Source organism: Pedobacter psychrodurus, assembly GCF_032678585.1.
Lineage (GTDB): Bacteria > Bacteroidota > Bacteroidia > Sphingobacteriales > Sphingobacteriaceae > Pedobacter > Pedobacter psychrodurus_A.
In genome coordinates this window covers 1-57671 of the sequence record NZ_JAVTSN010000021.1, presented here as the reverse complement: position 1 = coordinate 57671, position 57671 = coordinate 1, and the positions used below count along the sequence as shown (strand labels likewise).

General features: G+C 39.8%; 47 protein-coding genes (1 of these 47 running past the window's edge). 11 read left to right on the top strand and 36 right to left on the bottom strand.

Annotation, left to right across the window (positions count from 1 at the left end; genetic code table 11):
- Nucleotides 1-588: the final stretch of a glycoside hydrolase family 99-like domain-containing protein gene (locus R2S57_RS15010; protein ID WP_316845770.1), read on the top strand. It extends 618 nt beyond the left edge of the window; 588 of the gene's 1206 nt are visible here — the last part of the coding sequence; its start codon lies beyond the left edge, outside the window; the stop codon is at nucleotides 586-588.
- A 6-nt stretch (nucleotides 589-594) separates the two neighbouring features.
- Here the strand turns inward: R2S57_RS15010 and R2S57_RS15005 are convergent, their stop codons facing one another.
- From R2S57_RS15005 to R2S57_RS14975, 7 genes are all read right to left on the bottom strand, one after another.
- Nucleotides 595-2334, bottom strand: coding sequence for an STN and carboxypeptidase regulatory-like domain-containing protein (locus tag R2S57_RS15005; RefSeq protein WP_316845769.1), 1740 nt, complete (start codon nucleotides 2332-2334; stop codon nucleotides 595-597).
- Nucleotides 2334-3293, bottom strand: coding sequence for a FecR family protein (locus R2S57_RS15000; RefSeq protein WP_316845768.1), 960 nt, complete (start codon nucleotides 3291-3293; stop codon nucleotides 2334-2336). The genes R2S57_RS15005 and R2S57_RS15000 overlap by 1 nt, the downstream gene beginning before the upstream one ends.
- Before the next feature lie 14 nt (nucleotides 3294-3307).
- Nucleotides 3308-3910 carry an RNA polymerase sigma-70 factor gene (locus R2S57_RS14995; RefSeq protein WP_316845767.1) on the bottom strand — a complete coding sequence of 201 codons (603 nt, stop codon included), beginning with the start codon at nucleotides 3908-3910 and terminating at the stop codon, nucleotides 3308-3310.
- A 124-nt stretch (nucleotides 3911-4034) separates the two neighbouring features.
- Nucleotides 4035-5129, bottom strand: coding sequence for a hypothetical protein (locus R2S57_RS14990; protein ID WP_316845766.1), 1095 nt, complete (start codon nucleotides 5127-5129; stop codon nucleotides 4035-4037).
- Between the two features lie 136 nt (nucleotides 5130-5265).
- Nucleotides 5266-5460 carry a cold-shock protein gene (locus tag R2S57_RS14985; protein WP_316845765.1) on the bottom strand — a complete coding sequence of 65 codons (195 nt, stop codon included), beginning with the start codon at nucleotides 5458-5460 and terminating at the stop codon, nucleotides 5266-5268.
- Between the two features lie 59 nt (nucleotides 5461-5519).
- Nucleotides 5520-7745 carry an ATP-binding protein gene (locus R2S57_RS14980; RefSeq protein ID WP_316845764.1) on the bottom strand — a complete coding sequence of 742 codons (2226 nt, stop codon included), beginning with the start codon at nucleotides 7743-7745 and terminating at the stop codon, nucleotides 5520-5522.
- 382 nt (nucleotides 7746-8127) lie between these two features.
- Nucleotides 8128-8922: an SDR family oxidoreductase gene (locus R2S57_RS14975; protein WP_316845763.1), complete on the bottom strand. Its 795-nt coding sequence runs from the start codon at nucleotides 8920-8922 to the stop codon at nucleotides 8128-8130.
- A 206-nt stretch (nucleotides 8923-9128) separates the two neighbouring features.
- Here R2S57_RS14975 and R2S57_RS14970 point away from each other — a divergent pair, with 206 nt between their 5' ends.
- Complete coding sequence (locus R2S57_RS14970; RefSeq protein WP_316845762.1) at nucleotides 9129-9767, top strand: hypothetical protein; 639 nt, start codon at nucleotides 9129-9131, stop codon at nucleotides 9765-9767.
- A gap of 129 nt (nucleotides 9768-9896) precedes the next feature.
- Here R2S57_RS14970 and R2S57_RS14965 read toward each other — a convergent pair whose 3' ends face one another.
- The 4 genes from R2S57_RS14965 to R2S57_RS14950 form a co-directional block, all read right to left on the bottom strand.
- Nucleotides 9897-10439 carry a DoxX family membrane protein gene (locus R2S57_RS14965; protein WP_316845761.1) on the bottom strand — a complete coding sequence of 181 codons (543 nt, stop codon included), beginning with the start codon at nucleotides 10437-10439 and terminating at the stop codon, nucleotides 9897-9899.
- A 210-nt stretch (nucleotides 10440-10649) separates the two neighbouring features.
- Complete coding sequence (locus tag R2S57_RS14960) at nucleotides 10650-12434, bottom strand: ATP-binding protein (protein WP_316845760.1); 1785 nt, start codon at nucleotides 12432-12434, stop codon at nucleotides 10650-10652.
- Nucleotides 12435-12588: 154 nt separating this feature from the next.
- The gene (locus R2S57_RS14955; protein WP_316845759.1) at nucleotides 12589-12963 is read right to left on the bottom strand and encodes a response regulator; all 375 of its coding nucleotides are present in this window, start codon (nucleotides 12961-12963) and stop codon (nucleotides 12589-12591) included.
- Nucleotides 12964-13076: 113 nt separating this feature from the next.
- Nucleotides 13077-13646, bottom strand: coding sequence for a Crp/Fnr family transcriptional regulator (locus tag R2S57_RS14950; protein ID WP_316845758.1), 570 nt, complete (start codon nucleotides 13644-13646; stop codon nucleotides 13077-13079).
- Between the two features lie 115 nt (nucleotides 13647-13761).
- On the opposite strand from R2S57_RS14950, the gene R2S57_RS14945 reads away from it, so the two are divergent.
- A complete protein-coding gene (locus tag R2S57_RS14945) occupies nucleotides 13762-14502 on the top strand; it encodes an SDR family oxidoreductase (protein ID WP_316845757.1) in 741 nt (246 codons plus the stop codon).
- Between the two features lie 145 nt (nucleotides 14503-14647).
- On the opposite strand, the gene R2S57_RS14940 is transcribed toward R2S57_RS14945, so the two are convergent.
- From R2S57_RS14940 to R2S57_RS14860, 17 genes are all read right to left on the bottom strand, one after another.
- Nucleotides 14648-15010 carry a hypothetical protein gene (locus R2S57_RS14940; RefSeq protein ID WP_316845756.1) on the bottom strand — a complete coding sequence of 121 codons (363 nt, stop codon included), beginning with the start codon at nucleotides 15008-15010 and terminating at the stop codon, nucleotides 14648-14650.
- 1078 nt (nucleotides 15011-16088) lie between these two features.
- On the bottom strand, nucleotides 16089-18575 hold the full coding sequence (locus R2S57_RS14935) for an outer membrane beta-barrel protein (protein ID WP_316845755.1): 2487 nt from the start codon (nucleotides 18573-18575) through the stop codon (nucleotides 16089-16091).
- Nucleotides 18576-18578: 3 nt separating this feature from the next.
- On the bottom strand, nucleotides 18579-19709 hold the full coding sequence (locus R2S57_RS14930) for a PepSY-associated TM helix domain-containing protein (RefSeq protein WP_316845754.1): 1131 nt from the start codon (nucleotides 19707-19709) through the stop codon (nucleotides 18579-18581).
- Nucleotides 19710-19718: 9 nt separating this feature from the next.
- Complete coding sequence (locus R2S57_RS14925; RefSeq protein WP_316845753.1) at nucleotides 19719-20918, bottom strand: hypothetical protein; 1200 nt, start codon at nucleotides 20916-20918, stop codon at nucleotides 19719-19721.
- A 10-nt stretch (nucleotides 20919-20928) separates the two neighbouring features.
- Nucleotides 20929-23313, bottom strand: a complete 2385-nt coding sequence (locus tag R2S57_RS14920) for a TonB-dependent receptor (protein ID WP_316845752.1) — start codon at nucleotides 23311-23313, stop codon at nucleotides 20929-20931.
- A 418-nt stretch (nucleotides 23314-23731) separates the two neighbouring features.
- Entirely contained in the window at nucleotides 23732-24949 is a 1218-nt protein-coding gene (locus R2S57_RS14915; protein WP_316845751.1) for a DUF4374 domain-containing protein, read from the bottom strand.
- Between the two features lie 17 nt (nucleotides 24950-24966).
- Nucleotides 24967-25611 (bottom strand): hypothetical protein, encoded by a 645-nt coding sequence (locus tag R2S57_RS14910; protein ID WP_316845750.1) that lies wholly within the window; start codon nucleotides 25609-25611, stop codon nucleotides 24967-24969.
- Nucleotides 25612-25723: 112 nt separating this feature from the next.
- Nucleotides 25724-26260, bottom strand: a complete 537-nt coding sequence (locus R2S57_RS14905) for a sigma-70 family RNA polymerase sigma factor (protein WP_316845749.1) — start codon at nucleotides 26258-26260, stop codon at nucleotides 25724-25726.
- 779 nt (nucleotides 26261-27039) lie between these two features.
- On the bottom strand, nucleotides 27040-28170 hold the full coding sequence (locus R2S57_RS14900) for a sensor protein KdpD (protein WP_316845748.1): 1131 nt from the start codon (nucleotides 28168-28170) through the stop codon (nucleotides 27040-27042).
- Between the two features lie 9 nt (nucleotides 28171-28179).
- Nucleotides 28180-28428, bottom strand: a complete 249-nt coding sequence (locus tag R2S57_RS14895; protein ID WP_316845747.1) for a hypothetical protein — start codon at nucleotides 28426-28428, stop codon at nucleotides 28180-28182.
- Nucleotides 28429-28598: 170 nt separating this feature from the next.
- Entirely contained in the window at nucleotides 28599-29669 is a 1071-nt protein-coding gene (locus R2S57_RS14890; RefSeq protein WP_316845746.1) for a porin, read from the bottom strand.
- A gap of 192 nt (nucleotides 29670-29861) precedes the next feature.
- A complete protein-coding gene (locus R2S57_RS14885; RefSeq protein ID WP_316845745.1) occupies nucleotides 29862-30422 on the bottom strand; it encodes a K(+)-transporting ATPase subunit C in 561 nt (186 codons plus the stop codon).
- A gap of 126 nt (nucleotides 30423-30548) precedes the next feature.
- Nucleotides 30549-32576 carry a potassium-transporting ATPase subunit KdpB gene (kdpB, locus tag R2S57_RS14880; RefSeq protein ID WP_316845744.1) on the bottom strand — a complete coding sequence of 676 codons (2028 nt, stop codon included), beginning with the start codon at nucleotides 32574-32576 and terminating at the stop codon, nucleotides 30549-30551.
- Nucleotides 32577-32665: 89 nt separating this feature from the next.
- Nucleotides 32666-34384 carry a potassium-transporting ATPase subunit KdpA gene (kdpA, locus tag R2S57_RS14875; RefSeq protein ID WP_316845743.1) on the bottom strand — a complete coding sequence of 573 codons (1719 nt, stop codon included), beginning with the start codon at nucleotides 34382-34384 and terminating at the stop codon, nucleotides 32666-32668.
- Nucleotides 34385-34422: 38 nt separating this feature from the next.
- Nucleotides 34423-34500: a potassium-transporting ATPase subunit F gene (locus R2S57_RS14870; protein ID WP_082035969.1), complete on the bottom strand. Its 78-nt coding sequence runs from the start codon at nucleotides 34498-34500 to the stop codon at nucleotides 34423-34425.
- A gap of 673 nt (nucleotides 34501-35173) precedes the next feature.
- Nucleotides 35174-36274: a M20/M25/M40 family metallo-hydrolase gene (locus R2S57_RS14865; RefSeq protein WP_316845742.1), complete on the bottom strand. Its 1101-nt coding sequence runs from the start codon at nucleotides 36272-36274 to the stop codon at nucleotides 35174-35176.
- Between the two features lie 18 nt (nucleotides 36275-36292).
- On the bottom strand, nucleotides 36293-36898 hold the full coding sequence (locus tag R2S57_RS14860; RefSeq protein WP_316845741.1) for an N-acetyltransferase: 606 nt from the start codon (nucleotides 36896-36898) through the stop codon (nucleotides 36293-36295).
- Between the two features lie 366 nt (nucleotides 36899-37264).
- Here R2S57_RS14860 and R2S57_RS14855 point away from each other — a divergent pair, with 366 nt between their 5' ends.
- From R2S57_RS14855 to R2S57_RS14840, 4 genes are all read left to right on the top strand, one after another.
- Nucleotides 37265-38641, top strand: a complete 1377-nt coding sequence (locus R2S57_RS14855; RefSeq protein ID WP_316845740.1) for an aspartate kinase — start codon at nucleotides 37265-37267, stop codon at nucleotides 38639-38641.
- A gap of 170 nt (nucleotides 38642-38811) precedes the next feature.
- Nucleotides 38812-39009 carry a hypothetical protein gene (locus tag R2S57_RS14850; RefSeq protein ID WP_316845739.1) on the top strand — a complete coding sequence of 66 codons (198 nt, stop codon included), beginning with the start codon at nucleotides 38812-38814 and terminating at the stop codon, nucleotides 39007-39009.
- Between the two features lie 88 nt (nucleotides 39010-39097).
- Nucleotides 39098-39727: a Crp/Fnr family transcriptional regulator gene (locus R2S57_RS14845; RefSeq protein ID WP_316845738.1), complete on the top strand. Its 630-nt coding sequence runs from the start codon at nucleotides 39098-39100 to the stop codon at nucleotides 39725-39727.
- An 87-nt stretch (nucleotides 39728-39814) separates the two neighbouring features.
- Entirely contained in the window at nucleotides 39815-40675 is an 861-nt protein-coding gene (locus R2S57_RS14840; protein ID WP_316845737.1) for an AraC family transcriptional regulator, read from the top strand.
- A 49-nt stretch (nucleotides 40676-40724) separates the two neighbouring features.
- On the opposite strand, the gene R2S57_RS14835 is transcribed toward R2S57_RS14840, so the two are convergent.
- From R2S57_RS14835 to R2S57_RS14805, 7 genes are all read right to left on the bottom strand, one after another.
- Nucleotides 40725-41375, bottom strand: coding sequence for an HD domain-containing protein (locus R2S57_RS14835; protein WP_316845736.1), 651 nt, complete (start codon nucleotides 41373-41375; stop codon nucleotides 40725-40727).
- Between the two features lie 100 nt (nucleotides 41376-41475).
- Nucleotides 41476-43962, bottom strand: coding sequence for a TonB-dependent receptor family protein (locus R2S57_RS14830; protein ID WP_316845735.1), 2487 nt, complete (start codon nucleotides 43960-43962; stop codon nucleotides 41476-41478).
- Nucleotides 43963-44059: 97 nt separating this feature from the next.
- Entirely contained in the window at nucleotides 44060-45154 is a 1095-nt protein-coding gene (locus tag R2S57_RS14825; RefSeq protein WP_316845734.1) for a M56 family metallopeptidase, read from the bottom strand.
- Nucleotides 45155-45157: 3 nt separating this feature from the next.
- A complete protein-coding gene (locus R2S57_RS14820; RefSeq protein WP_316845733.1) occupies nucleotides 45158-45526 on the bottom strand; it encodes a BlaI/MecI/CopY family transcriptional regulator in 369 nt (122 codons plus the stop codon).
- A gap of 149 nt (nucleotides 45527-45675) precedes the next feature.
- Nucleotides 45676-46644 carry a phosphatidylinositol-specific phospholipase C gene (locus R2S57_RS14815; protein ID WP_316845732.1) on the bottom strand — a complete coding sequence of 323 codons (969 nt, stop codon included), beginning with the start codon at nucleotides 46642-46644 and terminating at the stop codon, nucleotides 45676-45678.
- Between the two features lie 797 nt (nucleotides 46645-47441).
- Nucleotides 47442-49844 (bottom strand): hypothetical protein, encoded by a 2403-nt coding sequence (locus tag R2S57_RS14810; protein ID WP_316845731.1) that lies wholly within the window; start codon nucleotides 49842-49844, stop codon nucleotides 47442-47444.
- 46 nt (nucleotides 49845-49890) lie between these two features.
- Complete coding sequence (locus R2S57_RS14805) at nucleotides 49891-50886, bottom strand: RagB/SusD family nutrient uptake outer membrane protein (RefSeq protein WP_316845730.1); 996 nt, start codon at nucleotides 50884-50886, stop codon at nucleotides 49891-49893.
- Nucleotides 50887-51062: 176 nt separating this feature from the next.
- On the opposite strand from R2S57_RS14805, the gene R2S57_RS14800 reads away from it, so the two are divergent.
- The 4 genes from R2S57_RS14800 (at nucleotide 51063) to R2S57_RS14785 (ending at nucleotide 55350) form a co-directional block, all read left to right on the top strand.
- Nucleotides 51063-52364, top strand: a complete 1302-nt coding sequence (locus R2S57_RS14800) for a hypothetical protein (protein ID WP_316845729.1) — start codon at nucleotides 51063-51065, stop codon at nucleotides 52362-52364.
- 155 nt (nucleotides 52365-52519) lie between these two features.
- Nucleotides 52520-53644 carry a glycosyltransferase family 87 protein gene (locus R2S57_RS14795; RefSeq protein ID WP_316845728.1) on the top strand — a complete coding sequence of 375 codons (1125 nt, stop codon included), beginning with the start codon at nucleotides 52520-52522 and terminating at the stop codon, nucleotides 53642-53644.
- Nucleotides 53637-54569: a glycosyltransferase family 2 protein gene (locus tag R2S57_RS14790; RefSeq protein WP_316845727.1), complete on the top strand. Its 933-nt coding sequence runs from the start codon at nucleotides 53637-53639 to the stop codon at nucleotides 54567-54569. The genes R2S57_RS14795 and R2S57_RS14790 overlap by 8 nt, the downstream gene beginning before the upstream one ends.
- 1 nt (nucleotide 54570) lies before the next feature.
- On the top strand, nucleotides 54571-55350 hold the full coding sequence (locus R2S57_RS14785) for a polysaccharide deacetylase family protein (RefSeq protein WP_316845726.1): 780 nt from the start codon (nucleotides 54571-54573) through the stop codon (nucleotides 55348-55350).
- Between the two features lie 157 nt (nucleotides 55351-55507).
- Here R2S57_RS14785 and R2S57_RS14780 read toward each other — a convergent pair whose 3' ends face one another.
- On the bottom strand, nucleotides 55508-57268 hold the full coding sequence (locus R2S57_RS14780; protein ID WP_316845725.1) for a S8 family peptidase: 1761 nt from the start codon (nucleotides 57266-57268) through the stop codon (nucleotides 55508-55510).
- Nucleotides 57269-57671: the final 403 nt, after the last annotated feature.

Here is a 57671-nt window from a genome sequence, read left to right as displayed (position 1 = left end):
TACGATATGCCGCAGTTAATTGAGGGGCTGGGTGGAGTAGAACAGGCAGAAGATGCATTAAAATGGTTCAAAAGCGAAACAAAAAAAGCAGGCTTTCCGGGACTGGAACTGCAGTTAACCATGTGGTCGATAAACATGAACCACAGTGGTTTTGATGGCAGTAAAACACAAAATCCAGAGAATGCCTTTGTGAAGAAACTGGGTTTCACCAGCGCTACGCATTATCAGTTCTGCCATTTCGCCAATGTAAATGATGATTACCTGAACATTCTTGAAGGCGTAAAAAAAGAATGGGCACGGATCGACACCACTTTCGAATTTGTTTATTACCCGCACATCAGCGTAGGCTGGGACAATAGTCCGCGTACAGGGAAAAGTGCGGTGGTAAGAAACAATACCCCCGAAAACTTTGAAAAAGGATTACGCATGGCGAAAGCTTACGCCGATGCACATCCAAAACAGACGCCTTTAATTACCATTAACAGCTGGAACGAATGGACAGAAACCAGTTACCTCCAGCCTGATAACGTTTTTGGCTATGGATACCTGAATGCGGTAAAAAAGGTATTTGTAGACGAAAAGCGGTAACTGATGTTATAGCGAAACCGTTACGCCAAAGTTCCAGCCCAACCAACCTTGCGCACCATTACTAAAGTTATGGTGGCGGTTAGGCGCAAATTCCTTTTTATAGCGATTGGCAGAAGTACCATCTGCCATTCCAATTACATAATAAGAATAAGCTGGGCCGCCGAAAACGGTCAATCGCGACAATACATTCACCTGAAAATGGCTTTGCAGCCTGAACAGATTGTTCACCTCCTCAAAACTACCCAGATATATCGATTGTATAGTGCCTTCAGCTGCGATGGAGAAACGTTTATTCAATACGAAATCATGGCCAAGACCCAAACCAAATGTAAGTACCTGAGCGGTATCTGAAAAGTTTTTACCCACGATGAGTAAACTATACAGATTGGCATTTCCGGTTTTAAAGGCAATATTGGTATTGATCACTTCATTGGTATAGGCACTTACTTTCCGATAGCCATTGCTGGATAGATTAATTAAACCAATACTCACACCCGATGACGAATCGGCCAGATTAACCACACCCAATTGAAAGCCATCCATCTTTTTGGCATAATTAACAAGTCCGGCAATTTGTGCCCCTTTTAAACGGCCAGTAGTTTTATTGAGCACACCTGCCAGCTGAACACCATCAACATTTTTACCCATATTAATCAACCCTGCAACCTGGCCCCCTTTTACATCTTTTGCAGCATTACCTGCTCCAGCCAATTGAACACCCCTAACCTGATCTTGTACCCTATTGAGCAGACCCGCGATCTGCACACCATCCATATTGAGGTTTACATCGTTATAGGCGCCCGAAAGTTGTATACCCTTCACCGATCCCCCCACCACGTTGAACAAACCTGCCATTTGGATTTTTTTAATATCCCCCTTGGTTAGGTTAAAAACACCAGCCACCTCAACGCCATCTGTTCCGGCAGTATAACCGCCAAGGATATTTAAAGATGCCTTATTGATCACGCTCGAACTCATACTACCATGCGAACTCAGGCCAGGTGTAAACGATGCCTGGAAAGGTGTTTGCGCAAAAAAATCGGGGATATTCAGGTTTTGGATGCGCTGTTTTGAAGAGAGCAGAAAACGCCAGATTCCCCGTCCACCAAAGGTGTTCGAAAAGAAGGCACCTCGCTCTTTATTGGGATCTTCATATTTCCCAGGTTTGATGTTGATATCGGCCAAAAAAACCAATGCGGTATCCCGATAGGTTTCTTTACTGGCGGTTAAAACAACCCCGCTGTGCTCACCACGAAAGCGTAATGTAAAATACCCACTGTTGTCGGTAAGTGCTGCCTGAAGCAATCTTTTTTCATACACACTGGCCTGTTTCACTTTATTTCCTGTTCGGGTATCGATTACATAACCACTTATTGCATATTCATTGTCGCCATTTGCAATATGTTCTGCCTCGATGGTAAAATGATTCACGGCGTAACGCAAGATAATGTATTCTGCATTTTCTTTATAATCTACCTTACCCTCAAATATCTGATCTAAAACATCACGGACGGGAACATTTTTAACGTTCAGACTCACCAGACTGTCTTGTTTAAACAAAACCCCATTATAAGAAAAATAGAACCCACCGGCTTTGCTCATCATCTGCAAAACAGTACTTACCCGCTCCTGTTTGACATTTAGGGTAACCCCTTTTGATAAATTTCTGCGATAATCAACCGTGGTAACCTGCGCCGTACAGTAACTAGAAATAAAGAGCAATAAAATAACCAGTTTATTCTTCATCAATGTTTATCAGACAACAAAATGTTATCGCCGTTACGGGTTAGTTGTAAATTTAAAGTTTCACAGATAATATTCAGATTCTCGTTTATTGAGCCCATCCTTAACACGGTACTGATCGTTAAGCCCTTTGCCTTTTGATCTAAAGTGATATTAGTTCCATAAGCTTCATTTAACGTGTTTACCAGTTTTGATAAGGGGATATTATTTGCCTGGAATATTCGGGTCCTGTAATAGTTATACAGCTGATCGGTACTTTTTTCTTTTGCCAGTTTACGTGTATTGCTGGTAATAAGGATTTTTTCGCCTTTGTAAAGTTTGATTTCATTATTAGCAAAGCGGACCTTAACAATTCCACTTTCTACGTTAATTTCGGTATCTTTTTGGAGGTGTTTGATGTTGAAGGAGGTACCCACCACCTCTACGCTTACCCGATCGATATCGATTACAAAGGGATGTTTTTTATCTTTGGCCACATCAAAATACACTTCACCCTGTGCCAGTTTCAGGTTTCTGTTGTTCTTAAAATTACCGGCGTAACTGATTTTGGTGTGCTTGTTTAAAGTCAACGCAGATCCATCGGGCAAAGTATCTGTACGAACCTGCTGGTTAGCGGTTAGTTCGGTGTAATTTCCTGGGCCGTAAAAACTGTATACAAGCCATCCACCTACGGCAATAAACAATACTGCCGCCACCCTAAACCAGACGTTACGGGTATTTAAGCTTTTTATTTTCCCATTTTGTGCTGCTGAATTTTCCCGTCTCACTTTAAAGCTTGTCCAGGCCAGCTCTTCGTCTCTTTTGCTTTCATTTTTTAGCGTGTTGCTTAACTTCCAGATGGTTTCCAGCTGTGTAAAATGTTTTGTATTGGCCTCAGCAGCATTTAGCCACTTTTCTACCTTTTCATTTTCTTCTACAGTACTTTCTTTTAGAAGAAATTTCATCAATAATTCATCAGTCATGCGCTTTCTCCTTTCTAATTAAAAAAATCTTTATAGTACCATAGGCCAAGTAAAACAAATACCAGGAAATCGGCCAGTTTAAGTCTTAAAATCCTTAAAGCTTTACCCATCTGGTTTTCTACCGTTTTGATAGACAGCCCCAAATGTTCAGCGATTTCGCGGTATTTTAATTCCTCGAACCTGCTCATCTGAAAAATGGTACGGCATTGTTCGGGTAGATGATTTAAAGCTTCCTTTAAATGTTGTTGCAGTTCGCTTAATTCTACTTTTAATGAGGCTGGTTCATGTTCTGTGTTCATGGTGTGTACGGTAAAATCCTGGTATTTACTTTTGGTTTTTTCCTGCTTAAGGTAATTTAAGCTGTCGTTGTAAACGCATTTGTAGAGATATGCCTTTATCGACTGGATGTTCAAACTAGTCCTTTTCTCCCAAAACTTCAGAAACATGCCCTGTACAATTTCTTCGGCAAGATCCTCGTCTTTTAAAATCACCTGTGCATAAGCATGCAGGGCATTATAATGCGTTTTGAATAAAGTTTCAAATGCTGTTTCATCATCGTACTGATGTGCAATTCCGGAAGCTACTGCTGTTAATCCCACTGATCTATTTGTAATCAAATATATGCTTATTAATTATTGAATGAGTGATTGAGAGAATGACTGAAGGATGGAATGAGTGATTGAGTGAATGTTGGATGATATACGAACTCAATCATTCTCTCATTCAAAATTCAATCATTTCCTAAAAGCTTATCGCTAAACCACCTGTATAACCTAAGAATAAACCATGCAAACTATTGTCTTTTCTATCCCAGGTTTTTACATAGTGTTTTTGTAAGTTTTTGCCTTCTTCGGTATTGGTGGATACAAAATTGAATGATGGCCCGGCGAATATTTCCAGATTTGGACCTATCCTAAGTGAAGGCATCAGTTGGAAGGTAGATTTAAAATAATTGCCGTGTTTAAAATTCTGTAATGAACCCCCGGTAAGTTCGGCATTTAACCTAAAATGTTCTGATTGGAAAAAATGCGCACCCAAACCCGCTTCGAAAGCATAAACATCATCTTTATTTTTAAAGTTATAACCTGCTCCGATAATGCCATACAGTACTTTACCACCCGACCTGAAAGTAGCCATAGTGGTTAAATTCTGATTGGTGCTTAAAGCAATACTCTTTTCTCCATTTTTAACGATATTGATGATCCCGATCGGGTAGTCGCTGCTATCGGCAATATTAATAAAGCCAGACAGCTGAACGCCTTTCACTTTTTTCGCGATGTTGATGAATCCTGCAATCTGCGATCCCTTTACATCCGCAGCTTTATTCATAAAACCGCCAACTTGTATCGCAGAAACATTCTTAGCCGTCCAGTTCATAAAACCAGCAATCTGAGCGCCGCTTCCTCCTGTAGAGATATTGGTAAAACCAGCTATTGCCGCGCCTTTGCCCCCGCCATAAGTATTGATAAAACCCGCAAATTGTACACCCTGTGCCTGGCCGCCAATGTGATTGGAAAAACCCGCTATCTGTGTACCACTTGCGTTTTTACGGATGATATTGGAAAGCCCGGCAAAAGAAATTCCCTTTTCTGCTGCCGAAATACCTGCCAACAGGTTTAAAGAAAATACATTCGTATCCAGCGCTGCGCGTGTCCCGTTTGTACTGATTGGATATACCAAACCGATATTTACCCTATCTTTTTTGCCTTCCTGTGCAAAACCATTTAAGCTGGTACTGATCAATATCGCCAAACCCAATACCTTAACCCCTGATATGTTTTTCAGGTTGGTATTTGTGGCTAATCTGTTTTTAATTTTTGTCAAAGTCGTGTTCATTTCTGTCTATTTTTAAAATGAGACAACGAACTACATACTTACCCCTAAGTGGGAGGGAAAAATATTTTTGCATGGAAGATGTACGATGGGAAATGGAAGGGTATCTATTAGCGCTACCCCCAATCCAAACTATGGATTAAACCTTTTTCACATTTACAGCTACCATTCCTTTTTTACCTTGTTCAACATCGTACTCAACCACATCACCTGCTCTCAGTTCTCTAACCAATAAGCCGGTTACATGCACAAACAAATCATCTGAGTTACTATCGGGAGTGATAAAACCGAAACCCTTTTCGCTGTTGTACATTTTTACTTTTCCTTGTTCCATATTATTTTACATGATCGTAATCTGCCCCAAATTCATTTTCGGGCAGGTATTTTATTATTTCAATCTGTTATCGCTTTATCAAGACATAGATGAAACACCGAACCGCCGGTATGGTTGCTTTCGGCCCATATTTTACCTTTATGCTGATCAATAATCCGTTTTACAATCGCCAGGCCCACTCCCGAACCTTCTATTTCGCCAACGTTAGACATGCGCGAAAAAAGGTCGAATATCTTTGGTAAATCTATCGGTTTTATCCCAATGCCATTGTCGCGGATGGTGAACCGCACCTGATGATCTTCCATTACCGATCCGATTTCGATCTTTGGGGAATGATTTTGCTGACTATATTTTACCGCATTGCCTATCAGGTTAGCGAAAACCCTGATCATCATCGTCTCATCGCCGTACAGATGATGCAGTTCGCCCAAAACAATATCTGGCTGGTTTACATGGTAGATTATCTTTAGCTCTTCGGCGATTTCTTTTATGATCAGCGAACTATTTATCACCTTATATTGGGGTTTGGAGCGGCCTATTCGCGAATATTCCAATACTTCTTCTATCATCCTGTTCATCTTGTCGGCGCCCAACTCCATTTTTAACGCAATTTGCCTCGAACGCCCCCCAAGCGAAAGATCGCGCTGTAGCAACTGCGCGTATACTTTCATAGAAGTTACAGGGTTTTTAAGATCGTGAGAAATGGTATAACTGAAGGTATCTAATTCCTCATAAGCAAGAGACAGTTTCTCGTTTAAGGAGCGGATGGCGTTTGCCCGGATATTGATGGCATAGGTAATTTCCTGCTTTAACCTGGTTGCCGATTGAATTTCTTCTCCTGTCCAGGGCAAGGATTTTCCGGTTACGATTTCGGCCCACGATTCGAAAGAATGGCGTGGAGAGATGTGCAGAAGGCCGTCGACTATTTTACCTGGCTCCTTTTCAGGATTGCCCACCCAGGAAATGGAAGATAGCTGCTCGGGTTTAAAGAAAATAATGTACTCGTTAAGTTCCTTCGAAATGATGAGTAACATCATCCCGCTGCCAATGGCTTTAAAATCTTTCGCCCGAGGATAAACAGCTGCCAGATGATCGGTATGGAAAAGCTGATTTTTAATATTCATCTGAAGCCATACCAGAAGCGGTTCCAATTGTGTTTTTTCAGGAACGTTGCCCATAACGGTAACTGTTTTCTCAAAAACCAATACCGCACCACTGGCTTCGAGCACCGAAAGCAGGTTTGTATCGTGAGTGGTTAAGGCATCTACCAGGCTTTCATCTTTCATCATCTGCCGTGAAAGCTTATCAATCTGAACATTAAAATTTTCGTGTATCTGGTAGTTCAGTTCATCTTGCCTAAACTCTAAGGCAGAAGACAGGATCTGTCCGATAAGCTTTGCCGATTCGCGGGTGCTAAACTCGATAAATTTTGGGCTATAATGGTGACAGGCAATTAATCCCCAAAGTTCTTTTTTATAGATTAACGAAATACTAAAACTCGAAGCCACACCCATATTTTTCAGGTATTGGATATGGATTGGCGAAACAGCCCTAAGCTGACCATTGGTAAGATCTAAAGCTTCAAGTCCCGAAAGTGCGAGCAAGCCAGAAGGGACATCATTAACATTGGCAATAAGCCGGGTAAGATTAAGTTTATATAAGGCCCGTGCCTGTTGCGGAATATCGGAGGCTGGAAAATGTTGTCCGATCCAACTGGGCAATTCCTCAGTTTTTGATTCGGCAACCACCTCACCATGTCCATCTGCGGCAAACTTATAGATCATTACCCGATCAAAACCAATTACCGAACGGATCTGCTCGGCGGTATTGGAAATAAGATGATCCAGATTCTTGTCGACCATCATTCGCGAAAGCGAATGGCCGATCATTTTTTGCAAAATCCCCTGTTCTTTCAGTAGAGCTGGCTCAATTTCCAGCAACAGATAATTACCACTTTCAGAAATAATCAGGTTATAATCTTTTCCGAGTATAGTTAAAGCACCGGGATTAAGCTGCCCGGTTTCGTGCCCGGCACGAAAAAGAGATACCATGGCAAGGATGGGAGAAGCGCTTGTTTCCCGGTTAATCGCATTCACAAAAATAGAAAGATGACTGCCCAAAAGTGTATTTGCCCTGATGCCTGCCAATGCAAAAATATTGTCGCTACAGTACGAAATAATCCCTGCTGTATCTATGGCCAAAATAAATCCATGCGGTTGGATGTTCCCCGGAATGTGGATCGCTTCGCGGTCGCAATTGGTTAAATCTATCTTGAGCTCTGACATGATTTTGGATTAGGGAAGAGATGGTAAAGGTGGACTATTAAATCGGGCTTTGCTTATTTTAATATCTGACCTGTTTCCTATCTGATTGGCTCAAGACCACCATCCAATGGTATAACTTCACCAAACCAAAACACAATGCGTTAAAACTCTGCTCAAGAAACATAAATAATTGACTACCCGCTTGCGCTCGTTTGGAAACGAGCGCATCAATAGCTAAAAGATTTTATCGTTTACAATATCGACCTCACCAAACCCGCTTGCGCTCGTTTCCAAATGAGTGCATCAATAACTAAACGATTTTATCGTTTACAATATCGACCTCACCAAACCCGCTTGCGCTCGTTTCCAAACGAGCGCATCGACAACTAAACGATTTTATCGTTTACAATATCGATCTCACCAAACCACCTTCTACCCTTATCGCTGCGCCATTGGTACCCGAAGCTAACGGACTCACGTAAAAAGTAACGGCATTTGCAATTTCACTCACATCCAAAAAGCGTTGCAGCAATGAAGTTGGACGCATATTTTTAAAGAAATCGGTCTCCACTTCTGCAATGCTAATGTTTCCTTTTTTGGCCAGATCTTCGATGAAACCACCCACACCTTTTGATTTGGTTGGGCCGGGCAGAATTGAATTTACGGTTACTCCGGTACCTTTGGTTAATTCTGACAAACCGCGGCTAACCGCCAGCTGTGCAGTTTTGGTCATCCCATAATGGATCATTTCATCGGGTATAAACACGGCCGATTCGCTGGAGATAAAGATAATCCTGCCCCAGTTTTTCTTTAACATTTTTGGGAATAGCTCGCGCGATAACCTGATGCCGCTCATTACATTCACTTCGAAAAACCTAAACCAATCTTCGTCACTGATTTCTTCAAAAGCTTTAGGCTCGAAAATCCCAGCATTATTGATGAGGATATCGATTTCAGGCAGTTTTGCAATCAGCTTGCTTACGTCTTCGGCTTTAGAAAAATCGGCGGCAATGCCCGAAATAAATTCATTTCCAGCAATACCTGCTAATGTTTTAACCGCATCATCTACACTCTCCTGCGATCGGCCATTGATAATTACTTTTACACCTTCCTTTAACAAACTCTCGGCAATTGCGAATCCAATACCAGCTGTAGAGCCGCTGATAAAAGCTGTTTTATTCTTTAATTGTAAATCCATTTTTTGTTCTTTTAAATCATGTTGATGAAGAAATGACGATTGCCCTGTGGCTTATACAAACTGAACAATTTTCTGGTTAAAATGTGTCATAGAAATATGCTAAAAATAAACAGTAAGCATATGGCAATCTGGGCATCATTTTTGAACAGGCAGAGGTCGTGACGCAAAAAAATCCCTAACCGATAACATAACCATTATAAAAACTCATGAAAAAAACAGCCATCGCCCTTTTACTTGGAGTAGCCCTCGTTTCTTGTAAAAACAACGGAAAGAAAGCAGCAGAAAATCCTAAAGACAGTACTTCAACCAGCCAGGTTGAACCGCCTAAAGTGAACGGAAGTGTTGGCACCACCGCTATCGACTGGGAAAGCATTCCCGAAGCTAAAGAAATCGGCAATTTTCCTTTTTTTAAGCCCTCAAGAGAGTTTAAAATTTTAGATGAAAAAGCGGGTTTATCAGAAGTTTTTGAAAATGAAAAGCTCGAAAACTATACCGGTAAAGATATTTATACCACAGAAGGAAAACTTGGTGTATTGGTTTTTGAAAACGTGGATGGACAAAGGTTTAGCCAAAGGTTTTTTGATCAAAACATTAGCGATTTCCTAACGAGTATAGATGCAAAGCAACTATACAATGGTGATTATCCTGCCAATGAAACTGCTAATGAGGCTATCAGAAAGAAGCTGAAAGAGAACCAGTGGAATGGTAAGCACCGTACAATTGGCTTATCAGATGATGAGCCTTTTACAGTATATGCTTTCAGAAACAACGGCAAAAATTATATTGTTAATATACAAACCAATTCTGCCCAAGGCTATATTTTTATTATGGAGCTGAAAGCTTAATCTCCATTACAAACAAAAACAGACCTTGCTGGTGCAAAGTCTGTTTTGTTAATGTTTTACGGTAGATGTAATAATAAAACATCTACTTGCTTATATTGTTTTAAAAAATATAAATAAATCGATAAAACCTTAAACTGTTTCCAGTTTGATGATGCGCCTGATCCTCCCAAATCGCTTTTCAAGTTTTACAGCTTTTTCTTGCATGCTTGGTTTGGTTACTAATTTCCCTCCCTTAAGTGTAGCGCCGATTAAAATTCCGCCAGAAATCAACACAAAGTTTTTGATAATATATTGTCCCAGTAGCGTTGGTACCAGTACAGAATGATGAAAGGTTTCGTGAGGAAAGAAAACCAGCGGAAGAAAGGTACCCGCCATTTGCAAATACAAAAGGATTAGAACCAACCTAAGCCAGGCTTTTGTAATTAAGCCAATGCCAATAATACATTCCCAAATGGCAAGTGCAGGCATAGAGAACGATGGTTTTACCCATCCGAAAGTTAGTTTGAGTATGGTACGACCTGCAATTTCTTCTGCTGAGCTCATGCCAGGAAAAAACTTAAGCATACCAAACCAAATGAATATAATTCCCAAACAGATACGCAAAATATTCATACCGTTGCGTGCCTTCCAGGCCACAATCCTTGCTTCTGTTATACCGCTGATACTGAACATGTTTTTAGGTTTTGGTATCTTCATATACGTGTATAAACCTATTGCAGTTTACTTCTAAAAGGGGTTACTTACACTTATACGATGTTAAGCTGATTATCCAGCCACAAATAATGTTCTTGAACAAAACAATATATGACTTATAATATAGGCTATATTATTGTAGCGGTTAAACAAGGTGAGTTGAAAGTGGTATATTGAAGCTGAAAATAGTTATAAAGGCAAACTAAAACAAAAAGTAGAGCCTACTCCGAGTTCACTTTCTACCCAAATTTTTCCACAATGACCCTGGATAATCTCATCACAGAGATAAAGACCGATACCAAAACCACTGATGTTGGCCATCTGTTTGCTGTCAACCCGATAAAACCGATGGAATAACTTTTCCTGATCAGCAGGTAGGATTCCCATGCCTTCATCTTTAACACTTACCTGGGCAGTTTGATTTACGGTGATGCAGGCTACATTAATGGTAGAACCCGGTGCAGAATATTTTACGGCATTATTAATCAGATTGGTAATCACCTGCCCTATTTTATCCCTATCGGCTTTAACGGGCGTATGTTCTACAGGTGCAAAAATAATACGGTGCGACGATATAGTAGCCAACGATTCTACCTCTGCCTCCCTTACCAGATCGGCCATATCAAATAACTGAAAGTTGATGGGAATTTTCCCCGTTTCAGCCCTTTTCATGTTCAGAAAACCATCAATTAAGGTGCTCATTTTTCTGGTTTGGATATAAGCCCTATCCAGAATATTACTACTAAAAGCATCCTTAATTTTATGGGCCCGCATCTGTAATACCTGAATATAACCACCCATCGAGGTAAGGGGTGTTTTCAATTCGTGACTTACCATACTGATAAAATCATTTTTCCGCTGATCGTTTTCTTTTTGTTCGGTAATATCCATCACGGTACCAGAATAATAAGATTTTCTTCCTTTTTCAGCAGGATTAAGTTTTCCTGTTGATCTTACCCAACGCTGCCGCTTGGTTCTGAGTTCGATAATCGGATATTCAAGATCATAAGATTCATTATTTAGGAAAGCACTGTTAATCTCGTCAATTATATTTGCCCTGCAGTCGTCTCTAATCTGTTCGGCAGCAGCTTCGTATGGCATGGTTTCATGTTCCTGATAACCAAAAAACTGCTTCAACCGTAATGAGGGAATAAATGCCCGTGTTTCGGCATCAATATACCATATACCCAGATCCGCCTGTTCTATGGCCATATTTTTTAGGTTTTCACTTTCCGCCAATTTTGCGTTAAGCAACAGCAAACTGTTCTGGCTAACATTTAATGCATGGTTTGTCGATAAAAGTGCTTCATTGGCAACCGTAATTTCTTCGTTGGTTTCGGATAACTCCACATTAAGGGCTTCTACTTCCCTTTGACTGCGCATCAGCTCTTCGTTACCTACCAACAATTCCTCGTTCGCGGCCGCAAATTCTTCCATTAACTCGTGCTGTTTTTCTATTTCACTAATCGAAGAGAGACGGAGCTCAATTTCATCCATCACTATTTTGGCCATACGCTCCATAATGGCCCTGCCCTGCGCATCGAATTTCCGTGGTGTTTTATCTATAATGCATAAGGTACCTATCCTGAAACCATCGCTAGTGATTAAGGGGGCGCCAGCATAAAATTTTAAGCCAAAACTACCGGCTACATTCGGGTTGGTAAGCAAACATGGTTCCTCCGGCGCATTTTCAAAAACCGTTACTTCCTGATCCAAAACAGCAAGCGAACATAAACTTACCCCCCTTTGGGCAGTTCTCGTATTACCCATGCCCACATTGGCCTTAAAATAAACCTGCTCTGCATCAACCAGAGAGATTAACGAAATGGGCACGTTAAATATTTGAGTGGCCAACTTCGCGATATTATCAAAGGCATTTTCGGGTGGTGTATCCAGTATTTTGTACCTTTTGAGGGCTCCAATACGCTCGATATCATTATCGGGAATAATATTCTTTCCGAACGTATTTTCCATGGTTGTTATTCGATTTACGGTGTTGACAGACGTTAATATGATGAGTATCTATATGTAGAAAGAGCGCTTTAATGTTCAGTCTACATTTTGTAACAGCCAGGCTACACAAATGTTTGACAGCCGTGTAGCATTATTCCAATAAAGAGTATTAAGATCAGTGATTAAGCCCTTTTGTTAACTGGTGATCTACTTTTTTTAGCAGATCGAAAATATCGAAGGGTTTAGCGATAAAATCCTCAGCCTTGCAACTGCGGCGCATTTCATGTAAGCCTGCATGTGCGCTCATCATCATTACGGGGATGCCTTTGGTGATATCATCATCTTTTAATGTTTGGCAAACATTAAAGCCGTCGCCATCGGGCAACCTTACATCGAGCAGATATAAATCCTGTGAAGCCTTATCCTCAAAGGCCATAAAATCTTTCACATTAGAGAAGCCGTATACCTCATATTGTTCATCGGTCAATATCATTTCGATAATCTCACGTATACCCTCATCATCTTCCAATAAACAAATTTTCTTTCCCATAAATATAAAGCCCTGACCTATTAGCTGATTAGCATAAAATTTTAACACCGAATATCTGATAATGTTTTAAATTATTCATGATTTGCCAAATCAACAGGGATACATTGGTCGAATTAAATCTGCCGTCTGATCCTGGATAAGGATTGAGGAGTGATCCCAAGATAAGAAGCAGCATCACTTAACGATACACGAAGGGCAATATCGGCCTGTTTATTCAGAAATAGGCGATACCTATTTGTAGAATCTTGTCCTAAATAAGCATTACGGATATTGATTTTATCGATTAAAGCTTGCTGCGTAATCTGGTCAATGAGTGCCTTAAGATAGGGTATTTGTTCATAGAGCGCTACAAGTGCCGTTCTGCTGATCGCAAATACCGCACAATTACACGCACTTTGTATACATTCTTCTGCTGGCACCTGATTATGAAAACTATTTAAAATGGTACAGAACTGGTTTTCCTTTAAAAAATAATGGGTTACTTCATTTCCTTTTTTATTCCTGATAACGATCCTAAGCACACCATCTACAATAAAAAAGAGTTCTTTACAGATACTGCCCGGTTGCGAGAGGTCTTCTCCTTCCTTAAAGGTTTTGGCTTTAAAAGCTTTCATGATGTATTGCCCCTCTGTTGCCGAAATTGGGTGGTGCAGGTTCAGGTAGCTAATGAGTGTATTCGACATGGGTATTAATACGTGGAAGTGGATTGCACAAAAATAGAAGTCCCGATCGATTTTACCAATTGGTAAGTGGATTGAGGCCTGATATCTTAAAATTTGCATTTCAATTTACAACATCATGAAAATAAAAGCAAATGAATTTACACTGGAAGGAAAAACAGTGATCGTATTGGGAGGCAGCTCAGGTTTAGGTTTTGCAACCGCACAGGCCGCAGCACAAGATGGCGCTAATGTGGTGATCGTATCCGGAAATCAAAACAGGATCGATGAAGCCTTAACATTTTTACCCGAAAATTGCAGCGGATCCGCAGTTGATCTAAGCAAGGAAGAAAACATTAAAGATTTTTTCGCTTCAGTAACACCATTCGATCATCTGGTATATACCGCAGGCGAAAATCTGACTTTGCATACCATCAACGAAACCAATATTGATGAAGCCCGCACATTTTTTAACCTAAGGTATTGGGGCGCCTTTGCAGCAGTTAAGTATGCAGTAAGGAAAATAAAAGCGGGTGGTTCTATCAATTTAACCGGAGGAACCGCCAGTCCAAGGCCAGGTGCAGGTTGGGGCATTGCAGCCAGTATCTGCGCCGCAATGGAAGGTTTTACCCGTGCAATGGCAGTAGAGCTAGCGCCTGTACGTGTAAATCTGGTTGCACCAGGAGTAGTGAAAACCAATTTATGGAACAGCTTGAGTGAAGAAGACAGAAATAACCTTTACACAGGTCTGGGCGAAAGTTTGCCTGTAAAACGTGTTGGCGTAGCCAGCGATATTGCACAAGCATTTTTGTATACCATGAAACAACAATACGGCACCGGACAGGTAATTTATGTAGATGGCGGCTCAGTGTTGGTGTAATCGATAAAAAAATCGTCATTTCGATCCGATAGCTATCGGATAGAGAGCAATGGAATGGAGAGATCTATCGTAAAAAATTAAATCTCTCCACTCTCAAATATTCGCGACAGGCCATTGTCGAGAAAAATTACATTGCACTAGAAAATTAAATAATTTGCCGCTTCACTCCCTTAAGCTGCGTGGCCAACAATACGCCCCCAAGTGCAGCAGTTAGAAAAACCCCTTCTAAAATCCATAAGCGTTTTTTCTTTTTAAAACCACGGTAAAAAGTATGCGCTGCCATAACCCCCAGGCCAACAAACTCTATATTCCGCTGTACCCTTTTCGACGAGTCTTTACTCTTAATTAAGACAATCCGTAAAAGTTCGTCTATTAAACTGATATTTTTGGAAATACCTCTCCTAACCTGTTTTTTACTTGCCGAAGCACCTAATTTTCGGGCTGCAGTTTGTAATCCTGCAGTGGTAATTTCATTAATTAAATGTGTTTTAGTATCTTTTTTTTCCATATCACTTTCCATAAGTCCTATTATCTCAACCCTTCTTATCAGATATAGTTTTGGATAATTTGAGAAATTACAGGCCTATCCTATAGGTTAGTGCCTTACCCAATGTCATCGAGTTAAGCATTTTAGCCACAGATGTACTCAGATAAACAGAGATTCTTTTGCTATCGGTTTGGCGTCCCACCAACCAAAATTATAACTAAAGCAGCGGCATGATAAACTTTTTAAGATCAGAAAATGAACGTGTTTAGTGCTTGGCAGTCTGCAGTTCCGCTTTACGCTTTATACCGATGAAGGATCGGTATGTTCGCTCCAATCAGGTTTAGAAACAAAGGCTCTGCAGCCTGCAATCGTCAAAATAAAATACAACTGTGGCCACCTAGCCCCGGTTGAAGCGTTTACCCTGCAGCAACGATGAACGAGGAAGCAAAGCGTATAAGCGGAAGACGGGAAGAAACTAATTTGTTGCGCACAGGCCTATCGCTCCAAATGAAAATAAGGCTTTAAATTTAGGAAATGAATGGTTTGTAGTTCTTGGCAGTCTGCAGTCCCGCTTTACGCTTTATACCGATGAAGGATCGGTATGTTCGCTCCAATCAGGTTTAGGAACAAAGGTCCTGCTCCCTGCAACCCCACAAATGAAATACAACTGTGGCCACCTAGCCCCGGTTGAAGCGCTTACCCTGCAGCAACGAGGAACGAGGAAGCGAAGCGTAAAAGCGGAAGACGGGAAGAATCCTGGTGTTGTGTACAAGCACTGTGCTCCAATCAAAATCAATATCTGCGTTTCGATTGTTAAGACACAAATACCGTTAGGTTAAGCGTTTTTAACCACAGATGGACACACCTGTCCGACTGGTCAGGCGGGGATAAACACGGATCTATATATCCCCGCCTGAATGGCTGGGCAGGTGTTTACTTCCTTTTTATCTCCCGAAAATCGGGACAAGTTGTGGTTCAATTATGTTTGCCTGTAACCAGGGCTTAACTTAATGACATTGAGCGCTACCGTGAAGAAACGAGGTATCCCAAACTTTTTGTGTTTCGCCAGGTAAGACACGGACCGACAGATTATATGCACTTATCCTCCGCCCTTTATCCGGTTCTGAATATCGTCGTTCCCCGTTTTGCGTTCTTTTACACTGAAAGGATTACCAAAACGGTAAGTGAATGAAAGTATTACCCTTCGCCCATCTACATTTACATGGCTGTACATATCAATGTTCTGGTATCGGGTAGTCTGTTTATACTGGCTCGATTGGAAAATATCGTTCACCAAAAGCTTCAAACTCGCTTTATCTTTCAACAGATTTTTTTGAAATGCAGCTGATACCGAATGATAGGCTTTTTCGGTTGAGATGCCATAAACCGATTTCGAATTGTAATAGGCATTTAACTCTGCACTGTAACCACTACCTAATTTAAACGCGTTTTGAGTATTGATGGTAAAACTAAGCTGACTGTTTTTAAATTCTTCCGAATCCTCGCCGCCACGGTAGATATTATTATAAATATTGGCAAAATTGGTTGCCGTCCACCAGCTGAAATAATTCGTTTGTCCGGTAAAACTGATGCCATAATTTACCAGGCTTTTCAGGTTCTGCGGACGTTCGTACGTGGTATTCAGTTGATCAATCTGACCAGATACCCAGGTAATTACATCGGTGGTTCTGCTATAATTTAAAGTTGTGGTATATTTCCCCTTAAATATATGGCTCAGTACCATATTCTGTGTGAGTTCGGGCATCAAATATGGATTACCTTCATAATATAAAAGAGGATCTCTAAATACCCTAAAGGGGTTTAAATCGCCATAATCTGGTCTTTGTACCCTGCGGCTATAAGCCAGTTGAAACTGGTTATTTTCTCCTGCAGTTTTGTTCAATGCCAAATTTGGAAACAATTGAAAATAATTTCTTTTTAATACCGATCCGGTGGTCACCTGGTTGCCAAGCGTATGGGTATATTCTCCTCTAAAGCCCAATTGTACTGTAAAGCTTTGAAATTCGCGGTTAAGATTGAGATAAGCGGCATGGATCTGCTCTTCATACTTAAAATAGTTGCTGCTTGCAGGATCGTACACCCAGGCCCCATCGGTTAGATTTTGATATACCAGGTTATTATCAGAAGTGATGAAAGCGCTTTTTAAGCCGCCATCTATTTTTATGGCCTTCCCCAACTGATCGGTATAATCTACTTTCGCCACATATATATCGGTTTTAGCAGGCACATAACCTCTTCTATTATTAGTTTGCGCAGGACTTGAAGCATTTGGAGCAGTATAGGTATCTAAATTTAAACTCGAAGTAAAACTATTGCTGGCAAAATCGAAATCGGCACTTAACGTTCTGGCTTCCTTTTTAAATTTGCGCAGGTAGTTAAGGTTATAGGTTAAATTGCTCCAACTTTGCTGATCGTAATTGCTGGTGGCCATATCCGATTGGATGTTTCCGGCCTGACTCTGTAAAATATTACCCGTTTTGCTATCATGCAGGTATTTACCCACATTTCCATTGATCAAAAATCCGATGGTATTTTTTTGATCTAAATCCATATCCATTCCTACACGGAAATTATTGGTATTTAATGGTTCGTTTGTTTCGGTATGCTGATTGGAAATACGGTCGTAATGGCCACTAACGACACCATTGTTATAAAAGCGTCGGCTAAAATCCAGGTATTCGGTTTCGCCGCGGTAAGCATAATTGTAACTTCCGTACACATTAAAACCTGCATTTTTATAATTAAGGTTAAAGCCCGATCCATACCGTGCTTTTCTGCCCGCTCCGCCATTAACCGAAACCGAACCGTTAAAGCCCCTCATCTGGTTTTTCTTCATCACAATATTGATGATGCCCGCATTACCAGCGGCATCGTATTTAGCAGATGGATTGGCCATAATCTCTATTTTAGAAACCGATGATGAGTTTGTGCCCTTTAACAATACGCTTAGTTCTGCCGGCGAAAGATAAGTGAGCTTTCCATTGATCATCACATTTACCCCAGCCCTGCCCTTTAACGAAATCTTACCTTCGTCATCAACCTTAATGCCAGGTGCTCTTTGCAACAATTCCAATGCGGTATTCCCGTCTGACAGGATGCTGTTTTCTACATTGATGGTCATTTTGTCGATACTTTGTTCGATCACCTTTTTCTGCACAGAAATATTTACGGCATTTAAGGTCTGGGCATCTTCCATTAATTTCAACTTACCCAAAACCACAATTTTATGCAGTACAGTAACCTGAATAATATCGGTATGATGCGTAATAAACCCCATATTAGAGATTTTAACGCGGTATTTACCATGTTGCAATGCGGGGAAAGAGAAACGGCCTAATGAATCGGTTAACGTCCCCTTGAGGCCCTTGCCTGCTGCATCTTGAAGTGCAACGGAAGCAAATTCTACAGGACTGCCATTTTCCATCACCACAATACCATTAATTACAGGTTGAGATTGTGCCAGAACAGTTTTACTGGTAAAGAAACTGAGCAACATAAAAATATATGGCAATAGTTTACTAACATCAGGTTTTTTACCTGAAGCAAAGGATAGAGATCTGTACATAAATTATGCTTTTAAGGGTACTGGAATATTTTTGTTCTTTTTAGGCTTCTTCTTTTTACCCCACCAGATGTAGAATCCGGTAATGGGTAAGCTTGCACAGATTAAACTGGCGAAGAAGAAAACAATCTTGCTCGGCAGGCCTGCGAATGCACCAACATGCAAACTATAGTTTAACTTTCTCACCTGATCGGCAAAAGCAAGCTCTGATAATCTTTTCCCAGCCGATTGCGTTAATTGTAGTGTAGATGGATTAAAATATAAATCCCGCCAATAGCCGTTAACCATATCGGTACAGGCATAAATTGCTTCGTCTGCCTCATCAGGGAATGAAACAATAATTTGATCTTTATTGTAAAGTGCAATGGTATTTTTAACTTTTAACCAAACCCGGTCTACATTGCGAAGCATGGTATTTGGGGTCGCATTAAACACTTCGGTAGTTTGTTTACGGGGGTTACCCTCACCACCCGTTAACCAATATACACTTTTATTAAACCAGCTAAAGCTCATGATTAATCCGGTAATGGCCATGACCAGCGTAAGTAATAAGGCATAAAACCCCAATACATTATGCAGATCGTAATTAACCCTTTTAAATCTGGCTTTCCACTTTATTTTAAAACTTTGGTCTTTCCCGGCTTTGTTCCATTTTTTTGGCCACCACAATACCAGCCCGGTAATTAATAAAACAAAGAAGGTAAAGGTAGACCAACCGATTACCTGTTTACCAATTTTATCGGGCAGCCAAAGCCTCCGGTGCCCTTCATCTATAAATTCGAAAAAATCTTCATGATGTACCATCGCAATCACCTCTGCCGTATATGGATTTACATAAACAGTAGAATCAGAATTTGTACTTACTATAGCAGACTTGTTTTCGCCGTGATACCAAACGGAATGGATTTCCTTACCAGGCAATTGTTTTTTAACTGACTGAAAAATTTTAGATGGTGCCAGTATAGCTCCCCCTGCCGGCTTTTCAGCAAACAACCAGGGAGAGCTTAAACTTTTAATTTCCTGCTCAAAAACCAATATGCAACCCGTAATTCCCAAAATCACGACCACAATACCTGAGGCCAAACCAAGCCAAAGGTGAAGCCATGCATTTAATTTTTTGAGTGGTTTTATAAGCATTTAAACAGACTATTTAAATTTCACCAACTTGCTTAATCCACTCACTCCTTCTAGTTTAACACCTTTGGCAACAGTTCCTGAACTTAGGTTATATGTGTAAACATAATAGCCTTCGGCGGTTAATGCCCCAATATAGGCTACATCGCCATCGATCAATACGTTTGCTGCATAAGGATTTGGGATACTCTTAGGAATATTAAGTTTTGCCTTCGTTTTATTCACTACGTCGATTAAATAGTAGTCAGCAATATACTTTCCACTATAATCTTGCCAGGTAGAAATTTGCGATTTATCAAAAATCTTAACAATTGCTTTTCCGTTTCCTACGTAAAATAAATCAGTTGCTTCTTCTTTGGTCCTATCCGTAAATTCGTACTGATAAGTTGCATCAATGGCTGTTGCGCCATTAGCCACACGATAAATTGAAAATGAACCTCCTGTTTCTCCAGCAATCCAGATCGTTGGTGCATTGATAAAATAAGCATAATTACCATCAACAAATGTTCCCGGAGAATTTAAAGTATAATGTGCCGGTTGATTGAAACGGGTATCCTTGGTAATTGTAACTGTATTCACATTTGGAAAGTCCATTGATGCCAGGTAAACCTCGTTTAGTGGAAGATTGGTATTCTCATTGGTAAGGTTATAACTGATGTAAAGTTTGTTACCCTGAAACACTGCAGAATTTCCCCAATAATAATAGCCTGTTATTGGCTTTGGAATATTAATATTCCCTGAAGCGGTAATGGTCATTGTTTCTACATTAAGCGTAGCATATTCGAACTGTAATGCTTCTTTCATGCTAAATAACACCAAAGTTTTATCATCTTTCCATGCATAAAAACTGGAATAATACGCCCAGCTGATTTGAGTGAATGGGATTTCTTTTATGATACTATTAACCTTGTTACTTGACGTAAATTTGATCAGATTTCCGGCATCATTTGTTCCATAAAAATATTCGCCACGTTGTGTAATAATACTTGTAGTGGTTTCTGCGCCATTACCTGTTGTGGTTAATGTTCCTGAACCAAGTTGTGTGGTATTTAAGATATAGCTTGCTGCCGGCGTACCCGCACGAACCACTAATCCATAATTTTTTTCGATGGGTTCCTCTGTTGGAGTGGAACTTTTCTTACATGCTGAAAAGGCAATTATCGCAATAGCGGCAAAAGATAATAAAGATTGTTTTTTAAGTGTTGTAAACATGATTGAAGATTTATTTAATAAAATATCGAAGTTTGATAAAGGCTGAACGTCCCGGTTTTTGTAACCTGAAATTGTCGTATAAGAGCTCATTGGTAAAGTTATTTACCTCTGCAGAAATGTTATACCGGCCATTTGCCATACTATAGGCTAACGCTACATTATGAGAAAACTGGGTTGGAATCTGATTTTTGGATTCGATGCTACCTCTACTTTCCCAGTTAAGATAAAACCAGTTTACAAATTGGCTGGAAAGACTAAGCTGTAAACGTGTTCCGGGTGCCCAAATATCATTTTGACCGATTTCAAGATTTGCGTTGGCATATAACCAGGGCTGGTTTGGTACCCTGTCGCCATAAGTTAGATCCAGTACGGTAGTGTTTGGTTCGTAAAGTTGTTTGCTGATCGCTTTTTGATAAGTACCATTAATACTGAAGTTCAATAATGTGGAATAACGGTACTTAAATTCTAGTTCTACACCGTTAATCTCTGCTCCGGCCAGATTATCATAAACTGAATAAACACCACCGCTTGGAATAAAGTAAATAAAGTCCTTCGCATTTCTGTAAAAATAGGATCCTTCAATACCAACATGATGTTTTTCGTTGATGTGGAAGTTATAATAAGCGCCAAAATTGATGTTGTCGCTACTTTCTGGCTTAAGATTGATATTGGATGTTACATCTATTCCGTTCCCGAATAATTCATCTCCTTCTTGCAAGCGGTAAGCATGCTCGTACGACAATTTTACACCAGCATTGTTGCTTATGCGGTACCTGCTTGCTATACCATATCCAAAATAGTTGTTGGAAATTTCTGAATCGGTTTTAATATAAGTTTGATTTTGTGAAAACACAGCATTCCGTACCAACGCATTCAATACATAAAACTTGCCAAATACAGATGTTGTTAACTGTTTATTAAATGCATTGTTCTGATAAGCAAATCCTGCTACTTGTTTAGCTACGGTATTGGGCTCATCAAAGGTATTGGTTTTTACTAGTCCCAAATCTTCAGTTGCTTGTCTGGCGAAGTGGCTATAGTTGTAATTCAGGTTTAAGCTGTTGTTCTCATTAATTTCATAGCTAAAATTTGCCCTGGCAAGGCTAGCTGTATTTCGGTAGTGGTAAATGCTTTTAATACCATAAAGTTCTCCGGAAATAGGTTCGGCCCGGCCCCTTCCACTCCAGGAATATACATAATTTGCCGTATCAGGCACTGTAGATCTATTGATGGATGTTGAGGCAAAAAAAGTTGCGGTTAAACCATTTGTTAAAAAATTACTTTTTTTGTATTTGATTGAAGGCATAAAAAATTTTTCGCGGTTTGTTACCTCTCCTATCACCTTATTCTGGTTTGCTCCGGTTTGGATTTCTTTGTACATATCCGAATAAAGGAAGTTGATCTCGAATTGATCGGCCCATGATTTATTGGCAACGCCAATACCAACTTGCCCCATAGTAGAACGATAAGCGCTGTGGAACCGCTTAACATCTTTTTCTACAAGCTCGTTATTTTCGACCACTTTTATTGCGGCATCATATTTTGGGTTACTCCGCATCAGATAATCATTATCTGATGCATTATGAAAGCCATTAAACGTAAAAATCAGACCTGTTTTTTTGTCTTTGTATTTACCCGAAAGCGCAGCCCTTAAGGTATTGAACGAACCGTAACTCACACTGGCATCGAGATACTTTGATACCGATTGATTGGTAACAATATTGACTGCACCACCTAGTGCATCGGCTCCAAGTTCTACCGGAACCACACCTTTATAAACCTCAATCCGTTCGGCAAGATTAACCGGAATATTGTTGAGTCCAATTGAACTTCCAAAAGATTCCATCGGTACGCCATCGATAAAAAAACGGATCTGGCGGCCCGATAAGCCATTTAATGTGAAATTGAAATCAGATCCTAAACCACCTTGTTCCCGCACTTTAACGCCTGTACTCTTGTTTAGGATTTGATTAAGATCGGCACTGCTGTTTTGAAATGCCTTAAGATCAATCACATTTACAGTGAAACCAGATTGTTTAAGTTCCGTTACAGCGGTTCTGCCATTTACTTCTACATTCTGTAAGTTACTGTAATCAGGCTTCAGTGAGAATTTTAAAATTAAGGGCTTTGTGGAAGTCAATTTAATTTCCTGACTCACTTTTTGGTAACCTACAAAAGAGACCACGATGGTATAACTTCCTGGCTTAATACCAGACAGTTTAAAAAATCCGTTTATATCGGTAGTTGCGCCCGCCTTTGTGCCTTTTAAAGAAATTGAGGCACCACTTATGGCGGCTGTGCTATCTGCTATGTAACCTTCTACCGTGGCATTTTGTTGTGCGAAAACGGAAGTTGAAAAAAGCAGGAATAAGGATAAAATTTTTAAGCGATACATGATTTTATTATAGTGCATTTATAGGGTAGTAGCACAATCCGCATTTTCCCGAAGGTGGGAAATGAAAAAAAATAAAATAATCACTTTATGTCGTCCTGAACATAGTGAAGGATCTTTAAAGATGGAAAATCCATGATGTAAAATGGGGGCTCCCACAGATTTGAGCGGATAAAAGCAGAAAAATATTTTAGTCAGTATCAGTCTAAGCGTAGTCGAAAACTTTTCCCATGGCTGGTGGCGCACCAGCCACAATTTATTACATAAGTTGGTGTGTCACCAACCTTGGGATTGGCAAAGAATTCTTCACTTCACACTAAGTTATTGGATCAGAATTATAGGCTAAAAAACTCCTCGCCCTCTGTGCTTTTTGTGGTTAAAAGAGCCTAATTTTTCTTCGAACTTTGCGGTTAAAAAGTTATTAACTTTTCAAACGGTCTATCCGCATGATAAAATCGGTATCACCCCCTAGTTGTAGTCCTTTTCTCAATTCGCCGGTTTTGATGTTGTACAGCCAGATGTAATTTCCTTCTTTGGTAGAATTTACCGAAATATAAGCGGTATCCCCTTCAACGATCACACATTCCCTTCTGGTTCCCTTATCCAATGGAAGATTAAGTTTCGTAACCGATTGAGTGATTAGGTTGAGTACATAAAATTCAAAATGGGCAGTGCTGTAATGGTCGCCCAAACCTTTAAACAGATCTTTTCTTTCCGAACGGATAATGGCTTTATTCCCACCCAGGTACCACATTCCATAGGCATGGTTTTGTATTTTTGAATCCGAAATATTAAAGAAATATTTCGGATCAATCTTTTTCTCATTCGCCTTTATCCTGAATATACCGGTAGGCAGATCGGGGTGATTACCCAAGGCAATGCCCGGGCACGACTGAAAATAATAGTTGCCTTGATTATCCTTAAAATTATAGGATTGAATGGTATTAATTCCACCTGGATAGGTAGAACGCGTATCTTTCTGTGTACTAATCAGTTTCATTTGCGGGTAACTCAGTTCGGAAACGTATAACGTATCGCTGGTTAAATAACTGGATACACCCTGCGCCGCATGATACGTATAGCCAACCAAAAGTACATTCTCTTTTTTCTCCACAAAACCAATAGAAAGTGTGGTATACTTTCCGAACGGAGCTGGAATTTTCATATCTCCCTGAGCAAGGACCTCCATCTTAACGGTATTGATGAAAGTGTATTTGCTATGGTTATAGCCAGAGATATTTAATCCGCTAAGCAACAAACTGTCTTTCCCAATCCAGTTAAAGTTGTCGATGCTAAAATCTTTAATGTCTAAAAATCCTGCTGTGACTAACTTCCCATTTTCGAGTTTGAATTTAGAAAAACGATTGGTTTTCCGATTGAGGTGGTAAAAGAAACCATCTTTCACAAAAACATCCCTGTCCATATCCTTAGGATCTAAATATGCACCTTCTGTTTCAGGCTTTAACACACCACTAGCTAACGTATTGCTGGTGAGCATATATTCCTTTCCATCTTTGGCCAGAATATACAAACTGTATTTAGTCTCCTTTTGATCCGAATTGTTTCCTTGTCTGCAACTGAGCAAACAAAAAGCAAAAATAACAGGGAAGAAAAATCTGGTGATACCTTGGAGATTCATTGTATAGATGGAAGCGGTTAAATATCAAACTGGGCCGAAAGCTGTTTCTGCATTACCGGAGGTAGATCCATTAAATTCCGCTCGCTAATTACGATAATACTTTTTATACCTGTTTTATTTTTAAGGATAATGTAAGTCTGCCCTTTTAACAAGGTCACTTTCTTCGATGTACCTTCAAAAACAAGGTCAATATCTTTTTTGGGGGAGATGAGCATGCTCCCTGTCAAATCGATCATCCCATCACTGTTATTTATTTTAGCAATGGTATTTGGCCCAACGGCCACATCATAACCCGCAGCATCAATGTGTTTAACATGAAATGCAGAGGGATTATTCAATTGTACAAAATCGGCCTGACCTATAGATCTGTTTGCAAACACAAAATAAGCAACTGCAACTGCCACTGCAATACATACGCAAGCTGCAACAGCACCTTTCCACATGAAATAAATATGGCTTCTTTTTGGCAAGGACTTAATTACTTGCGGCATAGCCGTTTCAATGTCCTGCCACATTGCTTGCTTCAGGATATTCTTATCTTCAGCTAAATCAATGGTATCCAGTTCATCTACATCAGTATTAAATAGCCATTCTTCTACCATCTTGCGCTCTTCCGCAGTGCAGGTATTCAAATGATATTTTTCTAAAAGTTCGTTACTCATGCTGGATAATTTGCCACTAACAAGAATGCACTATCTGCAAACTTAATAAATTATTGCTTTTAATTAGAAGTAGCCTAACCACCGGTTTACCGTAAGTGTATAAATAAAAAAATTAATAGCTGGCCAAACCGACTTTAAGTCTGCTCATGGCTTTGGTGATATGATACTCTACGGCACGCTCGGAAATATAAAGCAAATCCGCAATCTCTTTATTGCTCATTCCCTGTTCGCGGCTCATTTTGTATACCCTTTTGCATTGGCAGGGCAAAGTATCGACCAAAACATTTACTTTTTCCTTTAAATCATTAAAAAGTACCTGCTCTTCGGTGCAATTGCTGGACACCGAGCAATCCATCACCTGAAATTCGTTGTGTTTCTGCCTGTTTACCTTATTGCGGATGTATTCGAAAGTTTTAAATTTAGCCGACCGGATGAGATAATGCTCCATTTTTTCGATTTCCAATTCAGCCCTGCGCTCCCAGAGAGATTTGAAGATTTCCTGAACCATGCCTTTTGCGGGTTCGACTTCTTTAATGTTGTTGTAACAAACGGCAAATACTTTTTCCCAGTACAGCTCATAGGCCATTTCGAACGATTCTTTATCGATCTTAATTAACCTGCCCGGGAAAGGATGACCTGTTGTTTCCAAATATCTTATTTTATGCCTTGGCCGCAAAGATAGTTATTTAGATCAATTAAAAATAAGAGCTTTTTCAAATAGATGTACAAATATGAATTGGCCTCTTTTCCTACCAGGTGGTGTTCCACCGACCGAAATAGATGTAAGGTTTAGGAACAAAAGTTCTGCACCCTGCAACCCCACAAATAAAATACAACTGTGGCCACCTAGCCCCGGTTGAAGCGTTTACCCTGCAGCAACGAGGAACGAGGAAGCAAAGCGTATAAGCGGAAGACGGGAAGAAACTAATTGTTGCGCACAGGCCTATCGCTCCAAATGAAAATAAGGCTTTAAATTTAGGAAATGAATGGTTTGTAGTTCCTGGCAGTCTGCAGTCCCGCTTTACGCTTTATACCGATGAAGGATCGGTATGTTCGCTCCAATCAGGTTTAGGAACAAAGGTTCTGCACCCTGCAACCCCACAAATGAATACAACTGTGGCCACCTAGCCCCGGTTGAAGCGCTTACCCTGCAGCAACGAGGAACGAGGAAGCGTAAAAGCGGAAGACGGGAAGAAACTAATTGTTGCGTACAGGCCTATCGCTCCAAATGAAAATAAGCGCTTTAAAATTAGGAAATGAATGGTTTGTAGTTCCTGGCAGTCTGCAGTCCCGCCATCCGCTAATTTCGATGAAGGATCCGAACCGCTGCTCTCGGGTTTAGGAACAAAGCCTCTGCACCCTGCACATGCATACTTATAACATGTTATCCCTGAGCGTAATCGATGGACATATTATCCTGATGTTTTTTTACGATAAAATAACCAGATCAATATCTTTCATTGCCAGGTTTTTCAACAGGCCATTAAAAACTGCTGTGCGGAGGATCACCTGAAAAATATTGAGATGGGGTTTGCCAATACAAATGGTCGTAATTTCTTTTTCGGTAGCCACATCGATAATGGTTTTAGTGATGGCATTGCTCTTTACTTTGATCACTTCGGCACCCAGTTCGGTAGCCAGTTTAAAATGGTTAATCAGGTGGCGCTGTTTGTCGAGTTTAATGCGCTCCATGCTTTCATTATCACTTTGCACATACAATACAATCCATGGTGAGCGGTAATAAGAAGCCAATCTTGCTGTTTTCCGGATCACTACACCTGCCGTTTCTGCATTGGAAGAAATACAAGCCAAAAAACGCTCTGGCCTGAGTTTTATCGATTTGGGGATTTCGGTCTGGATTTTCCGTTCTACCTGATGCACCACCTCCTTTAAGGCAAGTTCGCGCAATTGAAGAATTTTATCAGATTGGAAAAAATTACCAAGTGCCCTTTCAATCTTCGATTGATCGTAGATTTTCCCCTCTTTAAGCCTGGTCACCAGTTCATCGGCGGTAAGGTCGATATTGACAATCTCATCGGCGATCTCCAATATTTTATCAGGAATACGTTCGGTAACGGCTATTCCGGTAATCTGTTCAATCTCCTCATTGATGCTTTCTAAATGCTGGATATTTACCGCAGAAATTACGCTGATCCCAGCTTCGAGCAGATCGAAAACATCCTGCCAGCGTTTGGTATTTTTACTACCCTCGGCATTGGTATGGGCAAGTTCGTCTATGATCACAATCTCAGGGTGGCGGTTCATGATCCCTTTCAGGTCCATTTCGGCTATTTCTTTACCCCTGTAGAATATTTTTCTTCGTGGGATCATCGGAAGGCCTGCAACAAGGGCTTCTGTTTCTACCCTTTTATGGGTTTCAACATAGCCAATACAAATATCTACCCCATTGCGCAACAGTGCATGAGATTCCTGGAGCATACGGTAAGTTTTGCCTACCCCGGCACTCATGCCAATGTAGATCTTGAGCTTTCCGCGTCGGGATTTTTTGACGAGATCTAAAAAGTGCCTGACCGATTCTTCTTTTTGTTCTTCTTCCATAATCTTTTTTTACCAGGTAACGCTCATGATTCCTTTTTCTATCAATATGGTGATGGCAATAATCATCACCAGCGTGAACAATACGATCATAAATCTAAAAGAAATCTTTCTAGAAAGCAGTTTGATGTGTTTTTCTGCTGCATAACTTCTTTTGATGGAGGATGCCCTACCCTTTTTTAATGAACTTAGTTTCCTGATCATTAGCGTTCCTGAAATCGCTAAAAACAGGCTGAACAGGATTTCTATATAAGGATGCATTGTTATAATTGGTTATTACATAATTCATTTCTAAAATAGTCGTCATCTCGATCCAATAGCTATTGGATCGAGTGCAACGGAATGCCGCCCGTACAGGCGGGGGAGAGAGATCTATAATAGAATTCCCGACTACGCTGCTCTCCGCTCGAAATGACGACCGCTGCTAAGTTCTAAAACGAAACCGCGATACTTGCAGTTATGGTTGCATTGGCATTAACCGCAGCGCTCTCCCTTGCAAATATTTTGTCTTTGCTATCATAAGCCTTTCCTTCCAACCTGATTACTGCATTGGTTATTGGCGCATAATCAAGGTTTAGGGAATAACCCTTCGTTTTAAAACCATTTGCAGTTCCTGTAGCAATGAAAATTCCGTTTTTATCCTCGTAATATTCGAACCTTCCGGCAACTGCCCATTTAGGTGCAAATTTGTATTGGAGAATTGCCACTGGCGAGATCACTTCGTTTTTATCGTTGCTGCCTTTTTCTTTCTGTTGCGTTCCGTAATCAAATCCAACCGTTATACCAAATTTATCAGTTAGCTGGAAAATGCCATAAACGTTATGGTAAAACCTGTTTACCCTAACCGAATCGGCACCCTCAGTTCCAAGATAGTTGCTGTAGTTCACCGTGATTTTATCAGTTGGTTTCCAGCTGAGTTGAAGTCCGCCGGCAGGTTTATCATTTCCATTCACACGGGTAATGCGTTGCCATCCATTGAGGTAAAGCGCCGTAGCGGTAAATTTGCCATCTTTGGTAACATAGGTAATTTTCGCACCCGACTCATAATATGGCGTGTTCTCCGAAGAAATATTCCTGGTGAGTACCCAGCAGTCTTTTGAAACCGCACTTTCGAAGCCGATATGTGAAGAAAAGATTCCGGCATCAACCCAAAGGTTTTCTGATTTGGATAATTTCACACCTGCATTGGCCTCGAAAATATTTTTTAATACACCTGGCTCTGCAGCAAGGTTTGCATTGGCATAAGTTCCTGCCATTAACGCTAAGTTAGCACGGATATTTCCGCTATCGTATGCGGCCTTGATCAAACCAAGGTTCAGGTTCACTTCGTTTGCACGGTTATGCGAATAAATAAAGCCAGGACGGTTATGATCGGCTGGTTTATTAAAATCATAACCATAATAGGCTTCAAGATAACCTGTTACTTTAATTTTTGGTTCTTCCTGTGCTTTCGCAAAGAATCCAACAGTGAGTGTAGCGGCTAGTAATAGTAGTTTTTTCATTTGTATTATATTTATTTATCTGATTTTTTATTGGCTGAGGTATAGCGCGATCGTCATCTCGATCCGATAGCTATCGGATGGAACGCGACCTGTACCGATTTTCATCGGTAGTGGAATGGAGAGATCTTTAAACTGGTTTAATTAGTTCTCTCCACTACGGTCGAGATGACGATTTAGCACAAAACCATGGTACTAAAGCTCATCAAGCGCAAGGTTTAATTTCAATACATTTACTGATGAAGGGCCAAAAACACCCATGAATGGCTTAAGGGTGTTCATGGCAATCAGTTCTCTTACTTTTTTCTCATCTACTTTTCTTGCTTTGGCCACTCTTGCCACCTGAATGGCTGCACCCCGCTCAGAAATATTTGGGTCGAGCCCGCTTCCCGAGGCAGTTACCATATCGGCTGGGATATCTGATTTTTTGATACCAGGATTGTATTTCAATAAAGTATCAATGCGCGACTGTACCTCTTTTAAATAATCGGGGTTAGATGGACCTTTATTAGAGCCTGCAGAACCTGCGGCATTATAAGCCACTGCTGATGGTCTTCCCCAGAAATATTCTGGTTTGGTAAAGGACTGGCCGAGCAATGCATAACCAACTGTTTTACCATTTTTGGTGATTTTTTCTCCTCCCCCGTTTCCTTTAGACATTTTACCGATAAAGGCCACAGTGATTGGATATACTACGCATAACAGTACCAATAGTACAAGGGTTAAGCGGATAGATTGAATGATGTACTTTTTCATGATGTTTTTATTTTATGTGCTGTCATGCTGAGGTACGAAGCATCTCTGACCTATTAGGCAGTGCCAGATTTCAGGAACTTTCCTTTTGCTCACAGATTCTTCACTGCGCTCAGAATGACATTTTTTTTATACAAATAGTCCTACCAATAAATCAATTATTTTAATACCTATAAATGGCGCTACTACCCCACCAATACCATATATAAACAGGTTACGGCGTAATAATGCAGTTGCACCAATGGGTTTATAAGCCACCCCTTTTAATGCCAGTGGGATCAGGATCGGAATAATGATCGCATTAAAAATCACTGCCGACATGATGGCTGATTCTGGCGAGTGCAAGCCCATAATGTTCAGGCTTTGCAAAGCAGGAATTGATGCAATAAACAATGCCGGAACGATTGCAAAATATTTCGCCACATCATTGGCGATGGAGAAAGTTGTCAAGGTACCACGGGTAATCAACAGTTGTTTCCCGATTTCTACGATTTCGATCAGTTTTGTAGGGTCGTTATCTAAATCGACCATGTTACCAGCTTCTTTTGCAGCCTGTGTTCCACTGTTCATCGCAACGCCAACATCGGCCTGGGCTAAAGCAGGTGCATCATTGGTACCATCACCCATCATCGCTACCAGTTTACCCAATGCCTGTTCGTCTTTGATGTAGTTCATTTTATCCTCAGGTTTAGCCTCGGCGATAAAGTCATCTACTCCGGCTTTCTCAGCGATATATTTAGCGGTCAATGGATTATCACCGGTAACCATTACGGTTTTTACACCCATTTTTCTTAGACGTTCGAAACGTTCGCTGATGCCCGGTTTAATGATATCCTGCAATTCGATTACCCCAAGGGCTTTCTCATTTTCAGAAACTACTAATGGTGTTCCGCCGTTAGTAGCGATAGCTTTCACGTGGTTTTCGATATCCGATGGAAAAATATTCCCGGCTTTCTCAACAATATTCCTAATCGAATCGAAAGCACCTTTTCTAATTCTTCTACCATCGGCAGTATCTAATCCGCTTGAGCGGGTTTCGGCGGTAAACTTGATAAAGGTAGATCCCTGTGGTGTTCCAGCTGATTTTAGACCCTGTTCCGCAGCCAGTTCAATGATCGATTTTCCTTCCGGGGTTTCATCAGCCAACGAGCTCAAAACGCAGGCATCGGTAAAAGCTTTAATGTTTACACCTGCGGTTGGATAAAAATTGGTCGCTTTACGGTTACCAATAGTGATCGTTCCTGTTTTATCCAAAAGCAATACATCAATATCGCCTGCTGTTTCTACCGCTTTACCCGATTTGGTAATCACGTTGGCTCTCAACGCCCTGTCCATTCCGGCAATACCAATGGCTGATAAAAGTCCACCGATGGTGGTTGGGATTAAACACACAAATAGGGAAATCAATGCCGCAATTGTAATCGGTGTATTGGCGTAATCGGCAAAAGGTTTTAATGTTACGCACACGATGATAAACACGAGGGTAAAACTCGCCAACAAAATGGTTAAGGCAATTTCATTGGGTGTTTTCTGACGTGATGCACCTTCAACCAGGGCAATCATTTTATCTAAAAAGCTTTCTCCAGGTGCTGTACTTACCTGAACTTTAATCTCATCAGATAAAACTTTTGTACCACCGGTAACCGAAGATTTATCACCTCCCGATTCGCGTATTACAGGAGCAGATTCACCTGTAATTGCCGATTCGTCGATAGTGGCAATACCTTCGATAATCTCTCCATCTGTTGGGATGGTATCGCCAGTTTCGCAAACAAATACATCTCCTTTTTTCAACTGGTTGGATGAACGGATTTCGATGGTTCCGTTTGCCAAAAGCACTTTGGCTGGTGTTTCTTCCCTTGTTTTACGAAGGCTATCGGCCTGTGCTTTACCTCTTGCCTCGGCAATGGCTTCGGCGAAGTTTGCAAACAGCACAGTAAGCAATAAGACTAAAAAGATGAAGAAATTGTATAGGGGCGATCCTTGTCCGCTATGGCTAAAAGAATATACCGTAACGTAAGCCATCACCAATGTTCCGATTTCAACCGTAAACATCACCGGATTACGCACCATTACCCTTGGATCGAGTTTGATGAAAGATTGTTTTAGTGCGGTCTGCACCAAGGCAGGTTCGAACAATTTATTATTGGGTTTCATATTGAATTTATTTATCGTTTTGTCATCCTGAGCTTGTCGAAGGATATTTGACAACTGCATTTCGACAGGCTCAATGTGACAACTCTCATTTATTTAAGCATGGTAAAATATTCTGCCAATGGGCCTAATGCCAATGCAGGGAAATAAGAAAGTGCATTTAACACGATGATCACAGCAAAAGTCATCAGCGCAAAAGTTTTGGTATCTGTTTTAAGTGTACCGGCAGATTCAGGAATGAATTTTTTGGCACCCAATAATCCGGCAATGGCAACAGGGCCAATAATCGGTAAGAAACGGCCAAGAAAAATCACAATACCAGTTGATAAATTCCAGAAGATATTGTTATCACCCAGTCCTTCAAAGCCCGAACCGTTGTTGGCGTTGGATGAAGTCATTTCATAAAGCATCTCAGAGAATCCATGGAAACTTGGGTTATTAAGCCAGTTTTTTGGCTGAACGGCCCAGGCGGCATCGCCATGACTGGTAAAGATGTAACTCGCGATGGCTGTTCCGGCAAGGATTAAAAATGGACTTAACAACGTGATAATGGCCGCAATCTTGATCTCTCTGGCTTCTACCTTATGGCCAAGAAACTCGGGCGTTCTGCCCACCATCAGCCCGGAAATAAACACTGCAACAATGAGGTAGATGAAATAGTTCAATAAACCTACACCACAACCGCCATAAAAGGAGTTGATCATCATTCCAAGCAACTGCCAGGTACCCGACATCGGCATGGTACTATCGTGCATACTGTTTACCGAACCGGTAGAAATAATGGTAGTTACCGTTGCCCAGTAAGCAGAAGCAGCCGGGCCAAAGCGGACTTCCTTTCCTTCCATTGCCCCCGTAGTTTGAGAAATACCCATTTTCGCCAGGGCCGGACTTCCACCTAACTCTGAGCTTAGCATAGGGAGCAGCAGCATAAACAAACCAATGGTCATTACCCCAAAGATGGTCCAGGCCAGTTTTTTCCTGCGGATAAAATAACCGAAGGCAATGACCATAGCGATCGGAATAATGACCTGCGCGATGAGTTCAACCATATTGGTAAAGTAACTTGGGTTTTCGAATGGATGTGCCGAGTTGGCGCCAAAATAGCCGCCACCATTTGTACCTAAATGTTTAATGGCAATCATTTGGGCAGCTGGCCCTCTCGAAACATTTACGGTATCGCCCTGTAAAGAAATGAACTGATCTTTACCATCATAACTCGCAGGTGTACCATTAAAAGTTAAGATTAAGGCCATTATAAATGATAAAGGCAACAATAAACGGGTAATTGATTTTATAAAGAATTCCCAAAAGTTGCCCAGTTCAGTCGTTGTTTTATCTCTAAAAGCTTTAAATAGGACTACTGCAGCTGCGATACCGGTTGCAGCACTTACAAACTGAAGAAACATCAGTACATATTGCTGGGTGAGGTAACTTACGCCACTCTCGCCTGAGTAATGCTGAAGATTACAGTTGGCAACAAAGCTGATAATGGTGTTAAAGGCTAAGTCTGGAGTCATCCCAGGGTTTCCATCCGGATTGAAGGGAAGTTTATCCTGAAAGATGAGTACAAAAAAACCGTAAAACAACCAGAGTATATTAATGGTAAGCAGTGCTTTTAACTGCTGTTTCCAGTTCATCTGTTCTTTAATGTTAATTCCGGAAAGCTTGTAAATACCAGTTTCCAATGGTTTTAAAAAATCTGTCCAGACTTTTTCTCCTGCAAAAACCTTTGCCAGGTATTTACCCAGTGGTATTGCAATCACCAGGGTGAGCAGGAATGTGGCGATAATGCCTGTTAATTCAGTGTTCATTTTTTGATTTGTTAATTGTCCCCCTAAAGGAGAAAGGATTAAAATTTTTCGGGTTTGATCAGCACGTAGATCATATAGATAAATACGGCGATGGCGATAATAAATAATGCGATCATAGTGTTAGATTTTTTCGAACCAGTCGATTGATTTGTAAGTAGCCCAGCAGAGCAGAATTAGGATTAAAAAAATAAGTATTGTCATGATTGTATTGCTTTTGCATGCCATTAGCCAAACTTATACCACAAAAGACAAAAACATCATAATTGATTGATTAACAATACATTAAACACAATATATTTTTCTTAATTTAAATCAGGCATAAAAAAACCCTTCCATTTTGGAAAGGTTTTTTTCATTTGGGAAAAATTTTAACTAGTTATATTCTTGTCATTCTGAGCACAGCGAAGATTCTCTGACATATGAAATACGGAAACCCAAGCTAGTCCAAGAAACCTTTAGTAAGCTTATGGCTAGTAAAAGAAAAATCCCTTATTGCATCCGATAGTTACAGGATCATAATGACAAAAGAATAGATCCTTCGACTACGCTCAGGATGACAACCGTGATTGGGATTACTAGTTATAATTTGTGAGTCTAATCTCCAATACGCCCGGTTGATCCGATAGCTATCGAATTTGTTTCAGCATCTATAATGCTAAAGCAATTTAATTCCATGTTTCTGAGTCTCCGTGGCAAAAAAATAAGGCGGGCAAAAAATTAAAGTCTTAGCGGGACGCTAAGACCAGGATATAGGTGCTGTGTTTCATCGCATTGGGATTCTTCACTGCTTCAGAATGACAGCGATTCAAGCAAACTGATGTAAATATCAATCCCTTCTTCAATTTCTTCGATGCCGATAAATTCATCAGCAGTGTGCGAACGTGCAGAATTGCCTGGCCCCATTTTTATCGATGGCATATCCAGCCAGCCTTGGTCGGAGCTTGTTGGAGAAAGGTATGTTTTTCTACCCAACACAAGCCCAGCCACAACCAGGGGATGAAGGATATCGATAAAAGATGGTCTTAACACGTTCGGGCGCAATGTAAAATGGCATGAGGTATGGTTGATGATCGTGTTTACAATCTCTCTTTCGGTATAATTATGATCGAAACGGATATCTACCGTAAAGCTACATTCAGCCGGAACAATATTATGCTGAATCCCAGCCTTAATTTCGGTAATTGACATTTTTACGGGCTGTGGTTCACCATCCATGATCGGAAACAAATAACTCCTAAACCATTCGATATCTTTAAGGGCATGGTAAATGGCATTATCGCCCTCTTCTCTTGCCGCATGTCCCGCACGCCCTTTCGAAACACAGTCGATCACCATCGAACCTTTTTCGGCAATGGCCATCTGCATGCCCGTTGGCTCACCAACAATGGCAAAAGAAATTTCTTTAAGATCGTCCAGTATACTTCGGATACCCAATTCGCCCGAGGTTTCTTCTTCAGCAGTTGCGGCCAAACAGAGATTGAATGGGAGGTCTTTCCGGTTAAAAAAATACAAAAAAGTGGCGGTTAAGGCCACCAATGGCCCTCCGGCATCGTTACTGCCCAAGCCATGTATTTTTTCATCCTCAATAGCTGGATCAAAGGGATCCCGTGAGTACTGCCCGTTAGGTTTTACCGTATCGTGATGGGAATTTAAAAGGATGGTGGGTTTTGATCCCTCCATATATTTATTGTAACACCAGATATTATTGTGTTTCCTAAAAGTGTTTATGCCATGCTGGTTTAAAAAAGATTCAATATGATCGGCAGTAAGCATCTCCTCACCGCTAAAAGAAGGAATAGAGATTAAGGTAGAAAGGAGTTCGAGCGATTCCTGATAAAGGTGGTTAAGATCGGGACCTTCGGTAAGATGTATTTTACTTATGGTATTCATGATGATATAATAAGCTGATTAAGAATGTGCTATTTCCTGATAGATTTCGGTTTGCTGATACACAACAGGCTGTGCATCTATAAAATATTCCGGGTCGAAGAGCATGGCCGTACAGAGACAGTTGCATTTTTTCTTGCCTTCCAGAATATCATAGTTCACGCAGCTTTTGCAACCTTCCCAAAAACCTTCATCATGGGTGATCTCAGCAAAACTGACCGGAAGAAAACCAAGTTTCGCGTTCATCCGCATAATGGCAGGACCGGAGGTAATACTAAAGATTTTTGAATTGGGGTATAATCTTCTCGACATGTTGAAGATCTTGTTCTTGATGGATCTGGCTACGCCAGAGTTCCTGAATTTTGGTACTACAATAAGCCCCGAGTTGGAAACAAAGCGGTCGTTTTCCCAGGTTTCGAGGTAAGAAAAACCAACCCATTCTCCGGTATTGGTTAAAGCAATAACCGCTTTGCCAGCTGCCATCTTCTCTATTACCGACGGTACCGTTCTTTTGGCAATCCCCGAACCTCTTGCAAGGGCAGATTTTTCTGTTTCCTGTATAATTTCTTCTGCGTAATGCGCATCGCTCTGATTGGCAATGCGGACAAAAATGATCTGGTTATCCATGATAATTAAATTTCATGCCAGGCCTATCACAAAGTGGATGCCTTAAAGGTGTTGTAATGGCCAAATATTGGTTTAAACAATGTTGTAAGCGGCTATTTTTTTTCTCAGAACATATTATTCTATCGGAACCTTACCAAAATGGAAAGGTTAATTTCATTATGACAAGGCATTCGTTACCTGAATTAACTTTGATGACAAAGCAAAAAAATTACAGATATTATCTGGCATTCACCATTCTTCAAAAAAACATGCTTCAGCCATAAATGGAAGAAGATTTCTCTGATCTAATCGACCAACTAAAGTCTTCTAAATAATTTAAAGTAGTTATTTGGCACATCAATGGTAGATCAGCAAAAAAAAACTAGTATGTTAACGGTAGAAAAAATAGGGGGTACTTCTATGTCGGCCCTCGACGTGGTAATTAAAAATATTATTCTTTATGGAAGAAAACCAGAGGAACTTTATAATAGGGTATTTGTAGTATCTGCATTTGCCGGGGTAACAGATCTGTTGCTCGAAAACAAAAAAAACGGTGCCCCTGGCATTTACCACAAAATCTGTAAACACCAGGATTTCCGTGTACCCATGCAGGGACTGATCGGTGAACTTAAGTTGATCAACATCAGGTATGTCCCATTGGGATTAAATCTTGCAGAAGCAGATCTGTTTGTAGAAAAACATGTAAAAAAAGCACTCGAATATCTGGAGAACCTTGTCAATATTCTATCATCGGGTTATGTAAACAAAAGTGGAATCCTTCTTGCTGCGAGAGAAATATTAGCCTCCATTGGCGAAAGCCATTCTGCATTTGTGCTCAGCAATATCTTAGAAAACCAGCATATTAGTATAAAAAGGATAGACCTGGGTGGTTTTGATGATCATGATTCATTAACAATAGACCAAAGGATAAAACGGGCATTTAAGGAAGTACCGCTTGCCAGAACCATCTGCATTGTAACCGGATATACCAAAGGAACAGAAGGCATCATGCGCGAATTTGACCGTGGGTATTCTGAAGTAACCTTTAGCAAAATCGCCGAAATCCTTCGCCCTGATGAAGCCATCATCCACAAGGAATATCACCTATCAACTGCCGATCCAGCGATTGTTGGCCAGGAAAACTGCATTCCGGTTGGCTATACCAATTACGATATCGCCGATCAGTTGGCTGATGTGGGTATGGAAGCCATCCATCCTTCGGCATCCAAACCACTCGAAATGAAAGGGATCAGTCTGCGCATCAAAAACACTTTTGATCCCGCACACAGCGGAACCCTGATTACGAAATCCTATCTCTGCGAGCAAAAAAGGATAGAGATGATTACCGGAACGGATAAGTTAATCATGATCGATGTTTACGATGCGCTAATGGTTGGCAGTGTGGGCAGCGACCTAAAGGCGATGCAGATTTTCGCCAACCACAACATCTCTTACACCTTTAAAACTACCAGTGCAAACAGCATTTCCACTTTGATCTGGGAAAAAGATTTTCATAAAAGCCTGATTTCCGATCTTGAAAAAGAATTTGAAAAAGTGATGTTCGAAAAAGTGGCTATTGTGTGTTTATTGGGTTCCAATATCGATCAGCCAGGCCTATTGGCAAAAAGTGCTGCCGCGCTTACCACAAACGGAATTAACATCAAGAGTGCGGGTTTCGCACTTAGGAAAGTGAATATCCAGTTTATTTTGGATAGAGATGATTACAAAGCAGCTATTGTTGCCTTAAATAAATCAATGAGGTAAAATTGTATCCTCAGCATATCAATCGTCATGCTGAGGATGCTTATTAAGCCGAAAAATTAATTGATACCTTCTCATTTGTTGTATTTATACGTAAAATACTGATCAGCAGACAAAATTAAAACTTTGTGCGCATTTAAAACGTATATTCATCGAAGCCAAACAGGAATACAATGAGAAAAGGAATGGTAATGCGTATCGATCAATTAATTGGCTGCGGATTTATACAGGATGAAAACGAGCAGGAAATTGCATTTTGTTTAAAAAACACAGATGGCCACATTAAAATCGGTAATACTGTTGGATTTGAGATTGAACTCACCCAGCACGGGCTTATCGCCATCAATATTAAGCTACCAATACTCAGCTAAATGCAAAAAAGCAATTATTTTGATTGATTACCCCTGAAGATCATTATATTTCTTGAACCGTCGCTATCATTAACCTAAAGTTTATAACATGATGTTGAATCCCAACAAAATTTCTTTTGTATTGCCACTTATTCAGTATATGGAGCAATATCATCAGGTTTCGACCAAACTTATGGCTGAATATGAAAAACATTGTACATTGGTATATGTAAAAAAAAACAAATACATCCTGTCTCCTATCGATAACAATGCGGCACTTTATTTTGTAAAAAGTGGCATTGTACGTGGTTTTATAAAAGATGATAGCAAAGATATTACCACATGGTTCTGTTTCGGCAACAATATAGTAGGCGCAATCCGTCATCCAGATGGGGAAACCAAACATTCGCTCGAATATTTGCAGGCACTGGAGGATTGTGAACTGATACGGGTACCCTATACCTTGATTGAATATGCATACGCCAATTTTGAAGAAGCAAATGTGATTGGCCGAAAACTTTTGGCGCTTCATTATTATGCAGCATCAGAAAGATCTATCCTTGCACGGATACCTAATGCATTACGCAGGTACAGGCGACTAAAAGAAAGTAAAAAAATAGATCTGAACCGCATACCGCTCCGCTACCTGGCCAGTTATTTAGGCATGAGAATAGAAACCTTAAGTAGGATCAGAAGCAAGGAATTGCATAAAAAAGCCGATCATGATGTTGCAGTTTAAATGAGCGCATAAAGCCATAAATGTTTACCTTTGGGCCGCATCACAATATAGGTTAAATTGCCTGGGAGTATTAAATATCAGTACATCATGATAAAAGAAATTCTTCATGCAAAGTTGGAGAAAGAGATAAAAGATTCTTTTTCCATTGCCAACTTTAAGGATTATTTTAGCCTGGAGCCGATTGCATATCGGTTAAGCTATAACCGGATTTTATTAATCGCAAACGGAACTGGCGAAATTAATATCGATGATCAGGTTTTTCAGATTACCAATCACCAAATCTTTTTAATCGCAAAAGGACAGGTCATCAGATTGAATGCTGGAACGAATTTTTCGGGATTTGAGCTGAGTTTTGGCGATTGCTTTTGGGAACGAAGTCCGTCGAGTGCAAATAACTGTAAGGCTGTATTGTTCAACAATGCGGCAAACAATCAACAGTTATCTTTAACCGTTAAAGATCATGCTCATTTAAGTGTGCTTTTTGAAAGTTTATATACCGAGTTTAGCTCAGCAGATTATGTCAATAAATTAGATGCGATGGCGGCCTATCTAAAAATCATCATGATCAAAATTGCGAATGTAAACGCTGCACTCACAACCGGAATGGATAGTTATGAAAGTAAACTCTACCGGAATTTTATCGAATTGATCAGTGTACATTATCAAAGCTCGCATGAAGTTGCAGATTATGCCGGGCTGATGGGCATATCTGCAAGAAAATTAACCGAGCTTACCAAAAAATGCTGTGGCAAAGGCGCCAAAGATTTAATTAACGGACAACTTATCGCAGAAGCCAAGCGTGATCTACAATTTTCTTCGAGGCCTGTTAAAGAAATCGCCTACCAACTTAATTTCAGTTCACCTGATCAATTCAGCCATTTTTTTAAAAAGAATACCACCATTTCCCCTCAGGAATATAGAATGCGCTTTGTAAATATTGGCTTTTAGATTAAAATGGTAAGCATCGATCTGATTACAACACTTACCATTTCAACTATTATTCACTCCATGGAGAATGTAAGATACAATCGCAAAAGTTTTTACGGTGGAAATTAGGGATCATATAGGCACAAACATCTGCTTTGATGTTGCCAAAAGTGGTTTCGGTTTTATGTTCGAAACCACTAAAAAATGTTGGGATGATCTGTTTCTTAAAATCATTACGCGGAAAAGCGTCTACAATGGCCAAGCGATCGGATTCGGAAAGGTTTTCGTAACCCTCGCCCATTACATCAAGCCCTACACCACTGTACATGAGTGCCACTTCGTTTTCTTTGTGTTCGGCAATACCAATGGTGGTGTGTAAAGCAATGGTATCCCATACCAATTGTAATGAGGCTGCAGGCAGTCCATGACTTTTCAAAAAATCCCTAGCAGCATTTGCACCATCAACCTCAAAACGAAGGTCGGCACTGCTGTATTTTTTGGTTAGGCCCAGGTCATGAAATACCGAACTTACATAAAGCAATTCTGCATCATATTCAAGATTGTTTCTTTTTCCATTTAGCGAGGAGAAAAGGAAAACCCGCAGGGAATGGTTATAAATAAATTCTGTTCCATGTTCCAACAAAAGTTCGGTTGCCTGCTTGGCAATGGTACTATCGGGAATGGCAATCCCAGCGACTGATTTTGGCTTAATAACTGACATATCTTTAAATTTTATAGGCAAAGTTAGCCCCATAAAAGAGTCTGTTATTGTTAAAAACCGACAAGCGCATGTTAATTTATGCGGCACAAAACATTCAATTTTAATTTTCATTCAAATTGGTCCGTTTTCTTTCTTCTTCTGCGGCATTGCCCTTTTTGATGTTTTTAACCGTTCCACCAAAGCTATAGCTCATGTTTAGTTTAACCATTCTTGTTTCGAACTGATTCTGCCACAATTGCATTACGGGACCACTATTTTGTTGATATATGTTTTTATAAGATTTAAAAATATCGACGAAATTTAGCTGAACATATGCTTTTTTAGAAAGAAAACTATAACGTGTGCCTGCTGTTAGGTAGGTATATGGGTTATTGACAATATTACGTTCCATACTTTTACCCCTGTAGTTAAACAATACCGATATTGAAAAATTCTTTGTTAGCGAAAAACTATTGTAAGAAGTAGCGGATAAAGCTGTAATTCCATAATTCTGCAATAGCGCTCCATTTAATTCACCTTTAAACGATCTTCTGGATAAGGTAAGGACGGTAGATGTAAATAAGTATGGCAATACCTGTTTGTTGTATGCCATCTGGGCTGATTTATAACCTGAATAATCAGCATTACCCGGCTTTACCGATACCACTCCATTTCCAAGTGGAACACTTATAGAAGTAAAATCATCCAGGCTTAAACTATAGGTAAGGCCAAACCAAAAATCGTTTTTATAGCTATAATAAAATTCGGCATTATAAGCTTGCACCGGTAATAGATTAGGATTACCCTGCTGCAGATTACTCGAGCTGACAATACGCTCCAGTGGATTTAGATTTTCATATCCTGGCCGCTCAATCCTTTTATTAAGACCTAATGATAAACTGTGGTTTTTCGAGATTTTGTAATCGCCATGAAATGAAGGAAAAATATTAAAATAATTCCTACCGATTGCTCCCATGCCATTTTGCTGATTGCCCTTGCCCCACGTATGTTCGCCACGAAGCCCAAGTTGATAAGAAAACTTCTTCGCGTTTCGGGCATAGGTGATGTAGGCAGCCGAAATATTTTCGCGGTAAAGAAATGTATCTGATTGATCTATACCTGAAGAATTAGATCCGGATAATGCAATAAGCGATTTATTTGAATTATCAGATACCACATAACTGGTCTTTACCCCCATCGTTACCTCTTTACCTTTTGCCATAGGATGTGTATAATCCATTTTTAAAGCATATACATCAAATACCCTATCCTGTTTAAGTATACTGGGTATCTCAGAAATAATATTTCCGTTTTCGTATAAGTCGATTGTTCTATTATCCTGGGCATTAATGTTACTGTACCGATAATAATCAAAGTCTGTGCTAAATTGTCTTCCCGCAGTATCAATCTGCCGTTGGAGACGAACTCCTGAAGAAAAGTTTGTAGATCGGGTATCGGCAAGATTAAGGAAATTTGATCCAGCAGTAAAATTACCGGAGGGGCCAACAGAACGGATATCGGCTTTAGCATCCTTTTCAAAAAGCTGGTAACCTGGCTTAATGGAGGCAGATAAAGTCGTTTTCTCCGAGAGATAAAGATCTAATCCTAAATTGGGTGTATAATTGGTACTCTTCCTTACACTAGTAAGCTTAGAAACAGAGATTCCCGTAACACTCGCAGCGGGATCAAGGAAAGTAGAGGTAATATCACTGTTGTTAAAATAGCGGTTATCATTATAATCCATAGTAAGCAACACGTTATAAGCTTTGCCTTTGTAATTCAGATTCAGTCCCCCATTAACTTTACCATATTGGCCTTTACCCACGCCACTATACACATTTCCATTTAAACCTGCTTTGTAATTCTTTTTACGGATAATATTGATGATGCCTCCATTTCCTGCTGCATCATATTTGGCCGATGGTTGCGCTATAAGCTCTACTTTTTGGACGGATGAAGATGAAATTCCCCTTAGCATGCCAACAAGGGCATCTGCAGAAAGTGTAGTGGCTTTCCCATCTATATAAATCTGCACATTTCTGCCATTCAAACTTAAACGGTCATCTGGCGTAACAGTAACGCCTGGCAATTGGTTCATCACGTCCATAATTGGCGCACCAGCACCAAGACCATTAAGATTGATTACGATTTTATCTGCCTTGCGTTCTACAAAAGGAAGTGCAGAAATAACATTAAGAGTGCCGAGCTGTTTGGCTTCGGGTTTTAACTGTACAAGGCCCAGGTCGATCGTTTCATTATTTAAAACTTCAAAAACTTTTGAATTTCCAATACTATAACCCATCATTTTTGCTTCTACGAAATACTTTCCTGTCGAATGTATTGTAAACAAAAAATTCCCTTTTTCATCTGAAAGCAGGTGCTGTACGGTAACTGAATCTGTACTTCGCTTTAAACTTAACTGCGAAAAAGGAAGTGGCAAACGGCTTTCATCAATTACGGTACCTTTTAGCTGTACATGAAGTGGTTGTCCAAAAGTAACAACAGGGTTTAATAGCAAAAGAAAAACCAGAAAACTCAGACCGTTTCTTAAAAAGTTTGATTTTGAAAATAGCATGGTGATGTCAGGATTAAAATTTAATCCAAACATAAAACTAATTTATTAGTCAAACAACTAATAATTTAGATATTTCAACTAATAAATTAAATATACAGACAATAAACTATATAACAATTTGATTATCAGCTTAAAAATTAATTCCAATATGATATGATGACCTTATTTTTTTTCCATTTTGTATTGCAGGCTCCCATCTAGGGCTTTGGTGGATCATGCGGATAGCTTCATCATTACTTAACTGATCTAATCCCTCAACAATATTTTCGCCTGTAATACTCCCGTCTGTTTCTACAATAAAACCGACAATTACTTTTCTTTTTTTCCCGTTGGTTTTCTTAGCTGTGTGGATCAGATAAGATCTAAATGCAGGAAAGCCTCCAGGGAGACTGGCCAGTCGATCCAGTTTATTGGAAATGGAGAAATCTGTTGCTCCAAACGAAGAGCATAACATCAGCATACCAATCAGAGGTAGGCACAATGCATATTTCCATAAAGCACTTTTTGCAGATCTTTTTTTCTGTAACATGGCAATTCTTGCCTTCAGCTCTGAAGGTGTAAAAAAAGTATTGGCCAGTTTAGCGTTTGCTTTAAAATTCTGGCAGAAGAGGATCATGGCATATTGCTTTTTACTTCCTGCAAGTTTGGCGGCGTGTTCATCTGCCAGATACTCATGAATAAATTTTATACTTATTTTGTAAAGGTAAATTACCGGATTAAACCAGAAAAAAACGGCGACCACGTTCATTAACAATACATCAATGGTGTGTAACTGTTTTACGTGGATAGATTCATGACCATCTATTACCTCTACTCCACTAAGTGTTAGGTCGATTACCTTCGTTTTCCAAAAAGAAAACGCGACACCATTTTCAGGCCTTTTAAGTGCTTTCTGTACCCTGCCCAATTTGATCACAAGCATTACGCCACTAAACAGTGTTCCAGCCCAATAGATGAGCAAAAACCCATTCACTTTTTGGTCAGAAACGGATGAGATGTATCCTTTTGCCGCTATAGAAATATCGGCCAGTGCAATATCGATCATCGGTAATCTAAATATGCTTGAGAGATCTATCAACGGAATCAATAGCGATAAAACTACCGCCGAAAGCAGATAGATCCTGTTAAATACAAAGAATGTTTCTCTTTTGAAAAGCACCAGATAAAAAAGGTAAAATACAATGAGCGATACATTGGCCCACAATAAATAAAATGATGCTGCCATACCCTAATCTTTAATCTGATCGATCATTTTAAGTATTTCCCCTGCATCTTTCATATCAATTTTCTTTTCACGGATGAAAAATGAAAACATATCCTGTACAGAGTTTGAAAAATAATTGCCTAGAAACTTATCCGCTTCGTGGCGCATATATTCTTCACGGCTGATCAAAGGATAATAACGGTGGGTTTTACCGAAAGCTTCAAAACCAATAACGCCTTTAGTCTCCAATATCCGGATAATAGTTGAAACGGTACTGTAAGCCGGTTTTGGATCGGGAAGTTCGTGAATAATCTCTTTTACAAATGCGCGCTCCAGCTTCCAAAGTACCTGCATCAGCTGGCTTTCTACTTTGGTTAAATCTTTAATGTCCATAGCAATAATTGATATTCAAATATCAGCTAAACTTTTAGCTATCACAACTAAATTACCTCTTAATATTTACTAAATACTATAAAACAAACGGCACACCCAATTGGATGTGCCGCCATGACCTGAACCAATAAATCAAAAATGGTTTAGGATTAGAAATTTGTGTTTACAATTAATTGACTACGGCTTGCGTCAACAAAATCAAGCGGAATTACCCCAAATCTGCCATGGGTATTATTGGTAAAAAATGTCGTGATTTTTGGATTAACAGAATTTGATACCGTGGTAATGCTTGGGATACTGAATATACCTGCTTTATAACCGCTTGCATAATTAAGATAAAGTTTGTTCGAAGTATCGTTTTTTGCTTCATTTAACAAGGTTTCTATTCTGGTCCATTTGGTATTTACGTCGTTAACGTTATAAAAATCCTGTACTTTTAAGTTGGCAGCAGCATTGTTGATGTCGAATGTGGTATTATCAGCCCAGGCAGTTGCATCGATCCCCTTGGGCGAAGCGCCAGAAAATCTTCTCAATAGTCTTATTTTTCCGCGGATACTGCCCAGGGTAGGAATGTTATTTCCTAAATCCCATTTACCAGGATTTTGTTGTACATAAGCATCAAAAGTTTGCTCAAAAGAACGGGTATTGTTCGATGGTGTATGCTCTTCTTTAACACTCATAATAATGGCTTCGGTTGGATGACTGTTTAAAAAGTTGATACAGGCATTCAATACGTCATTAAAATTAAGGTTTTGATAAATGGCACCGTGGTGAATGGCAAAAGCATTATCGATGTGCCTGCAACGGATATCCAGATAGCGTACACCAGCATTTAACTGATCGGCAATGCTCAAATTCTGACATTTGGCCGTACCTGCAACAGGCTCTATCATGGCTCCAGAATCGTGTGTACCAGGGATGGAAATCGCTGCGATACTGTTCTGATCGGCAAGTACGCTCATCCAGTTATTGAGCGAAAAGTTTGCTAATACCGAATTTGGATTTACATTCTCTTTTAATTTTGGACCTGAAAATTTTTCAGTCTGTTTTTCTTCTTTTTTACAGGCACTAATGGTTAATACCAGGGCCACAAAAAGTGATAGTTGTAATTTTCTCATAGTTTTAGGAAGATTGGTGATCTATTTGGTTCAGTGTCTTAAAGTTAGTAAAAGGTTTTACTAAATCGTTATACTTAACCATATAATAATGATTACTTAATTTCCTGACCATCAGAAACCATCATAGGTTGATAATTGGTTTAAAACCATCCAGCGAAGGCCAAAATACTGAACATCTGAGCCAACTTAGCACATCTAATAAAACCCTACCCTTTTCACTATCAGCTAAGCTGATGTTAGCTGCCTCTGGTGGCAAGTAAACTGATCCGAAAATAGGTGGTAAAAAATGTTTTAATATGAAAGAGGTTGTATAGTAAAAGAAATTTTTCCTTCAATTAGATTATATCATGTTAAGCCTTTTCGGAACACTTTAAAACATATTTTAAGGAAGTCCTTCGACTACATGTCCCGATTTCTCGACAAGCTTAAAGCGCATGGCTAGTAGCGATCGTTGTAAAGATTGCTTCGTCGGCTGAAAATGCCTTCTCGCAATGACGATTCGTCGTAGCTTATCACCGCAAAAAATATCCTCTATAATGATGAGTCATACTGTAGATGTAGGGTAACCGGATATATTAAAATAAAATACAAGGGCAGAAGCCCTTGTATTAATCGCGCAGAGTATCCCTAAACTTCGCTCCTAGATATTAATCATATCCAATTGAACTACAATAATACTTGCTATTGGAAGTAGATGATCATTTAAGCCCATCCATTTGCCATCCAAAAATATGAACGGCTAAAAAACTCGGAGTCAATGATATATTCCTTAATTAGTTTAGCAATGAAAGACCATTTTAGAAATATGTAAACGTTACTGTCGATCGGCAATCTTTATTTGCTACCGCTCTTATCCAATGGGCACTAAAACCATTTGGAAAATCATAATTTACAGTTTGACCGGCTTTGATTGAAAATGTTTTGTACGGATGGAAACCTGTTAAATCGAAATCAACTTCTAAGGTGATATCCACATCTTTATCGGCAGTAAGGCTTACTTTTTTACGATCATAGCCCGTCATTAAATAAGGCAGCGATGGTTCGTTGGCTTTTACAGTTGTATTTTTCCAAACGCCTCCCTCTCCAACTGGTTTACCCATTTTCCATAGGTCATCAATGCCACCATACCATAATCCATTGGTTTGATTGCCAAAATATTGTCCGTCAGGTTTAGCATCTTTTTTAGTTCCACTTAATACCAATAAACCCCTCCAGGTGCAAAAATCTATTATTTTTTTATTGTGAGTAGTAATGGGACGGATTGCATTAAAACCAGATTCGCGGCCAACCTCGTAAAAGGTACCCTGAACGTTCAACATAAAACGCTCCGATTCTACTTCCCGTTTATCGCGGTAGGGAAAAAGCTCATAATCTGCCGATCCTTTTGGCAAACGAAAAGTACCCGTTTTATCTTTGATGATCACGGAGGCATCGTCAACACTGTAGCTTTTATTCAAGCCCAATAATTTTTCCATTTGTGCAGTGCTATCTGCAGTATTGGTTAAAAACGATAATTTTTCGTCAATTTCCTGATATTGTTTTTGACCATTTGAAATATTTAGTACCTGAAGATTTTTGTTATAACCCGACGGGCGGATCAGATTCTCATGAATTGGATTTTTCTCTTTAATTCCAGCTAAAGCATTAAACATTTTATCCTGCCCCTCGTGCATTTTACCTGTAAAATGAAAAAATGCAGATGCTTTGCAGTCTTTGTTGGTTTTAAAACGAACCCAGGTTGCTTTAAAATCGGCAGGGAATATGAAATATTGGTAGGCATTAGCTGCAACGCTTATCTTTTTATAATCTTCCCATTTGTTATTACCCATTTTATCAATCTGGACTGTAAAAATTACTTGTTGATCTGACTTTTGAGCAAGATGTAATACCTTTTTACCAAAACCATTGACCAAGAATGGATCGGAAGGTACATTTGCCTTAACATCATCATTATCCCAGGGCCCTCCCCAACCCGTTGCGCCGCCCCAGTTTTTTAAATCATTCCATTGCCCAAACCAAAGGTTAGATTGTGCCCTCCCGGCCATAGGGTTTTCTAAAACGGTGGTTTCATCGGTAGAAACGACGATCTGATTGTTCCAGCTGCAAAAATCAGGGATGTAGCGTAGGTGACTATTTACAGCAGCGATGCCGCTACTGTTGGCTCTAGAAAAGGTTTTTGGAAAATCGTACATCATGCCATGCATATCCATCAACATCTTGCCATTACCAACCTCACGGATACGTGGCCACTCGGTATACCAGCCACCTCTATGGTCGTAGGTATGTGCCGCTTTAGGTAAACGGTAGGTATACCACTGTCCACCATCTAATAATTTTAACATCACCGAGCGTTTGTCCCAACCAATGCTCCACAATGGGCTTTTATCTGTCGGTGAACCATAAATACCACCAGGACCAGTAACATCTGTAAATTGCTTCCGTTCAATGATTTTCCAGGTTTTACCATCCCAGCTGGCCAAAACACCTTTTTCTTCATCGTTTTGAGGCACGTCGCCTACTTCAAGCATATTTTTCGTAAGCTTAAAAACGGCCTCTTCGCCATTATTGGCAACCACCAATTGTTTTTGTGCGGTATACGCCCCTTTACCATGCCAACCGGGAACAGGTTTGTTGAAGAGTTTTTTTACGGCTAGTGTATGTACATTCGTCTCGTATAACATCCCCTCCATATCATAAAAATAAACCATGTTAGCTGGGTCGGTAAGGTGGCGGGTGGTAGCGGTCATCCTGCCGGGCATCACCGAAAAAGGGATAACCCTAATCTTGCCTTTGTCATCAATAAAATAATTACTGGTAATAAGCTGGTTCGATTCTTTGTGGATCATCCTGTTTGCAGGAGTACCGCCAATACTTTCTGGATGGATGGTCACATTCAGGTTATTATCGATACTATATAACTTATCAGAACTCCCCTTTGGCATGTGTGGTGAATAAGTGACCATCCAAAGTTTGCCCGCCCAAGGGGTAATGGCGCCGATGCCATTTTCTCCTCCATCGCCATAACTTTTTGTTGCACCCGGTTTTAACCAGTTCTGTTTGTCCCAGCTTTCGTTAAATGTGGCTAAGTGCGGGTAAATCCCACTTACCTGTAAGGGTTTTGTTTGTGCACAGGTTAATTGTGCGGTAAAAATGGCACAACTGACGAATGCACCACATTTTAATATCAAGTTTCTTTTCATGTGTATAGTTTAAACAACCGAAAGCCTTCCTTCCGGCTATTAGATGTTAATAATTTGGGTTCTGTGTAAGTTTTGGATTTAATCTCACCTCGACAGCCGGTAAAGGCCATAGGTATTGTTTGTTCTTATCGAAACTTCGGGTAAACAAAATTTTCACATCGTTACCAAAGCCCGAATAATCGGCAATGCCATCATCATCTATTGGCGTTGTACCTGGAAACGGCCATTTTGCTCTGTTTTGATTTGCAGGATCTGGCAAACCAATTACAGGTTTGGTGAGTGCCTTTTCGGCCAGCTTCCATCTAATCAGGTCCATATAACGTAAGCCTTCAAATGCAAATTCTATCCTTCGTTCCCGTCTTACGATTTTTTTCAACTCGGTTAAATCTAGTGTTGTAACTGCCGGGTAGGAAGCCACCTGACTTGCTGGAACACCATAGGCCCTTGCCCGAACCATATTTAAGGCATTTAATACCGTTGCATCAGCCTGCCCAAGTTCAACTTTCGCTTCAGCATAGGTGATCAACATTTCTGCAAAACGCACAATAATAGCATCATTGTCTTCACTATGCGTATCAGACCAAGTCTGCTCCACGCCTTTTCGCCAAACAAAACCAGTAAAAGTGGCGAACGGCGCTACAGCACGGGTATCGTTATTGGCTACTTTTCGCCCCAGTTTATTACTCCAAACCTGAGTAGAATCGGGATGCGGGTTAAAATTATAGCCTAGCCAATAAGTATTAAAAGGAACAACAGTAGCAGCCAAACGTGGATCCCGGTTATCGAAAGGTTTTAGCGGATTGTATAAGGGCGATTCGTCGATCGGTTTACCATCTGTACATTCATAAGCATCAACCAGTTCTCTGGTTGGCATAGTGGCGGCAAAACCACCAGCATTACGGGTTAAAATATCATCGGGCACGCTTGATACTTTTTGAGTCTGATCGCGTGGTATACTCAGAATAATTTCAGCACTTTGCTCGCCACCACGTGCATAACAAGTGCATAAAAAGAACGCAATCAGGAGTAGTTTTTTTTTCATTAAATTTGGTTAGTTTTATAAAAAATAGTTTGTTTTGCAGCGGGTGATTTTTTTTCATCCCGTTTGCTTTTATAAACTTAGGCAATGATCTATAACTCAAAACACTAACCATTTGTACAAATATTTGCCAATATTATTGACAAGTCAACAAATTAAAAATCAGCCAGTTAAAACAAATGAATAACGAGTTTGTACAAGCCGAAAATTCTGTTTTTTTTAAACAGCTAGACATTTGCTGTAAAAAAGTTGCCAGGGAGATCAGTGAAAAAAGCATTTCGGAATGGAAAAATAGCGATTACATCAAACTCAGTGGTTTACTCCATCGCAAAACAAAAATTCATTTGAGTGAAAATACGCTCAAGCGCATTTTTGGAAAGCTTAAAACCTCTACCCGTTATTACCCTCAAAAAGCGACAAGAGATGCCCTTGCACAATTTATAGGTTTTAGAGATTGGTACGAATTTGAGCTGTTACATCCTGTAAATGAAAAGGAGACTTTCGCCACATTTACCGCTGAGCCAGATACAAAACCAATCGAACTAAAGGCCAAAAATAAAAAATTCGTCTATTTTGCATCCGCCTTTATCCTTGTTGTAATCGCTTTTGGCTTTTGCTATCTCTTCATCAACAAAGATGAAATAACCAATGTTAAATTAACCTGTTTAAATCCTGAAGGCAAAAGCCCGCATTCTGCTATTTTTAAGCTTAATGTTAGCGGCAATTTGCCCGACGATCCATCAACTTTTATCATAGATTTCGGGGACGATAAAACTAAACGTTCAGCTGCTGCAAACGAGGTTGTTAACCATTATTATGAAACCCCTGGAAGATACTTCCCGATATTATACCACAAAAACACGCCAATAGATACCACTTATGTGTATCTCCAAAGTAAGGGATGGGATATTATTACCACCATGCAAAATGATACCACTAGAGTATATCCCATACCAAGGAAAATTTCTATTGTACCCGATTATCATGTCAGCACCAAAGAATTAATAAATGCCGGTGTTGATACGAACAAGACCTTTTTCGTATCCTTTGCCAATGTACGGCCAACACACATCAGTGCCGATAATTTTGAATTTAGTGCCGATATTAAAACTTCGGCAGAAAGGCCGGGTGTTCGCTGTTCGCAAACAGATATCATCATATATGGCGAAAGAGCTTATCATTCGCTAAGCATTATCAAACCCGAATGTATTGCATGGAGCTTCTATCAATTTTCGGAAATGATTAAAAAAGGGGATAAGAGTGATTTGAGGGAATTTGGCCATGATCTTACCAATGGCGGCAAGGTCAAATTGAGGATAGAAAATCAACACGTCGTTCTTTTTATTGATGAAAAGGAAATTTTTAAAACCACTTACCGTCAGGCCATCGGGAAATTAATGGGTGTCAAGATCCGTTTTGCCGGAATTGGTTCTTTCAAAAACTTTAGCTTGGCAGATTTAAAAACTGGAGAAAAATTTTAACTAACCATTGTTAGAAATCAAACTTTAAACCATAAAAAGAATAGTTCATTCTGCGAACTGTTAAAATAGTTATATTAGCGGCACTAATCATAATGAACACTTCCGCAAAAACTAGTCTAACTAAGCTATACGCGTTTCTTTTAAAAAAGCAATGTGTGTTTGCCATTTACCTCATTTTGGCCATTATAGCAGGATATAAACAGTATCATCACCACTCCTATAACAATTATCTGATTTTTAAATATGTGTATTGGCATACCACAGATTTACAGAATTTATACCATAATTACCCAGAATATTTTGACAGCAACCACTATGGACCAGTATTTTCAATTTTTATAGCGCCTTTTGCCCTATTGCCTGATGGATTCGGCTGTATCCTTTGGAACATGGCCAATGTATGCATATTGCTTTGGGGAATTTATAGCCTGCCCATTTCAATTAACAAACGCACGATTATTGCCTGGATCTGTGCGCACGAAACCTTAACCGCACTTTTCAGCTTTCAGTTTAATATTGCCTTAACTGGGATTATATTACTCAGTTTTGCTTATCTCATCAAAAAGAAAGAAATACAATCGGCATTTTTCATCGCTTTTGGCACATTGGTTAAACTATATGGCATTGTTGGCCTGGCATTTTTCTTTTTCAGCAAGAACAAGTTAAAATTCATTTTAGGCTGTTTTATTGCTTTTGGCGTGCTCTTTGCGCTGCCCATGGCCATTTCATCCCCCGCGTTTGTTATTCAGTCTTATGGAGATTGGTACCATTCCCTCGCCCATAAAAATGATTTAAATGCCTCATTAACTTCCTTTCAGGACATTTCTTTAATGGGGATTGTGAGAAGGGTATCAGGCGATGTAAGTATCCCGAATACACCATTTTTATTGGGTGGATTGGTGTTGTTCGGTTTACCTTATTTACGGATTGATCAATATAAACATTTAGGTTTTAGATTAATGCTGTTGGCATCTACACTGATATTTACAGTGATATTTAGCAGTGGATCAGAATCGCCAACCTATATTATTGCATTTGCAGGTGTTGCCATTTGGTTTATCGTTCAACAGAAACCCAAAAAAGGATGGATAATTGCCCTGTTTATTTTTGCTTTTATCATAACCAGTTTATCGCCAACTGATATTTTCCCAAGGCCTGTTAAAGAATTTATTCGTCTATATTCGCTTAAAGCCCTACCTTGCGTGATCATTTGGCTAACCATAATCTATCAAATGATGAAAGCGGATTTTGAATCTTATCTGATTGCCGAAAATGAATAAATTAGTTTCTATAGTAATCCCTGCCTACAACGAAGCCGATAATATTTTTGTAATAGCCGAAAGTATTAAAAACGTTTTTTCGACAATCAATTACGATTATGAAATTATCCTGGTTGATGATGGAAGTGCCGATCATACCCTCAAGAAAATAAAAGATTACGCTTCAACAGCAGAAAATATATTTTTCCTCGAATTTTCTAAGAACTTTGGTCACCAATTGGCTGTAAAAGCGGGTATGGACCATGCTTTCGGCGACTGTGTAATTTCTATGGATTGCGATATGCAACATCCTCCAGAACTGATTCCGGAAATGTTACAAAAATGGCAGGAAGGTTTCGAAGTTGTGTATACTATTCGTGAGGAGGATAAAAGTTTATCAAAGGGTAAAAGAAATTCCTCTAGCCTATTTTATAAAACCTTAAACTGGTTATCTGACATTGATCTGGAACCAGGGGCAGCCGATTTCCGTTTGCTCGATCAGAAAGTAGTTACAGTATTTAGGAATTTCCATGAAAACGAACCCTTTCTGCGTGGTTTGGTAAAATGGCTTGGTTTTAAACAGTTTGCCATCAGGTATAATCCGGCTGCACGTTTCTCAGGAAAAAGCAAATATACCCTTAAAAAAATGCTGAGACTGGCGCTTCATGGTGTTACTTCTTTTAGCATAAAACCATTGTATACCGCCGTTTATTTAGGTTTTATTCTTTCTTTTGCTTCTGTGCTGTATGTACCATACATTATCTACGCTTTTGTAAACCACGTAGAAGTATCTGGCTGGGCTTCGGTAATTATGACCATTGTGTTTTTTGGAGGGCTACAGCTTATTATTTTGGGCATTATAGGCATTTATGTAGGTAAAATGTTTATGCAGTCTAAAAACCGTCCTAATTATATCATCCGTTCAACAAATATTCAACAAAAATAAAATGGTACTGTTAAGTTTTGATATTGAAGAGTTTGATATGCCTTTCGAGTATGGAAAAGACATTGCTTTCGAAGATCAGATTGCCATTTCGAGGACTGGAACCATCGCCATTTTAGACATTCTGGATAAGTATTCGGTGAAAGCTACCTTTTTCTGCACCGTTACCTTTGCAGAAAATATTCCTGATCTGATTAAACGGATTACCGAAACAGGCCACGAACTCGCTTCGCATGGTTATTATCATTCTGATTTCAAACCCGAACATTTACTGCAATCTAAACTAAAGCTCGAAGAACTTTCTGGCAGACAAATTACCGGTTACCGCATGGCCAGAATGATGCCTGTGGATGAAAAGGAGATTGAAAAGGCTGGATATACATATAATACCTCCATTAACCCAACCTATTTACCTGGCCGGTATAATAATTTTAATATTTCGCGAACCCATTTTATTAAAGATAACGTTTTACAGATTCCTGCATCTGTGAGTCCGTTAGTTCGTTTTCCATTATTCTGGTTATCCTTTCATAATTTACCCTTAAGCATTTATAAAACTTTAGCCAGCTGGACCTATAAAAAAGACAATTACCTGAATATCTATTTCCATCCATGGGAATTTACCGATTTAGATGACTTTGAAAGGTTTGGCTTTCCGGCTTATGTAAGAAAAAATACAGGTACAAAAATGATCGAACGCATGGAAGTGCTCATTTCGTGGATGAAGGCTAAAAATTATCCCTTTGGTACCTTTCAGGACTTTATTAAGAACCTAGTTTCTTAGGATTTAGTAAATTCATTTTTCGTATGCCATTCAGGGCACTTACTGGAGTGTTTAGCCCTGGGCGAAGCGGTCCCGATTTTTCATCGGGATAGCGAAGCACCGGAACAAACTCTAATAGTTTTAATGATTCTGCGCTTCTTAAAAATAGCTTAAAAGTTTATTTATAACTTTCTGCCAACTTAAGTGCATTATAGGCATTTACTATTCCCCCACTAACACATATTTCGCTAAAAAGCACACGGGTGTTATCGCCCTTTTCATTTTTATATTTTATCTTGTGTGCAACTTTCGAAACAGATTTGATGATAATATCCCTTACCTGAGCTGGTTTTAGTTCTGGATAATAGCTCAAAATCAGCCCCGCTAAACCCGCAACAACGGGCGAGGCCATACTCGTACCATCAGCTTCTTCGTATTTATTGTCGGGCACTGTAGATTTGATCAAAAAGCCTGGGGCAAAAACATCAACGTTGTATTTACCATAATTAGAGAAGTCAGCTTTTAAGTTATCGTCATCTTTATAGGCACTTGCACCAACTTCGATCCAGTTAGTTGCGTGTGGCAAATTAAATTTAGCAGTATCTATCGGAACAGGCTTGCTTAAAGTAGAACGGTCGAAAGGTGGTCTCATGCCCATTCCGTTATTTTGTGCCATCGGTTTAGGTGGAGTAAAATCTGGTTTAGTAGGCTTTTTATTTGCCTCCTTGTAAACTTCAGCTTCTTTACTGTCATAAAACTTATTGGGATAATTTTCTTCGATGTCGTTATTCTGGTTATCGTTTCCGGCAGCGTGCACCAGCAATACGCCTTTTTGTTCCGCATATTTAACGGCAGAGTCTACCGCTTTTTTATTCCATTTATAACTTTTACCAAAACTCATGTTAATTACTTTGGCGCCATTATCTACGGCGTAACGGATACCATTGGCTACATCTTTATCGCGTTCATCTCCAGTAGGCACTACACGAATGGCCATAATACTCACGTTATTGGCTACACCCAAGATCCCTAACGAATTTGTACGGTCGGCACCGATAATACCTGATACATGCGTACCATGGAAAGCATCAGGTCCTTTTACATCATTATTGCCATAGTCTTTTTGATAAGCATTGTTATAATCGTCGCCCACCAGTTCTGCACGCATATCGTATTTAGGATTTAAGTTGTACTTTAGCATGGCATCGTACTGCTTATAGCCTTCTTTAATATTCTTATAGAATTTCTCGAAACTACCATCCTCTTTAGCGCCTCTTCTGATTATTGTTTTTACCTGTTCTTCAGTTTCGTCATCGGCTTTGTAGCGGTCAAGATCTTCCAGAGTAGGCATCTCCTTTTTATTGATCTTAGCAACAGAATCCAACACTTTATTAATGGCAATCAACACAGAAAAAGTATTACTGGCATCCTCATATTTCTTACCGAAATCGCCAACCATTTTTTTATACAGTTTGAATTCTTCTTTTTGCGCGCTATCTAAAGGTGTTAAATTGGTTGTGGATTGATATTTTGGTGTATAAATTCTCAGTAAACGAACCAATTCCAAATTATCGAACTCAAAATTACCTTTTTTAGATCCTATAAAATTCCAGCCATGAATATCATCGATATAGCCATTACCATCGTCATCAATTCCATTTCCGGGGATTTCTTTTTTGTTTGTCCATAAAACATGCTGAAGGTCTGGGTGATTGGTATCTACTCCGCCATCAATTACGGCTACGATAATGTTCTGTTTAGGTTTTTTATCTTTCAGCAGCTCACGGTAAGCTTTCTCCGTACTGATGCCAAAATATCCGTTTTCCAATAAATCGAGATTAAACCAATTTGCAGGAAGTTGTACATTTTTACTTTGAGCAAAAACGCTGAAGTTTATGCAAAAAATAAAAGCAAAAAAGGTCCATTTCTTTAGATTCACATTCATCATTATAATATGTACGTAATACTACAATAATACGGTTTTATTGCCTTGAGGATGAAAGATTTTACATTTTTTAACAAGAGAATTTAATCCTTTTTATTGGAGCGCGATACCTGTATGCCATAGGTTTGGTCCCGTCCTGCTGTCCGTTTTACTCTGCCAATAAAGAATTGGCTCCGTGCCACTTTCATCAGGGCTATTAAACCTGGCTTGGGGTGATGGAAGAAGGCAAATGTAAAATGGACGATGGAAAATCCTTGCGGAAATCAGTGTAATCTGCTGCTATAAGGTTCTGATATGCTAATTGGTAATCCTTTAAGTCCCTTAACTCTCAACTCTCTTAATCCCTTAATGGTGGAGAAATGGTAAAGATTATTAATAACGCGCTATAGCCCCTATT

Bases quoted from the DNA above. Each gene is read 5' to 3' on its own strand.
- R2S57_RS15005 (WP_316845769.1), bottom strand. From the start codon at position 2,334: ATGAAGAATAAACTGGTTATTTTATTGCTCTTTATTTCTAGTTACTGT.
- R2S57_RS15000 (WP_316845768.1), bottom strand. From the start codon at position 3,293: ATGACTGATGAATTATTGATGAAATTTCTTCTAAAAGAAAGTACTGTA.
- R2S57_RS14990 (WP_316845766.1), bottom strand. From the start codon at position 5,129: ATGAACACGACTTTGACAAAAATTAAAAACAGATTAGCCACAAATACC.
- R2S57_RS14985 (WP_316845765.1), bottom strand. From the start codon at position 5,460: ATGGAACAAGGAAAAGTAAAAATGTACAACAGCGAAAAGGGTTTCGGT.
- R2S57_RS14980 (WP_316845764.1), bottom strand. From the start codon at position 7,745: ATGTCAGAGCTCAAGATAGATTTAACCAATTGCGACCGCGAAGCGATC.
- R2S57_RS14975 (WP_316845763.1), bottom strand. From the start codon at position 8,922: ATGGATTTACAATTAAAGAATAAAACAGCTTTTATCAGCGGCTCTACA.
- R2S57_RS14970 (WP_316845762.1), top strand. From the start codon at position 9,129: ATGAAAAAAACAGCCATCGCCCTTTTACTTGGAGTAGCCCTCGTTTCT.
- R2S57_RS14965 (WP_316845761.1), bottom strand. From the start codon at position 10,439: ATGTTCAGTATCAGCGGTATAACAGAAGCAAGGATTGTGGCCTGGAAG.
- R2S57_RS14960 (WP_316845760.1), bottom strand. From the start codon at position 12,434: ATGGAAAATACGTTCGGAAAGAATATTATTCCCGATAATGATATCGAG.
- R2S57_RS14955 (WP_316845759.1), bottom strand. From the start codon at position 12,963: ATGGGAAAGAAAATTTGTTTATTGGAAGATGATGAGGGTATACGTGAG.
- R2S57_RS14950 (WP_316845758.1), bottom strand. From the start codon at position 13,646: ATGTCGAATACACTCATTAGCTACCTGAACCTGCACCACCCAATTTCG.
- R2S57_RS14945 (WP_316845757.1), top strand. From the start codon at position 13,762: ATGAAAATAAAAGCAAATGAATTTACACTGGAAGGAAAAACAGTGATC.
- R2S57_RS14940 (WP_316845756.1), bottom strand. From the start codon at position 15,010: ATGGAAAAAAAAGATACTAAAACACATTTAATTAATGAAATTACCACT.
- R2S57_RS14935 (WP_316845755.1), bottom strand. From the start codon at position 18,575: ATGTACAGATCTCTATCCTTTGCTTCAGGTAAAAAACCTGATGTTAGT.
- R2S57_RS14930 (WP_316845754.1), bottom strand. From the start codon at position 19,709: ATGCTTATAAAACCACTCAAAAAATTAAATGCATGGCTTCACCTTTGG.
- R2S57_RS14925 (WP_316845753.1), bottom strand. From the start codon at position 20,918: ATGTTTACAACACTTAAAAAACAATCTTTATTATCTTTTGCCGCTATT.
- R2S57_RS14920 (WP_316845752.1), bottom strand. From the start codon at position 23,313: ATGTATCGCTTAAAAATTTTATCCTTATTCCTGCTTTTTTCAACTTCC.
- R2S57_RS14915 (WP_316845751.1), bottom strand. From the start codon at position 24,949: ATGAATCTCCAAGGTATCACCAGATTTTTCTTCCCTGTTATTTTTGCT.
- R2S57_RS14910 (WP_316845750.1), bottom strand. From the start codon at position 25,611: ATGAGTAACGAACTTTTAGAAAAATATCATTTGAATACCTGCACTGCG.
- R2S57_RS14900 (WP_316845748.1), bottom strand. From the start codon at position 28,170: ATGGAAGAAGAACAAAAAGAAGAATCGGTCAGGCACTTTTTAGATCTC.
- R2S57_RS14895 (WP_316845747.1), bottom strand. From the start codon at position 28,428: ATGCATCCTTATATAGAAATCCTGTTCAGCCTGTTTTTAGCGATTTCA.
- R2S57_RS14890 (WP_316845746.1), bottom strand. From the start codon at position 29,669: ATGAAAAAACTACTATTACTAGCCGCTACACTCACTGTTGGATTCTTT.
- R2S57_RS14885 (WP_316845745.1), bottom strand. From the start codon at position 30,422: ATGAAAAAGTACATCATTCAATCTATCCGCTTAACCCTTGTACTATTG.
- kdpB (WP_316845744.1), bottom strand. From the start codon at position 32,576: ATGAAACCCAATAATAAATTGTTCGAACCTGCCTTGGTGCAGACCGCA.
- kdpA (WP_316845743.1), bottom strand. From the start codon at position 34,384: ATGAACACTGAATTAACAGGCATTATCGCCACATTCCTGCTCACCCTG.
- R2S57_RS14870 (WP_082035969.1), bottom strand. From the start codon at position 34,500: ATGATCGCATTATTTATTATCGCCATCGCCGTATTTATCTATATGATC.
- R2S57_RS14865 (WP_316845742.1), bottom strand. From the start codon at position 36,274: ATGAATACCATAAGTAAAATACATCTTACCGAAGGTCCCGATCTTAAC.
- R2S57_RS14860 (WP_316845741.1), bottom strand. From the start codon at position 36,898: ATGGATAACCAGATCATTTTTGTCCGCATTGCCAATCAGAGCGATGCG.
- R2S57_RS14855 (WP_316845740.1), top strand. From the start codon at position 37,265: ATGTTAACGGTAGAAAAAATAGGGGGTACTTCTATGTCGGCCCTCGAC.
- R2S57_RS14850 (WP_316845739.1), top strand. From the start codon at position 38,812: ATGAGAAAAGGAATGGTAATGCGTATCGATCAATTAATTGGCTGCGGA.
- R2S57_RS14845 (WP_316845738.1), top strand. From the start codon at position 39,098: ATGATGTTGAATCCCAACAAAATTTCTTTTGTATTGCCACTTATTCAG.
- R2S57_RS14840 (WP_316845737.1), top strand. From the start codon at position 39,815: ATGATAAAAGAAATTCTTCATGCAAAGTTGGAGAAAGAGATAAAAGAT.
- R2S57_RS14835 (WP_316845736.1), bottom strand. From the start codon at position 41,375: ATGTCAGTTATTAAGCCAAAATCAGTCGCTGGGATTGCCATTCCCGAT.
- R2S57_RS14830 (WP_316845735.1), bottom strand. From the start codon at position 43,962: ATGTTTGGATTAAATTTTAATCCTGACATCACCATGCTATTTTCAAAA.
- R2S57_RS14825 (WP_316845734.1), bottom strand. From the start codon at position 45,154: ATGGCAGCATCATTTTATTTATTGTGGGCCAATGTATCGCTCATTGTA.
- R2S57_RS14820 (WP_316845733.1), bottom strand. From the start codon at position 45,526: ATGGACATTAAAGATTTAACCAAAGTAGAAAGCCAGCTGATGCAGGTA.
- R2S57_RS14815 (WP_316845732.1), bottom strand. From the start codon at position 46,644: ATGAGAAAATTACAACTATCACTTTTTGTGGCCCTGGTATTAACCATT.
- R2S57_RS14810 (WP_316845731.1), bottom strand. From the start codon at position 49,844: ATGAAAAGAAACTTGATATTAAAATGTGGTGCATTCGTCAGTTGTGCC.
- R2S57_RS14805 (WP_316845730.1), bottom strand. From the start codon at position 50,886: ATGAAAAAAAAACTACTCCTGATTGCGTTCTTTTTATGCACTTGTTAT.
- R2S57_RS14800 (WP_316845729.1), top strand. From the start codon at position 51,063: ATGAATAACGAGTTTGTACAAGCCGAAAATTCTGTTTTTTTTAAACAG.
- R2S57_RS14790 (WP_316845727.1), top strand. From the start codon at position 53,637: ATGAATAAATTAGTTTCTATAGTAATCCCTGCCTACAACGAAGCCGAT.
- R2S57_RS14785 (WP_316845726.1), top strand. From the start codon at position 54,571: ATGGTACTGTTAAGTTTTGATATTGAAGAGTTTGATATGCCTTTCGAG.